At 34.2% G+C, this 57,671-nt stretch carries 40 protein-coding genes and 3 tRNA genes (1 of these 43 running past the window's edge); 25 read left to right on the forward strand and 18 right to left on the reverse strand.

The features are described 5' to 3' along the window. Window positions 1-151: 151 nt before the first annotated feature. From G3A47_RS20150 to G3A47_RS20180, 7 genes are all read right to left on the reverse strand, one after another. Window positions 152-1,957, reverse strand: a complete 1,806-nt coding sequence (locus G3A47_RS20150) for an acyl-CoA dehydrogenase family protein (protein WP_166925680.1) — start codon at window positions 1,955-1,957, stop codon at window positions 152-154. 281 nt (window positions 1,958-2,238) lie between these two features. After that, window positions 2,239-3,420: a thiolase family protein gene (locus G3A47_RS20155; protein WP_166925682.1), complete on the reverse strand. Its 1,182-nt coding sequence runs from the start codon at window positions 3,418-3,420 to the stop codon at window positions 2,239-2,241. 32 nt (window positions 3,421-3,452) lie between these two features. Beyond that, complete coding sequence (locus G3A47_RS20160) at window positions 3,453-3,833, reverse strand: four helix bundle protein (protein WP_166925684.1); 381 nt, start codon at window positions 3,831-3,833, stop codon at window positions 3,453-3,455. A gap of 30 nt (window positions 3,834-3,863) precedes the next feature. Then, window positions 3,864-6,254 (reverse strand): 3-hydroxyacyl-CoA dehydrogenase/enoyl-CoA hydratase family protein, encoded by a 2,391-nt coding sequence (locus G3A47_RS20165; RefSeq protein ID WP_166925686.1) that lies wholly within the window; start codon window positions 6,252-6,254, stop codon window positions 3,864-3,866. Window positions 6,255-6,454: 200 nt separating this feature from the next. Further along, window positions 6,455-6,940 carry a MarR family winged helix-turn-helix transcriptional regulator gene (locus G3A47_RS20170; RefSeq protein ID WP_166925688.1) on the reverse strand — a complete coding sequence of 162 codons (486 nt, stop codon included), beginning with the start codon at window positions 6,938-6,940 and terminating at the stop codon, window positions 6,455-6,457. Between the two features lie 388 nt (window positions 6,941-7,328). Further along, window positions 7,329-8,339: a helix-turn-helix transcriptional regulator gene (locus G3A47_RS20175; RefSeq protein WP_166925690.1), complete on the reverse strand. Its 1,011-nt coding sequence runs from the start codon at window positions 8,337-8,339 to the stop codon at window positions 7,329-7,331. 128 nt (window positions 8,340-8,467) lie between these two features. Next, window positions 8,468-9,082 carry an HD domain-containing protein gene (locus G3A47_RS20180; RefSeq protein WP_166925692.1) on the reverse strand — a complete coding sequence of 205 codons (615 nt, stop codon included), beginning with the start codon at window positions 9,080-9,082 and terminating at the stop codon, window positions 8,468-8,470. 199 nt (window positions 9,083-9,281) lie between these two features. Here G3A47_RS20180 and G3A47_RS20185 point away from each other — a divergent pair. The 5 genes from G3A47_RS20185 (at window position 9,282) to G3A47_RS20205 (ending at window position 15,156) form a co-directional block, all read left to right on the forward strand. Further along, window positions 9,282-9,397 (forward strand) — tRNA-OTHER (locus G3A47_RS20185). A gap of 241 nt (window positions 9,398-9,638) precedes the next feature. Continuing rightward, entirely contained in the window at window positions 9,639-11,879 is a 2,241-nt protein-coding gene (locus tag G3A47_RS20190) for a hypothetical protein (RefSeq protein ID WP_166925693.1), read from the forward strand. 304 nt (window positions 11,880-12,183) lie between these two features. Further along, a complete protein-coding gene (locus G3A47_RS20195) occupies window positions 12,184-13,197 on the forward strand; it encodes a T4 RnlA family RNA ligase (RefSeq protein ID WP_166925695.1) in 1,014 nt (337 codons plus the stop codon). A 1-nt stretch (window position 13,198) separates the two neighbouring features. After that, window positions 13,199-14,071: a phosphatase domain-containing protein gene (locus G3A47_RS20200; protein WP_166925697.1), complete on the forward strand. Its 873-nt coding sequence runs from the start codon at window positions 13,199-13,201 to the stop codon at window positions 14,069-14,071. 284 nt (window positions 14,072-14,355) lie between these two features. Continuing rightward, window positions 14,356-15,156, forward strand: coding sequence for a TatD family hydrolase (locus G3A47_RS20205; protein WP_166925699.1), 801 nt, complete (start codon window positions 14,356-14,358; stop codon window positions 15,154-15,156). An 85-nt stretch (window positions 15,157-15,241) separates the two neighbouring features. Here G3A47_RS20205 and G3A47_RS20210 read toward each other — a convergent pair whose 3' ends face one another. From G3A47_RS20210 to G3A47_RS20225, 4 genes are read right to left on the reverse strand one after another with little or no spacing between them, the layout of a single operon-like run. Further along, window positions 15,242-16,036 (reverse strand): sensor histidine kinase, encoded by a 795-nt coding sequence (locus tag G3A47_RS20210; protein WP_166925701.1) that lies wholly within the window; start codon window positions 16,034-16,036, stop codon window positions 15,242-15,244. Further along, window positions 16,029-16,679, reverse strand: coding sequence for a hypothetical protein (locus G3A47_RS20215; protein WP_166925703.1), 651 nt, complete (start codon window positions 16,677-16,679; stop codon window positions 16,029-16,031). The genes G3A47_RS20210 and G3A47_RS20215 overlap by 8 nt, the downstream gene beginning before the upstream one ends. Before the next feature lie 3 nt (window positions 16,680-16,682). Continuing rightward, a complete protein-coding gene (locus G3A47_RS20220) occupies window positions 16,683-17,345 on the reverse strand; it encodes a hypothetical protein (RefSeq protein ID WP_166925704.1) in 663 nt (220 codons plus the stop codon). A gap of 5 nt (window positions 17,346-17,350) precedes the next feature. Beyond that, the gene (locus G3A47_RS20225; RefSeq protein ID WP_166925706.1) at window positions 17,351-17,980 is read right to left on the reverse strand and encodes a response regulator transcription factor; all 630 of its coding nucleotides are present in this window, start codon (window positions 17,978-17,980) and stop codon (window positions 17,351-17,353) included. Between the two features lie 224 nt (window positions 17,981-18,204). Between G3A47_RS20225 and G3A47_RS20230 the strand changes: the two genes are divergently transcribed. The 12 genes from G3A47_RS20230 (at window position 18,205) to G3A47_RS20285 (ending at window position 36,633) form a co-directional block, all read left to right on the forward strand. Beyond that, the gene (locus tag G3A47_RS20230; protein WP_166925708.1) at window positions 18,205-19,488 is read left to right on the forward strand and encodes a hypothetical protein; all 1,284 of its coding nucleotides are present in this window, start codon (window positions 18,205-18,207) and stop codon (window positions 19,486-19,488) included. A 157-nt stretch (window positions 19,489-19,645) separates the two neighbouring features. Next, window positions 19,646-20,410: a nucleotidyltransferase domain-containing protein gene (locus G3A47_RS20235; RefSeq protein WP_166925710.1), complete on the forward strand. Its 765-nt coding sequence runs from the start codon at window positions 19,646-19,648 to the stop codon at window positions 20,408-20,410. A gap of 68 nt (window positions 20,411-20,478) precedes the next feature. Continuing rightward, window positions 20,479-20,757 (forward strand): hypothetical protein, encoded by a 279-nt coding sequence (locus tag G3A47_RS20240; protein WP_166925712.1) that lies wholly within the window; start codon window positions 20,479-20,481, stop codon window positions 20,755-20,757. A gap of 2 nt (window positions 20,758-20,759) precedes the next feature. After that, window positions 20,760-24,575 carry an NACHT domain-containing protein gene (locus tag G3A47_RS20245; protein WP_208328380.1) on the forward strand — a complete coding sequence of 1,272 codons (3,816 nt, stop codon included), beginning with the start codon at window positions 20,760-20,762 and terminating at the stop codon, window positions 24,573-24,575. Window positions 24,576-24,853: 278 nt separating this feature from the next. Then, window positions 24,854-25,480, forward strand: coding sequence for a putative polyvalent protein kinase domain-containing protein (locus tag G3A47_RS20250; protein ID WP_166925716.1), 627 nt, complete (start codon window positions 24,854-24,856; stop codon window positions 25,478-25,480). Further along, on the forward strand, window positions 25,477-26,535 hold the full coding sequence (locus tag G3A47_RS20255; RefSeq protein ID WP_166925718.1) for a DNA polymerase beta superfamily protein: 1,059 nt from the start codon (window positions 25,477-25,479) through the stop codon (window positions 26,533-26,535). Before G3A47_RS20250 ends, G3A47_RS20255 begins: the two co-directional genes overlap by 4 nt. 212 nt (window positions 26,536-26,747) lie before the next feature. Further along, window positions 26,748-27,020 carry a hypothetical protein gene (locus tag G3A47_RS20260; protein ID WP_166925720.1) on the forward strand — a complete coding sequence of 91 codons (273 nt, stop codon included), beginning with the start codon at window positions 26,748-26,750 and terminating at the stop codon, window positions 27,018-27,020. 731 nt (window positions 27,021-27,751) lie between these two features. After that, on the forward strand, window positions 27,752-28,714 hold the full coding sequence (locus G3A47_RS20265) for a multicopper oxidase domain-containing protein (RefSeq protein WP_166925722.1): 963 nt from the start codon (window positions 27,752-27,754) through the stop codon (window positions 28,712-28,714). After that, window positions 28,711-29,139, forward strand: a complete 429-nt coding sequence (locus tag G3A47_RS20270; RefSeq protein WP_166925724.1) for a hypothetical protein — start codon at window positions 28,711-28,713, stop codon at window positions 29,137-29,139. Before G3A47_RS20265 ends, G3A47_RS20270 begins: the two co-directional genes overlap by 4 nt. A gap of 40 nt (window positions 29,140-29,179) precedes the next feature. After that, window positions 29,180-30,649 (forward strand): tyrosinase family protein, encoded by a 1,470-nt coding sequence (locus tag G3A47_RS20275; protein WP_166925726.1) that lies wholly within the window; start codon window positions 29,180-29,182, stop codon window positions 30,647-30,649. A gap of 314 nt (window positions 30,650-30,963) precedes the next feature. Continuing rightward, on the forward strand, window positions 30,964-31,398 hold the full coding sequence (locus tag G3A47_RS20280) for a hypothetical protein (protein ID WP_166925728.1): 435 nt from the start codon (window positions 30,964-30,966) through the stop codon (window positions 31,396-31,398). Window positions 31,399-31,557: 159 nt separating this feature from the next. Beyond that, a complete protein-coding gene (locus G3A47_RS20285) occupies window positions 31,558-36,633 on the forward strand; it encodes a DUF4132 domain-containing protein (protein WP_166925730.1) in 5,076 nt (1,691 codons plus the stop codon). 436 nt (window positions 36,634-37,069) lie between these two features. On the opposite strand, the gene G3A47_RS20290 is transcribed toward G3A47_RS20285, so the two are convergent. Together G3A47_RS20290 and G3A47_RS20295 are read right to left on the reverse strand one after the other, a co-directional pair. Next, a complete protein-coding gene (locus G3A47_RS20290) occupies window positions 37,070-38,848 on the reverse strand; it encodes an AMP-dependent synthetase/ligase (RefSeq protein ID WP_166925731.1) in 1,779 nt (592 codons plus the stop codon). 170 nt (window positions 38,849-39,018) lie between these two features. Further along, complete coding sequence (locus tag G3A47_RS20295; RefSeq protein WP_166925733.1) at window positions 39,019-39,453, reverse strand: hypothetical protein; 435 nt, start codon at window positions 39,451-39,453, stop codon at window positions 39,019-39,021. A 464-nt stretch (window positions 39,454-39,917) separates the two neighbouring features. Between G3A47_RS20295 and G3A47_RS20300 the strand changes: the two genes are divergently transcribed. Further along, entirely contained in the window at window positions 39,918-40,490 is a 573-nt protein-coding gene (locus tag G3A47_RS20300) for a Crp/Fnr family transcriptional regulator (protein WP_166925734.1), read from the forward strand. A gap of 325 nt (window positions 40,491-40,815) precedes the next feature. Then, window positions 40,816-41,508, forward strand: coding sequence for an alpha/beta hydrolase (locus G3A47_RS20305; protein WP_166925736.1), 693 nt, complete (start codon window positions 40,816-40,818; stop codon window positions 41,506-41,508). 304 nt (window positions 41,509-41,812) lie between these two features. Here G3A47_RS20305 and purL read toward each other — a convergent pair whose 3' ends face one another. The 3 genes from purL to G3A47_RS20320 form a co-directional block, all read right to left on the reverse strand. Continuing rightward, window positions 41,813-45,466, reverse strand: a complete 3,654-nt coding sequence (purL, locus tag G3A47_RS20310; protein WP_166925738.1) for a phosphoribosylformylglycinamidine synthase — start codon at window positions 45,464-45,466, stop codon at window positions 41,813-41,815. A 337-nt stretch (window positions 45,467-45,803) separates the two neighbouring features. After that, window positions 45,804-47,657, reverse strand: coding sequence for an endonuclease (locus G3A47_RS20315; protein WP_166925739.1), 1,854 nt, complete (start codon window positions 47,655-47,657; stop codon window positions 45,804-45,806). 651 nt (window positions 47,658-48,308) lie between these two features. Further along, the gene (locus tag G3A47_RS20320) at window positions 48,309-49,823 is read right to left on the reverse strand and encodes a hypothetical protein (protein WP_166925769.1); all 1,515 of its coding nucleotides are present in this window, start codon (window positions 49,821-49,823) and stop codon (window positions 48,309-48,311) included. Window positions 49,824-50,071: 248 nt separating this feature from the next. Here G3A47_RS20320 and G3A47_RS20325 point away from each other — a divergent pair, with 248 nt between their 5' ends. The 6 genes from G3A47_RS20325 (at window position 50,072) to G3A47_RS20350 (ending at window position 55,117) form a co-directional block, all read left to right on the forward strand. Continuing rightward, entirely contained in the window at window positions 50,072-50,500 is a 429-nt protein-coding gene (locus G3A47_RS20325) for a PaaI family thioesterase (protein WP_166925741.1), read from the forward strand. A gap of 22 nt (window positions 50,501-50,522) precedes the next feature. Then, entirely contained in the window at window positions 50,523-52,592 is a 2,070-nt protein-coding gene (locus tag G3A47_RS20330; RefSeq protein WP_166925742.1) for a M48 family metallopeptidase, read from the forward strand. Next, complete coding sequence (locus G3A47_RS20335) at window positions 52,585-53,673, forward strand: chorismate-binding protein (RefSeq protein WP_166925744.1); 1,089 nt, start codon at window positions 52,585-52,587, stop codon at window positions 53,671-53,673. Before G3A47_RS20330 ends, G3A47_RS20335 begins: the two co-directional genes overlap by 8 nt. A 97-nt stretch (window positions 53,674-53,770) precedes the next feature. Then, the gene (bshB1, locus tag G3A47_RS20340; RefSeq protein WP_166925746.1) at window positions 53,771-54,487 is read left to right on the forward strand and encodes a bacillithiol biosynthesis deacetylase BshB1; all 717 of its coding nucleotides are present in this window, start codon (window positions 53,771-53,773) and stop codon (window positions 54,485-54,487) included. A gap of 65 nt (window positions 54,488-54,552) precedes the next feature. Continuing rightward, a tRNA-His gene (locus G3A47_RS20345) sits at window positions 54,553-54,626 on the forward strand. A gap of 417 nt (window positions 54,627-55,043) precedes the next feature. Continuing rightward, window positions 55,044-55,117: transfer RNA gene (locus G3A47_RS20350), tRNA-His, on the forward strand. Between the two features lie 515 nt (window positions 55,118-55,632). On the opposite strand, the gene ypfJ is transcribed toward G3A47_RS20350, so the two are convergent. Together ypfJ and G3A47_RS20360 are read right to left on the reverse strand one after the other, a co-directional pair. Next, a complete protein-coding gene (gene ypfJ / locus G3A47_RS20355) occupies window positions 55,633-56,484 on the reverse strand; it encodes a KPN_02809 family neutral zinc metallopeptidase (protein ID WP_166925748.1) in 852 nt (283 codons plus the stop codon). A 114-nt stretch (window positions 56,485-56,598) separates the two neighbouring features. Then, a protein-coding gene (locus tag G3A47_RS20360; RefSeq protein WP_166925750.1) for a response regulator crosses the window boundary here: on the reverse strand, window positions 56,599-57,671 show its final stretch. 2,614 nt of this gene lie beyond the right edge of the window; the window shows 1,073 of its 3,687 coding nt (coding positions 2,615-3,687); the start codon falls outside the window, past its right edge; the stop codon is at window positions 56,599-56,601.

Raw genomic sequence — 57,671 nt, forward strand, 5'->3', positions numbered from 1 at the left:
GCATTACTTTTTTTAGAACTTTCCTTTCTGTTGACATAATTAATTGGATTGTAGTCAACCTTTTTCAGGACAAGACAATAAAAAAATAAACCCGCACTGTTTCGGACAAGTGCGGGTTTAAACAAATTAAAAGCTAAAAACTATTTTTGAATTAGAAGCAGTATTCATTTTCTGCAACTAGTTTAGATGTGATAACCTCTCTTAAGGCTACAACATTTGGATTGTTTGTGTATTTTGTAAAACGTTTTAATCCCATTAACATCATACGTTGTTCGTCACCTTCAGCAAAAGAAATAATACCTTCTTTTCCTTTTTGGTTTACGATATCTACCGCTTTGTACAAGTATAATTTTGCCATTGCAATTTGCTCTTGTACTTTAGCTTCACCTTCTTTTTTGGCTAATTTTTCAGTTCTAAGGATAGTACTTTCTGCCATGTATATTTCGATTAGGATATCAGAAGCAGCCATCAATAATTGTTGGTGAGAATCTAAATCCGGACCGTATTTTTGAACAGCACTTCCGGCAACCATTAAGAAAACTTTTTTCAGGTTGGCAATGATTCCTTTTTCTTCAGCAAACAACTCAGAGAAATCCGGAGTGTCAAAAGATGGGATTCCCATTAATTCTTCCTGAACTTTCATAGCCGGTCCTAATAAATCAACGTGACCTTTCATAGCCTTTTTGATCAACATACCAACAGAAAGCATTCTGTTAATTTCGTTTGTTCCTTCGTAGATTCTTGCGATACGGGCATCTCTCCAGGCACTTTCCATTGGAGTGTCTTCTGAGAATCCCATTCCACCGAAAATCTGAATTCCTTCGTCAGCACATGATTGTACGTCTTCAGAAACTGCTACTTTAAGGATAGAACATTCGATTGCATACTCTTCAACCCCTTTTAATTCAGCTTCCTGGTGAGAAGTACCTTCCGCTTCACGAGCAGCAATTCTGTCTTCGATATCTTTTGCAGCTCTGTAGGAAGCACTTTCGCCAGCATAAGCATTAGTTGCCATTTCAGCTAATTTAGAACGGATCGCTCCAAAAGAAGCAATAGCAGTGTTAAACTGAATTCTTTCATTAGCATATTTTACTGCATTTGAAGTAACTCTTCTTTGTGCATCTAAACAAGCAGCAGCTAATTTAATACGACCAACATTCAAAGCATTCATAGCAATTTTGAAACCGTTTCCTCTTTCAGACAACATGTTTTCAACTGGAACTTTAGTATCGTTGAAGAAAACCTGACGTGTAGAAGAAGCACGGATTCCTAATTTATGTTCTTCTTCATTCATTGAAATTCCGTTAGCCGGATCATTTTCAACGATGAAACCTGTAATATTTTTGTCATCTCCAATACGTGCAAAAACGATGAAAACGCTACAGAAACCTGCATTCGAAATCCACATTTTTTGTCCGGTGATCGAGTAGTATTTTCCATCTTCAGATAAAACAGCTTTTGTTTTTCCTGAGTTTGCATCAGATCCTGCACCCGGTTCTGTCAAGCAATAAGCACCAAACCATTCTCCTGAAGCCAATTTAGGAACGTATTTTTTCTTTTGCTCTTCAGTACCATAAAGTGTAATTGGCATAGTTCCAATTCCTGTATGCGCACCAAAAGCAGTTGAGAAAGAACCTGTTGCTCCTGAGATGTAGTCACAAACCAACATCGTAGAAACAAACCCCATTCCTAATCCACCGTACTCTTCAGGAACAGCAACTCCAAGAAGTCCTAGTTCACCTGCTTTACGCATAGACGATTCTGTATAAGCGTAATCTTTCTTTTCGAAGCGATCTTTATGTGCCCATAATTCTTTGTCTACGAACTCTTTTACAGAGTCACGCATCATTAATTGCTCTTCCGAAAAATCTTCCGGTGTGAAGATGTCTTCACATTTTGTTTCTTTAACTAAAAACTGACCGCCACGGGTTACGTTTTTTTCGATAGTATCTGCCATTGTTTTTGTTTTTTGTATGTTTTTTTATTTTATAATCGAATCTTTAATCGTTGTCATTTCGACTGGTTCTGTCATTTCGATGACTTCTGTTATTTCAATGACTTCCGTCATTCCGACGAGTTCTGTCATTTCGACGAAGGAGAAATCGCATTCGTAATTCGACAAAGATTGTCAATATTCAGTGCGGAGTTTCTAGTGCGATTCCTCGTACCTCGGAATGACAAAAGAGACTGTTGCTTTGTAACACCTTGTACCTCGGAATGACAAAAGAAACTGTTGGTTTACAACACCTCGTAAATCCCTGCAGAACCTTGTCCTGTTCCTACACACATCGAAACGATTCCGTATTTGCTTCCGCGACGTTTCATTTCGTCAAATAACTGAACAGAAAGTTTTGCTCCTGTACAACCCAGTGGGTGTCCTAAAGAGATTGCTCCTCCGTTTACGTTTATGATGTCAGGATTTAATCCTAATTCACGAGTAACGGCTAAGGCTTGTGAAGCAAATGCTTCGTTTAGCTCAATTAGTTCGATGTCATTCAAAGTCAATCCTGCTTGTTTCAACGCTTTCGGAATTGCTTTTACAGGACCAATACCCATAATTCTAGGTTCCACTCCTGAAGAAGCGAAGTTTACTAATCTTGCGATTGGCTCAAGGTTTAATTCTTTTACCATTTCTTCGCTCATGATTAAAACAAAAGCAGCACCATCACTCATTTGAGAAGAGTTACCGGCAGTTACACTTCCGTCAGCAGCAAAAACAGGTTTTAATCCTGATAATGCGGCAACAGATGTTCCGGCTCTAGGACCCTCGTCTTGTTTTACTACGTATGATTTAGTTTCTTTTTTACCATTTTCATTAATGAAAGTCTGGTCAACAGTAATAGGTACAATTTGTTTGTCAAATTTTCCTTCTGCTTGTGCTTTCAACGCTTTCATATGAGAATTGTAAGCAAACTCATCCTGATCTTCTCTTGAAATTTTATATTGGTTGGCTACCGCTTCAGCAGTTAATCCCATTCCCCAGTAATAATCTTCGTGACCTGCAGCCGCTACTTTATAATCCGGAGTTGGTTTATAACCTCCCATTGGAATAAAACTCATGCTTTCTGCACCACCGGCAATAATACAATCTGCCATTCCGGATTGAATTTTAGCCGTAGCCATTCCGATAGTTTCTAATCCTGAAGCGCAGTAACGGTTTACCGTAACACCCGGAACATCTTCTACTTTTAATCCCATTAAAGAGATTAATCTACCTACGTTTAGTCCTTGTTCTGCTTCCGGCATGGCATTTCCTACCATAACGTCATCGATACGTTTTTTGTCAAAATCAGGTAGCTCGTCCATCATAAATTGAATGGTTTCGGCAGCTAATTCATCAGGTCTTTTAAATCTAAAAACCCCTTTTGGTGCTTTTCCTACCGCAGTACGGTAAGCTTTAACGATATATGCTGTTTTCATAAATTATTGTATTAAGATTGGAGAATTAAGTACTAAGATTTTCCAATTGTTTTGTTGATTTTATCTTTTAATGATCTTTGAAATGAAAAGTTCATATTCGAAACTTCTACTAATTGATTAATAGTTGGCTGAATTAAATCATCAGCAACAAGTTTAAGCCTTTTGGCAAGTATTAATTGCGTTATTAATTCAAAGGTCGAGCCATTTGCAATTCCTAAAAAATGCATAAATTCTTTCTCAGAATTTCTTCCTGAACCTTCTGCAATATTTGAAGGAATAGAAACAGCGCATTTTTTTATTTGATGAATTAAATTAAATTTTTCATCATTTGGTAGTATTGCAGTAATCTCATAAACAAGAACTGCAACATCCATTGCTTTTTGCCAGATCTTTAATTTTTCAAACTGGTGCATTTCTTAATACTTAATTCTTATTACTTGGTACTAGTTTCTCAAAGGTTTCCCTTTAGTTAACATGTACTGAATACGTTCCAGAGTTTTACGTTCTGTACATAAACTCAGGAAGGCTTCACGTTCGATATCTAATAAATATTGTTCAGATACTAATGTAGCTTCAGATAAATCACCACCGGCCATAACGTAAGCCAGTTTGTTAGCAATTTTCTTGTCGTGCTCCGAGATGTATTTTCCAGCCTGCATTTGGTCGGTTCCAACTAAGAACATTCCCAATGCTTGTTTTCCTAAAACTTTAATATTATTTCTTCTGATTGGTTGTGTATAACCGGCTTCTGCCATTAACAAAGCATGTTTTTTAGCTTCAGCAATCTGACGGTCTTTGTTTACTACAATGATATCTTTTCCGTGTTGTAAAAGTCCGGTGTCAAAAGCTTCGTAACCTGAAGTTGATACTTTTGCCATTGCAATAGTTAAGAAATACTCTTGTAAAACATTTAATTCAACATCATTTTTACGGAATAAATCAGATGCTCTTAAAGTCATTTCTTTAGAACCTCCACCGCCGGGAATCACACCAACACCAAATTCAACTAATCCCATGTAAGTTTCAGCGGCTGCTACTATTTTATCAGCATGTAAGCTCATTTCGCATCCGCCTCCAAAAGTCATTCCGTGTGGGGCAACGATAACCGGAATAGAAGAGTAACGTACGCGCATCATAGTATCCTGGAATAATTTGATTGCCATGTTCAACTCGTCGTATTCCTGTTCAACGGCCATCATGAAAATCATACCGATATTAGCACCAACAGAGAAATTTGCTGCCTGGTTACCAATTACTAAACCTTGGTATTCTTTTTCAGATAAGTCGATTGCTTTATTGATAGCCTGAAGTACATCACCACCAATGGTATTCATTTTAGATTGGAATTCTAAGTTCAAAATTCCGTCTCCTAAATCTTCTATAACAGCCCCGCTATTGCTCCAAACTTTTTTGCTTTCGCGAATGTTATTCAAAATAATGAATGAATCTTGTCCCGGAACTTTAGTTTGTGATTTTGTTGGAATGTTGTAGAAGAAAGTTGCTCCTTCTTTTACCGTATAGAAACTGTCACTTCCGGAAGCTAACATTTCTGTAACCCATGCAGCCGGTGCTAAACCTTCTGCTTTCATGATTTCGATTCCGTTGGCAACACCAATGGCATCCCAAATTTCAAATGGACCATTTTCCCATCCGAAACCGGCTTTCATAGCATCATCAATTTTGTATAGTTCGTCTGAGATTTCAGGAATTCTGTTTGACACATAAGCAAACATTCCAGCGAAACTCTTACGGTAGAATTCACCCGCTTTGTCTTTTCCTTTTACTAAAACTTTAAAACGATTGATTGGTTTATCGATAGTTTTGGTTAGCTCAAGTGTTGCAAAAGAGGCTTTTTTTGCCGGACGATATTCTAATGTATCTAAGTCTAAAGAAAGAATGTCACGGTCTACTTTTTTGTAGAAACCTTGACCTGTTTTGCTTCCCAACCAATTATTCTCCATCATTTTGTTGATGAAATCAGGAAGTTTAAACAATTCGTGTTGTTCGTCGTTTGGACAGTTTTCGTAAATACCATTGGCAACGTGTACCAAAGTATCTAAACCAACAACGTCAACCGTACGAAAGGTAGCTGATTTTGGGCGGCCGATTACCGGACCTGTCAATTTATCAACTTCTTCGATTGTTAAACCCATTTCTTTCACTAAGTGGAATAAACTCTGAATTCCGTAGATTCCAATTCTGTTTCCAATAAATGCCGGAGTATCTTTAGCAACAACCGAAGTCTTTCCTAAGAATTTAGATCCGTATTCGTTTAAGAAGTCCAATACAGCAGTTGTTGTTTTTGGACCAGGGATAATTTCAAATAATTTTAAGTAACGCGCAGGGTTAAAAAAGTGTGTCCCACAGAAGTGCTGTTGAAAATCTTCGCTTCTTCCTTCACTCATAAAGTGAATTGGAATACCGGAAGTGTTAGAAGTAACTAAAGTTCCCGGTTTACGGAATTTTTCGATTTGTTCAAATACTAATTTCTTAATATCCAAACGCTCTACAACAACCTCAATAATCCAATCAACATTGGCAATTTTTGCCATATCGTCTGTCGTATTTCCGGTAGTGATTCGGTTTGCGAATTTCTGATTGTAAATAGGAGACGGTTTTGATTTTAATGAGTTTGCTAAATGATCGTTTACCAATCGGTTGCGAACAGCTTTGCTTTCAAGTGTTAATCCTTTTTTAGCTTCGGCTTCTGTCAACTCGCGAGGTACGATGTCAAGCAATAAAACTTCAACACCAATATTGGCAAAATGGCAAGCTATTCCTGAACCCATAATTCCGGATCCGATTACAGCGACTTTTTTAATTGTGCGTTTCATACGTAGTTAATGTTTGTTTTTTTATTTGAATATGATATCGTCAATAGTATTTAACCTAATGGTCACAATTGTTTTTTAACACATAGAGACATAGTTTGACTATGTGATAGAAATGCGTTTCTTTTTTACGATTTTTAAATGTAAGTAAAATCTTCGTTTCTATGTGTTAAAAATAATTTTATGAATTAGTCTCAACTATTTTATTTAGCAATTTTTTTACTACTGCCGATTTCATTTTCTGTTTTTTCTGTTTGATTAAATATGTTCTTATCCTGAATTAATTCGTTTATTATTTCAGAAACTTCTATAAAATGGTTTAGTTTTTCGTCTGAAACATGTTTTCTTACTGTTTCATTAAATTTCAAAACTGTATTTTTAGATAAGTCTCTTTTTTCTTTTCCAAATTCGGTGAGGTATATTAAGACACCGCGACCGTCTGTTGGATTTTTTTTGCGAACAATAAGACCTTTTTCTTCCATTGATTTAAGCGTTCGCGTTAAGCTGGTCGCTTCCATTCCCATTCTTGGTCCGAGAGCCGTAGAAGGCGTACCTTCTTCTTTGTCTATACTTAAAAGAGCAAACCCGGTAGCCATCGTGGCATCGTATTTTGCAGCTTCTTCATTATACATTCTTGATACGGCTTGCCATGTAGCTCTCAAAATATAATCTATTGTTTTGTCTTTCATATGTAACTATATCGATTTCAAATATAATCAAAAAATACTATGCATGCATATAATTTTAAGATAAATTTTGTGTTAATAAAAAAATGTCTCTGGATCAGAGTGTTTTAGGGTTGTTTTTAATTTGAAATATACTACTCTTTTTTTTAATTTTAGTAAATTTAATTGATTTGTAATTTGTTTTTGGCATTCAAAATGGCAATGATTCTTTTATTTGGTGAATTTTTTGTGAAATATTGAATGTTTGTTGTGAGATGTTTGGTGTAAAATGTGAAATGTATTGTGTATGAACATACGTAGAGACGCACTGCTGTGCGTCTCTACGTATGTGCGTTTCTACAGACACCGACCCGAAATTGGAAATTGGATTTTAAAAATTTTGGAATTTCATCTACCTGTATCTTTCCAATGCTTTCGTTAATATTTTCTTCATGCGGTCGCGCAGATTCTCAGGACTGATTACCTCAATTCCGTCTCCGAACCCGAATAGTATGCGTTCCATTTCATAATTGGGAGAAAGGAACAAATGCACAATGATACTTCCGTCTTCATTTTCCTTGATTAGTCTTTGAGTCTGATGTATAGGTTTTGTGATAACGTACGGAGCATTGACAGCGTCTATCCAGAGTTCAATTTTTCTTGGCTTTAAACCTGTATTTACTGTGACACCAATTACATTTTTATAAAATAAATCCGCATCGAAATCCTGATCGAGATAGGGCAGATTAAAATCATAATCAATAGCAATAATTCTGTCCAATGCTAAATTGGTGATAGGAGCGGAGCCCTTTTTTTTGCCAATCAGAAACCATCTGTTGTTAAATTCCTTCAAAATAAAAGGGTGAAAGTGAAACGTGCTTTCTTCTCTAGATTTAAAGGATTTATAGGTAAGTACCAAAACCATCTTTTTGATGATAGCCTGATAAATTTCATCGAGATAATGCAATCCTTTTAGGCCATCATTTTTATCTAAATAAATAACTGGTTTTGTATGTGATTTCTCGGAATAGATTTTATCTTCCAAACGTTGCAGGATATCTGATACATCACTAAATAAGGAGAAGTCCTTAAATTGTTTCAGCATTGAAACTGTTTCGGTCAAAACATTAATGTCTGTTTCTGTCAGGGGAATATCAGTTATCGAAAATTCATCATCTTCATACTTATAATATTTCTTTTCATAAACTACAATTGGTGCATTGTATCCCAGTTTCTCACTTCGCATCATCTGAATATCCAGCTGTACTGTTCGTTTGCTAACCGGATTTTCCTTTCCTTCATATTCGTACAACGCATCGGAACAGGCATTCATTAAATCTTCTAAAGTCCAGGTTCTATAAGAATTCTGCAGGCATTTGTCAATTGTTTTGTATCGGATGAGCGCATTTTTGTTTTGTGCCATATTTTTTTTAGCTAGGTGGTGGTTTTTGTTTCTTGCGTTGTGTAGAGACGCACAGCTGTGCGTCTCTACTGCTGTGCGTCTCTACACTGTGCGTCTCTACGGTGCATCTCTATGGCGTTTGTTTTGGATTACAATAATAAAATTTCTCGTTTAATATTCTCCCTCGCATCTTTTTCAAATAGGTCTCTGAATTCCTCTGTTTGAAAAATAGATTCATTTTCTAAGAAATGTTCCAATGCTTTTTTTCTGCCGGGATTGTATAAAAAATCGGGGTAAATACGATATTCCTTTCGTATCTGATTACAATAAATCTGATAGTCCGGCCAATCTTTGGCAAGAATTTTTAAATCAAAATCAATAAGCCAGTTGATGTCTTCAATTTTATTATGGAGATGCAGCTGCGTGGCACAAATAGCATCAAAAATTAAATTTTTATTTAGAGGCGCACTGCTGGGCGTCTCTATTTTTAATGCGTGCTCAGCACTTTTAAGCTCATTATCTTTTTTTGTAGCCTTATAAATATAGTCGTGATAGAAAATAGCAAACAAGATCTCATCCGGATTTTGGAGTCTGTTTTTGTATATATCAAATAATTCGATCATTTCTTCCAAATGTTTCAAATTATGGTAATGTCTCGATTTTCCGGAATAGGCTTTTTCTAAATCCAGCCATAAAGCCTTAGTTTCATTAGGATTAAAGCCAATTTTAATGAGCATATCGGAATACTTTTCTTGTAGATTCATACATGAGGTTTAGTCAAAAATACAATTTTTATTTTAGTGCGCAAAATAGTTGCGCAGTGGTTTTGAAATCTTTGTTCAGGAAATAAAACAAGTTCATTGAAAATATAAAATTGAGTTGATTAGGTCAAGCGTGAGTTACTTCGAAACACTTTCCACGTACACACTTACACCATTATCTTTTTAACTCAAATTATTAATTGGGGCAGTAGCTCAGTGGTTAGAGCAGGTAGTTTTGAAATTACCTAAAAGGTCAATCAGAATTTACTTCTTACGCTTTTAACGTCCGGGTCGTGGGTTCGAATCCCACCTGCTCCACAATTAATGGTCAACTAAAACTTACTTCAAACATTGGTATTTCCGGTTCGAGTCCGGCAAGTTTTAAAATTATCATTAATACAAATGAGGGTCAAGATTAACTTACTTCTTCGCGGTAACCCGCTCCATTAGTTCAGTTAATCGATTACCGTCGAATTTAAGGTCAAGTGTTTCTTACTTCAAAATCTTTTAGGTAGAACCAGAAACACCATTATCTAAATTTTTAAAATTAAAAAAAAAAATGAAAACAAAAGAATTAGTAAAAATCAGTTTACGTCAAAATGCCATTTTTATTCCAAGTGAATATATCGTAAATGATATCAAAAAATTATCAGCAACAACATCGGTTTTAGTAGCCAATGTTTCAAAACTCGGATTTACGTTTTCGGAGCCCTTATTGCACGCTTTAAACAATGTAAGTCCGAATTATAAAATAGATGTTTTAGACGTATTAAATGAGGTTTTAAATACCGATAAAAACTGGACGCCTTTGGTTAAAGAATGGAATATCCCAACCGGTGAATCTGTTTTAGACCATGTGGTTACTTTTTTTGCAAACGTTTTTAACAAAACTAACGGAACGACTTTGCAATGCGGACATCTTATTCCGGATCGTACGTTTCCATTAGAGCGATATAATGGTTGTCCGTTTTGCGGTACTCCATTCGAATTCGGTAAAATCGAGAAATTCGGACAAGGAAGTAAATTAAAAGTCCTTGAATTGTGGAACGAAAAAGAAGTAGAAGACTTTTACAAATCATTATTACAATCTAAAACCGCTTTAGACGCTACGCAGGCAGAAAGTTTAAAGATGGCATTAAAATATTTGCCTCTTCCGAAAACGGAGATTGCGATCAAAGAAACTTTGATGTTGGTGATCGATGTTTTAATTGAAGAAGGGCAAGCTGATAAAGTGTCTCAATATTTCAAAACACCTACAGATATCTTAAGGTATTTATGGTTTAAAAATACCGGATTTTTGCAGATTATTGAGCCAAAAACAATCGTTCAAAGAGCGTCTAAAAATGGGCAGCACTTGCATTTCGGTGCAGATCAAAGTGCGCAATCGAAAGTTCTGGCCAAAAAAGATTTGAAACTTAAATATTCAAGAAAAGAATGTTTAATGGTCGCTTCGTGGTTGAATAATTTAGATATGGAAGTGGAGACCATGTGCGAAATCATGCATCCGAAAAGAGGAATGTGGGTTCGTTTTATCCGTGCTTTGCGTTTGGCAGAATACAGTAAAAGAAAAGGTTTTGAGAAATTGGCGCTTTTATTAGATGTGTTTTACAATGAGGTTTATGAAGTTTGGCAGGGCAACGTAAACACGGCCCGATTGAAGTCTGATGCAGATAAAACATTTGCTTTATTAAAACAACGTCCGGGGTTGTTTGCGCGTTCGTTATTCTCGAATATGCTTTGGTTTGGTGTAGCCGAAACCATTGCACATTTCTCTGAAATTATCGACAAAGTTCCGGCGAGATTGATTTTTACATTGAATATGTATGCTCAGAACTATTTTGATAAAAACATGCAGAGAAGTGTGAAACCTTTGGGAGGAACAAACAAACGTGTAAATCCAAATGCTTTGTTGGGATTGTATGATGAATTGCAGTTGGAAGAGATGAAAAATCAGATTGAGGATTTGTGTATTTTGGCTATGAAAAAAAGATTCGCGGCGCTTAAAAATACCAATAAAACGATCTACATCGATTCGCAATTGTACAATATGCCTGTTTCAATTGGGGATAGAAGCGATTCTGTTCAGGATTTACCGGTAGCTTTAATGGGAACACGTTTCCCGATTGAAGGTAACGAAGTGCGATTGTTTATGCAGTGGGGTGTAAACTTACCGGCTCAACATTTAGATATGGATTTAAGCTGCCATATTGCTTATGAAAATAGTTCAGATATATGTTCTTTCAGCCGATTGGCAACAACGGGTTGTAAACATAGTGGTGATATCAGAAGTATTCCGAACAAAATAGGAACAGCCGAATACATCAACATCAACATTGACGAATTGGCAAAAGCCAACGCCAAGTTTGTGACTTTTACCTGCAATGCTTTTAGTAAAGGAAGTATTTCACCAAATCTTGTTGTGGGATGGATGAATAGTAAATATCCAATGAAAATTTCGGAACGAACCGGAGTTGCCTATGATCCGTCTTGTGTAGATCATCAGGTTCGTGTAACGCAAAGTGCTGCCAAAGGTTTGGTTTTTGGAGTGTTGGATGTAGCCAAAAGAGAAATCGTTTGGTTAGAGATGACTTTTGGAGGCCAGGTGGTACAAGGTTTAGACTTCAAAGGAGTTCAGGCTTTGTTGGCAAAATTGAACAGCAAATTAAACATCGGTAGTTTATTACAACTTAAAGCAGAAGCGCAAGGTTTAACTATCATTGATAGCGAAACTGCTGATGAGGTGTACAACGCTCAATGGGCAATGAACGCCGCAGCCGTGACGCAATTGTTGATAGATTAAAAATGAATTTCTCGTGAAGTGACAGGGACGCAAAGTTTTTTTTCGCATGCAGATTTGGCAGATTGTGCTGATATTTTTGTTTGGCGGTTCGAACAAAACAACCCAAATAAATCTGCGTAATCTGCCAAATCTGCGTGAAAAAAAAAGATCACAAGAAAAATCAAACTTTGCGTCTCTGCGACTTGGCGAGAAACAAACCACAAAGCTTAAAATGAACTTTAATAACTTATATGGTTTAAAAAATAGCAACTGCGCAAAATAATCGCGCAGTTGTTTTTGAATCTTTGTTTAAAGATTAGAAATAATGAATACAATACTTTTACAGGAAATGATTTCCAAAAACTATGTTAGGGTAAACAAACACCCGAAGCATAATTTATATATTTACAATTACACTCAAAATGCGCAATTTGAGAGAATATGGAATGAAATTACCTTAAGCTGCAGGGGGCTAATCTTAGATGATAATTTTAATGTTGTGGCAAGACCGTTTGTTAAGTTTTTTAATTTAGGTGAATTTGAAAATCAGGTACTTCCCAAAACTTCTTTTGAAGTATATGACAAAATGGACGGTTCAATGGGAATCTTATATTGGATAGAAGACATTCCTTTTATTGCCAGCAGAGGTTCATTTGCCAGCGATCAGTCCGATAAAGCGAATGAAATGCTGCATGGGAAATACAAAGAATGTTGGTCGTTCTTAGATAAGAGCAAAACCTATTTGTTTGAGATTATTTACCCCGAAAACCGAATTGTTTTAGATTACGGAGCGTCAGAAGAGTTGGTTTTACTTGCTGTTATTGACACACAGTCAGGAGAAGAATTTCCTCTTGAGGATATTGGTTTTCCTATCGTTGAAAAGTATGACGGAATCAAAGATATTCATTCTTTGTCGGCTCTGAATACAGAGAATAAGGAAGGATTTATAATCAGATATTCGAATAATTTCAGAATAAAAATCAAGTTCGAAGAATATCTTCGTTTGCATCGAATTATTACTCAGGTTTCTAATTTGAATATTTGGGAATATCTGAGAACCAATCAACCGATGGATGAAGTCTTGGAACGAGTTCCGGATGAGTTTTTTGACTGGGTCAAACAAACTAAAACAGATTTAGAAGACAAATTTGCAGTAATCGAAAATCAATGTAAAAAAGATTTCAAAGTTCTGGAATCGGTCAAAGAAACTGCATTGTATTTTTTGACTTGTAAACATCCGGGTATCTTATTTTCAATGCTTAAAAATAGAGATTATTCAGATCAGATCTGGAAAATGATTCGGCCAAAGTTTGAAAAGCCGTTTAACAAAGAAGAATAAAATGAGAAAAGTAATTTTAATGAGAGGATTGCCTGGAAGTGGAAAATCGACTTTGGCAAAAAAGATAATTTCAGAGAACCCTGAAACCTATAAAAGAATCAACAGAGACGATCTACGAGCTATGTTTGATAACGGAATAGTAACAAAAAGCAACGAAAAATTTGTCAAAAAAGTACGAGACTTATTAATCGTAATGGCTCTTGAAGAAGGAAAAAGTATTGTAATTGATGACACCAATTTGTCAGATACCAATCTGAAACGTATTTCGCAATTGGTTCGGGAATATAATGGTAAATTCAACGAGGAAGTTACAGTTGAGGTTCAGGAAGTAAATACGGATGTTAAAGTTTGTATAGAAAGAGACGCCTTAAGAGAAAAGCCGGTTGGAGAAAAAGTGATCAGAAAAATGCATAGTCAGTTTTTTAAAGACAGTCCGGAATACCGTATTCAAAACCCCGACCTTCCAAAAGCGATTATCTGTGATCTTGACGGAACATTAGCCTTAATGAACGGAAGAAATCCTTTTGACGCCAGCAAATGTGATTTGGATGAATTAAATGAGCCGGTTGCCAACGTATTAAAAAACTACAAGAAATTGGGTTACCGCATACTGTTGGTTTCGGGAAGAGAAGACCGATACAAAGAACCAACGTTGCGTTTTCTCGAAAAACACGAAATAACATTCGACGCTTTGATCATGCGAAAAACCAATGACCACCGAAAAGATTCAATCATTAAAACAGAAATTTACAACGAATCCATAAAAGAGAAATATTTCGTAGAGTTTGTTTTAGATGATAGAAACCAAGTAGTTGATACCTGGAGAAATGATTTGAAATTACCTTGTTTTCAGGTGTACTACGGGGATTTTTAGAGGTTCAAAGAACGTTCAAAGGGACAAAGGGACAAAGGTTCAGAGGGACAAAGGCTTAGGAAACTTCTCAAGGAACAAACCACAAAGCTTAAAATGAACTTTAATAACTTATATGGTTTAAAAAATAATCTCGCAAAGATACAAAGTCGCCAAGCTTAAAAGTAAATAAGTTTTGTGGCTCTGCTGCGGGATAAAAAAAGATTAAAAAAAACAAAAAAGAATGTTAGTAAAAACTTCACATCTAGATTTTTACTTCTAACATCTCACATTTTACATAAAAAAGAATGAAAACATACATAGATATAGGAATCAACCTAACCAATAAGCAATTCCAAAACGATATAGACGATATCGTACAAGACGCACAAGATGCCGACGTAACAAAAATGATCCTTACGGGAACAAGCGTGCGAAACAGTGAAGAATCACTAAGAATTGCTAAGCAATATCCGGGCGTATTATTTGCCACAGCAGGGATTCATCCACATGATGCTAAGAGTTTTGACAGTCAGAGCATTTCGAAATTAAAGAATTTATTACAACAGAAACAAGTTGTTTCGGTAGGAGAGTGCGGACTCGATTTTGATCGTGATTTCTCACCCCGAAACAAACAGGAAGAATGCTACAAAGCCCATTTAGAATTAGCGATTGAAGTTCAGAAACCTTTGTTTTTACACGAAAGAGCCGCTTTCGCACGTTTTATGAATATTACAGACGAGTATTTGCCGAAACTGCCCAAAGCTGTAGTACATTGTTTTACAGGCACATTGCAGGAAGCCAAAACGTATCTTGATAACGGATTGTACCTGGGTTTTACCGGAGCAATTTCAGACAGCAAACGTTTTGCACATTTAAAAGAAGTGATTCAGTACGCACCACTAGACCGAATAATGATCGAAACCGATGCGCCCTTTATGCTTCCGAAAAATGTACCGAATAATCTCTTAAAAAAATACCACGAACGCCGATGTGAACCTGCATTTCTGCCGTATGTTGCCGGAACCATTGCACAGTTTAAAGGAATTCCGTTAGATAAGGTCGCAGAAGAAACGACTAAAAACGCAAAGAGTTTCTTTGGGATTTAGGAGCAAAAAAGGGACAGAGGTTCAGAGTTGCAAAGGCTCAGAGGTTTAAAAACTTTGCGCTTTTGCGGCTTTGCGAGAGATATAATTAAACCTCAAATGGGTATACAAATAATAAATGTGATCCTTTTTGAACAGGAAGAATTTCAAAAGTTCCATTTACGGCCTCCATTCGGAGAGACATATTGGTTATGCCATTTCCTTTTTGAATAGTATTTGACAGCCCGATACCATTATCAATAACTGTAATTTTTAAACAGGTTTCTGTTTGGTCAAACTCAATATGGATGTTATGGGCCTGACTGTGTTTGTATACATTATGAACGGCTTCTTTAACCACCAAAAAAAGGTTTCGCCTTGCTTTTACGGATAAGTTGGTTTCTTTATTGATATCATTTGAACTCAATTTGAATTCAATTGCGGTTTTATCTAAAAAACGTTTAATATACAAATCGGTATATTCTATAAAATTGCCAACACTATCATTTTGGGAGTTCAGGCTCCAAAGAATTTCGCGCATGGCTAAATTCATGTCTTCGGAAGTTGTTATAATGGTTTCCAGATCATTTGAATAACTTTCTTCGGGCATTTTATATTTTAAAAATTCAGCCTGAAGTTTTATAGCAGAAATCCCGGCACCTAAATCATCGTGCATGTCTTGTGAGATACGTTCTCTTTCCAGTTGAATTGCTTTTTGACGCTCTATTTCTTTCTGTAACAATTGGTTTTTGAATTCACTTTCTTTTATTTGATTTTCCTGATGTTGTATCAATTGTTTTTTGTTATAGATAAAAACAACCATAATAATAAAAAGCACAAAAAGCAGCATCACGCTAATGGCAATGATATAGGTGAGTTTTATTTCGTGTGGCAGTTCACTCATTTCGTTGTTTTTTTGCTATTATATCATATTTTACAAGGGCATAATAAAATAAACCATACATAATTAAATTTACTATAGAACCTATTTTTCTTAGAATGTTTAAGAAAAATTGATCTTCTTTTTCAAACAGATACATAGGTGTAAATCTAAAAATGATATAAGTACTCCAAAAAAGCAAAGCGGTTGCAACCCAGAAATTGGGGTCATTTGTAATTTTGTCTTGAACAGGAAGTTTTAGTTTTTGATAAAACCATAAAATAGCACTGGAAATGTAGAATAGTGCTACTAAAATTCCTAATTGACTTAAAAAATATTGGCTTAGAAAATCAACAAAAAATAGTATGTATAGTAAAAGAAGCAAAGAGATGAAAATTCCAATTTGCTTAAATATTCCAATATAAATTCTGGAAAAATAGATTCCAAAAAAGAGAATACAAAATAGAGCATATATATTAAAATAAACAGCATAGTCAAATTGTTTCAAATGTATTTTTAGTATTCCAAAAAATTCTAAACAGAGGGTAGTAGTTAAATAAAACACTAAATAGTTTTGAGCTTTAAGTGAATACTTAAAACCCAAAACTATAGCTTTAGTTGTTGTTATAATGAGACAACTTATATATAAAAGTAATAGTGCATCCATATTTTAAGGATAAACAGTTCCGAAGTCGTAAGATTCGCTAGTGCTTTTAGACTCGCTTTCGGCTCTAACAACAAGACTTAATTTATTTTGATTGTTTTTCTCTGTAACTGTTTTTTCGAATTTAATCATTTGGAAAAATAATTTTGAATACTGTGTTGGCTGTGTAAAATGCTTGACCATAAAGAAGAAAACATCTTTAAGATTGTAATAAATTACTTGAGTATTATGCATTTCTGTATCATTAAATTTAGTTTTTGCATTGATTATTGGAAGTAATTTATTCGCAAAATTTAAAGTGTGTTTTTTGAAGACACTTTGATCTGTAATCTCTTCAAGCTCATTATTGGTATTAATTATAAAGAATGAATCATTGATTCCGAATAAATCGTCTATTTCAGAAGAGATAGAAAAACCAATTGAAAAGATATTATTTTCATCTTGTTTAAAATATATCTTTAAGTATTTTAATTTTTCCTTTATATCTACCGATTTGGAATCGTAAGAAGTAGTTATTTCATTAATGAAACTACTCGATTTAATGAAAAACTCTTTGTAAATTTCGGGAAGCCCTAAATTTTTGAGGTCAATATTTCTAGAATTAACTTCATTGTCCGGCATAGTTCTTAGGAAATCTATTCCTTCCTCTTGTAATTTTTTTGATCCCATGATTTCTAGTTTTTGTTGTTAAACTTGTTAATTGCTTCAATTTTGTTGCTTACCTGTAATTTTCTGTACATATTGCCAATGTGTTTTTTGATCGTATCAATAGTGACATTTTTTTTATCGGCAATTTCTTTGTAGAGTAGTCCTTGTGCCAGCAATTCAAGAACTTCTTTTTCCGTTACAGTTAGTAGTGCTACACTTTGCACTTGTACTTTTGATTCCTGAAAATGTTGTAAAACACGTTTAGCAATGGCATAACTCATCGGTGCACCTCCATTATGCGCTTCCAGAATAGCCTGGATGATTTTAGTCAAGGGATCTCCTTTTACGAGATAACCGCTTGCACCCGCACGCAATGCCGAAAAGATTTTTTCGTCATTTTCAAAACTGGTACACATTATAAAAGTGGTGCCCGGCATCGATTCAGTTAGTTTAAAAACAATATCAATACCCGATAAATCCTGCAGTTGAATGTCCATTAAAACCACGTCTGGTTCCAGAGCTTCCAATTTTTGCAAAGCATTTTTACCATTAAAAAATTGAGCTACACATTCCATGTCGTTTTGGAAATCGATGATATTCTTCAATGCCTGATTGTAATTTTTATCATCTTCTACTATGGCTACTCTTATTTTCATGGCGTTACATTTTCTTTTACAAAGTTGTGCAATAAGCACATTGAGCGCAATTACCCTTTCGGGTGATATTTAAAATGAACTTAGAAAGATAATAGGGAATTATAGAATAAACTTACAAAAAAAAGTGCATGAATTGCAAAAAATAAAATATCACCCGAAAGGGTAATTGATTGGTATGCAGTTCTGTAAATACATTTGGTATATAACTAAAAACATTAGAAATCATGAAAACAACAGTATTTATCCTTTCCTTTTTATTTTTTGGATATATGGGATACAGTCAGGTACAGACCAAAATTATACAAGTAGATTTAAGCGTACCGCATAAAAACAGCATTAGTATTTGTAATGATGAGACATGTACGTTTTTAGATAACAGTAAATGGCTTTCTGCAAGATGTAGAGAAATGATTGCAGTTAAATTAATAAACGGAAATCCTTTTAAGTACACTTATAAAATTGATACTAGAAATCTTTCTTTTTTTAATGATCAAAACACAACTTCAGAAAAAGTAAAAAAAGACGCAGAAGCAGAAGCACTGGCAGATAAAAACAAAGGTATGATGGAAGCATTGCATTCAGAATCTGTAGAAGGAATTATAATAAAAAATAAGGAGTTAGTTAAAAGTATTGACAGTTTAGATATTGAAGTAAAAAATCTATATGAAATTTTAAAACTAAAAAATGTGCTTGTTGAATCTGATTATGCTAAAAGAGAAGTTTTTCTTAAAAATGTGCAATCATATTTGACAGAAGCTTATCAGTTAATGAATAGTTTGCAAAATGTAAAAAGGGATTCTCTTGTCATTAGTACAGAAGAAAGTTTATTAAAAACAAAAGTGAAAGCCGAGAAAAGTATTGATTCAATTATAGAAAAATTCTACACTACAGATTTAGCTGTTTACACACTTCCCATCGACGTACAAGGCCAGAATATTGATGTTGTAGAATTCAAATTGCGTCGCTTTGATAAAGAAACTAAAGAAGAGGATCTTAATTTTGCATCAAAACCTTATAACATCTGGATAAAAGGTGGTTTGAAAATCGATGTTAGTGCAGGACTCTTTTTTACCTCGCTGTATGATTCGGAGTTTGGCCAAAAAGACGATCCGGCAATTCCGGGTAATAAAATCATTACTTTAAAAAACGGTGGAGATTATGATTTAGCATTTGGGTCTACCATAAATACCTATATTCGTGCGAATTCATGGATTGTTCCAACACTTAATTTTGGTGCCGTGATCACTCAAAATGAAAAACTACAGGTGCTTTTAGGACTTGGTGCAATATTAGGAAAGCAAGAACGTATTATTTTTTCTGCAGGACTAACTATGGGAAAAGTCAATAGAATCGCAGATTCCTATTCTGTTGGCGGTTCTTATAATTTAGGGAATTCCGGAGATGTTCCTACACAGAGTCAGTTTAAATTTGGGCACTTTTTTGGAATAACCTACAATTTAACTAAAGTTAAAAAAATAAGTCTCGATAAAGGAATCGAACAAAATTAGTTTATACAAATATTTAGAACCATTATTAAAAACACTGCTGCGCAGAATAATTGCGTAGCAGTGTTTTTATTTTGTTACTTGAAATAAAACACAAATTCAAATCAGGTGTTTGTACTCGTTTTAAAGGCTTTTTGTTTAACTACATTTGAAATCAACCATGAAAGAAAAAATACTTCAAAAATTAAAAGAAATCGAAATACAAAAAGACATAGAAATACAAAAAGACATAGAAATACTTTTTGCCTGCGAATCCGGAAGCCGTGCCTGGGGATTTGCTTCTCCCGATAGCGACTATGATATCCGTTTTATATACAAACACAAATCTGAGTATTATCTATCACTTTGGGAAAAAACCGATGTAATCGAATTCATGACCGAAGACGATCTTGACGGTTCCGGCTGGGACTTACGGAAAACCGTAAGGTTATTAGCAAAATCTAATGCATCTTTGCTAGAGTGGTTGTTTTCGCCGGTGGTGTACTTTGAGAATGAGTTTTTTACCAAACAAATGCGTGAGTTGGCTGCGGATTGTTTTTCGCCCATAGCGGTTTTGCACCATTATTTGGGAACAACAAAAAACTTTATGGAAGTATGCGAAATGGAAGAACTAAAACTAAAAAGTTATTTCTACGCCTTGCGCACTGCATTGGTCGGAAAGTGGATAATAGAAAAAAATACACTTCCACCAGTTGCTTTTGTCGATGTATTGCCAATCGCACCGAAAAACATACAAGAAAAAATACTGGAATTACAACAAATAAAAGCCAACCAAAACGAAAAGTATTTGCACCCAAAAGAAAACCTAATAACTGATTTTTTACTTGAAACGGTACGATTTAATCAGGAAAATGCGAGTAAGCTGGATAGTGGGAAGAAGATGAATGAGGAGTTGGATTTGTTTTTTAGGAAGAATGTAAAGTAATAAAAGAAATATTCGAAAATATATAAAACCCTCAAAAATTGTATATTTGATTAAACAAAAAAGAAAAGATGAATAAAAAAGTAAAATATATAGTAGCTGTTCTTAATATTATAGTTTTGGGAATAGCTTTTAAATGGTATTTAGAGAATAAAGATTCAGAACCATTAATCGCTGTTATTTCTCAATTTATTGCCCTTCTTGTTTTGGTTTTTGAAGAAAGACTTTCAAAAGTTACTAATATTAAGAATGTTAATACAGATATTGAAACAGATATTTCAGGTGAAAATAGTGTCGAGGTTTTAAATAAAGGGAATAAGGATTCTAATATTCGAACTACTATAAGATAAAGATGATATTAGAAAAAATTTGCAATTTTTTTAGGATTAATAAAAAAATGATTTTTATTAATAAATATAATAAGGGATCTACAATTACTCAGACACATATTGAAAATCTTAATTTGAATTCAAAGGATGAGTTTGAAGATCTTCTGTTACCTAAAATTTTAAAAAGTAGTTTAACAGAAAATGATAAAACTAAATTTGTAAATATTAAGACCACAGATTTTTTATTAGATAGATTTTATTTCGAAAATGAAAAAAATGATATTATAAATTTTTTTAATGAAAATCAAAATAAAGTAGCGTTAGTTGATATCATCAAAAAGCAAAATAAAGTAATTTTACTCGGTAATCCAGGCTTAGGAAAAACTGTTGAATTAGAGCGTTTTGCAAATGATCTATGGAAGGACAAAGAAGATGACTACGTTCCTGTTTTTAGGAATTTAAAAAACTTTACTACTATAAATACAATTGAAGATTACATTAACTTGAAGTTTAGTAGATTTCAAAAAGTTGTATTTATTTTGGATGGAATTGATGAAATTACAGAAATTCAGGATTTTACATCTAAACTTGAAAATTTTATTCAAAAACTTGAAATTGAAGAAAAAGAATTTAAGATTATACTAAGTTGTAGAACTAATGTTTATGAAAGAATCGTAAAAGGGGTATATGATTTAAAAATTTATTACTTAAAAGATCTTGAATACAATCAAAGTATTGAACTTTTAAAAAATAGATGTGGAAATATTCTCGATTCTTTTAATTTAAATGAATTGGATGTGAGTTTTCTTAAATCACCTTTCCAAGTCAATGTCTTAGCAAATTATATAAATGAAAAAAAATCTCTTCCAACAAATAATGCAGAATTATGGAAGGAATATATTGAGAGTAGATTTTCTATCGATGAAAATGTAAAACTAAAAAAGATTACCCTTGATGTTACGCTTATTAATGATTATTGCAAAAAAATATCTTTGATAAATGAGTTGATGCAAACCAATGTATTTGATGAAGATAATTTGTTAAAGATTGTCAAAAAAAACTACCACGACTTTAAAGAATTTAAAAAAAATCCACTGATTGAATATCAACTCCAAACAAAAAAATGGAATTTTGAGCATAGAAATATCCAAGAGTATTTTGCTTCATTGTCAATATCGGATTTAGAATTTGAAGATATTAAAAAATTTATTTTTATTAATGGAACAAATAAAACACATCCTTTATTGTTTAATATAATAACATTTGTATTAAATATTTTAGATGATAAAACAATTAAGTTTGAAAAATTAATTGATTTTTTGGTTAGTAATGAACCAGAATTGTTATTCAGGTCTGAAACTGATAGAATTACAGATGTAATAAGAGTTAGGGGTTTTCAAAAATATTTTGAAGATATATGTATTGAAAAAACATATTGGATAGATACAAACAGAACTTTTAGTGTAGATGAAATTGCAAAATTTGGAGATTGTGAAATCAACTTTGATTATCTAATTAATATAATAAAAGATAAAGAGAGGCATTTTAGAGCAAGGATTTCTGCTTTGAACCTAATTAGTTTTTTTAAAAAAATATCAACTGCCAAGCTATTTTGGTTTAAAACTTTTTTGATTGAAAATTTATCAGATAATAATAATTCAAATCAAATTAAATCTAGTATACTTCATTGTGTTGCAAGAATGAAAATATGTAATAATAATGAGAATTATTTAGAAAAAATCTTAGATGTTTTTAAGAATGAAACGAATAAAGAAATTAATGTCGAAATTTTAAATATAATTAATGAGTTTGATTACATTGATTTGTATTATGATTTTATCAATGAAGAATTTTTAAGAGAAAATAATATAAAACCTAGATTAGAGAAAGATGAAGTGTCAAGAGGAAATAGTTATGTGCTTAATCAATTAATATTAAAAATTACAGATTCGGATAAATTCATGAATTTTGCCCAGTATTATTTTGATAGCAATAATAATATAGATATTTATACAAGTGATGAGAATGAGTTAATACAAAAATGTGTGCAATTTGATAGTAATGATGATGAATTTATTCTTAAAATGTTTAAGAAATTAGATATACAAAAAGCACATTTTTATTTTGAACGACCAATAATTGAATTAATATCCAAAATCAGTAGAAAATCAATTAACGGAATTTTTAAATATTTAATAAGTTCTTATGATTTTAAAGATATTAATTATGTATTGTCATTTTTAGCTAATGATGAAAATATTTGGTATGCAATTGAAAAGTTTAAAACTGTAATAAATGTTGAACATAAAGAAATAGAATACTTTAGGAATACTGTTGCAAATACTCAGAAAAGAGAGTTAGCTAAGATTTTTAATGATGAAATGATAAAAATTGGTTTCGATTTTAATGAAGAGATGTATTCAGATGAAAAGGTTTTAAAAATTCAGGAAGATTTTGAAAGTAAGCCTCAAAAGAATTTTGATATACTATTTAAAAGAGATGACTTACTTGATGAGATTAAACAAGTTTTCAATTCGAATGGAAAAGAAATTAGTAGAGAACAATTTAGTGAAATCCATTTAGAATGGTATAAAAAAAATGGACATGCAAATAAAATAGATAAATCATTAAATATATTAAGTCGATTAATTTATCAAATAAAAAGTCCAGTTTTATTTGTTGATGTAGAGAAAATCATCAAAGAGGATAATTTTATATTTAATGAAATAAAAAAAGAAATTAAAAGTAATGAGAGAAATAAAAATAATGTTAAGATTTCTGAATCTCAAAAAAAATATATAAAAGATTGGGTTGCACAAAAAACTATTGAAATTAATTTTAGTGAAATCTTTACTGTAAATTCTTATGAATATTCGCAATCAAAAGATTATAATAAATGGGACGACGTTATTTATTTTTCAAGGAAGCTAGATTTGTTTTTGCCTCAAGATTTTCTATTTAATTCTTTAATTATTCCTGAAATTAGTAGTTACAGTGAAGATAAAAGTTGGTTTGATTTTTTTAAAGAAAAAATTATTGATAAAAATGCACTTAATAATAGGATAAAAGAAAATATTCAAACTTTAAATCTTACAGCATACGTTTTGGAAAAACATATAAATTATGCTATTGAGAATTTGCTAAAAGATGTTTTTCCAGAAATTAGAGACTATTTACTGAATCACAAAAGAGAGTATAATTTCAAAAAGCAATTGTTCAATTTTTATAAGTTAGAAAATGATATAAAATTACTCAAGGAGTGTTGCAATGATATTTATAATTTCAAAACATGGGAATCAATTTCTATTTTATTAGAAGAAGGATTAGAATATGATTTTTGTCGAAGTAAAGCTCTTGAATACTTAGAAAATATTGATAATGATGACAATAAAAGTTTTATATCGAACTCTTTAAATGTGCTTTTTCAATTAAAGTCTGAAAAAGCTATCGAGTTTTACTATAGATTTTTGAATGCTGATTTATATGCTTCCGCCCATTCAAATTATTTTGAAAATTATGATGTTGTCAAAGATTATAACATTATAGAATCTTTTTTTTATAAAATTTATTTAGATGAAAAATCTGATAAAGCATTCAATAATTCAGCAAGATTTCTAGATCAATATGTTTCTAATTTATCAAAAGTGGAAGAATCTTATCATGAGGTTCAAAAAGTATTAGTGGGTATAAGAGATAAATTAAGAATAGAAGGAGAAGATACTGGAATATTTCAAATTAATTTATTGATTGATAATTCTAATTATAGTTATGTTAATTCTAAATCAAAACCTTTACTATTTAATGATGCATTAAAAATAGTTGAAGAGATTTTAAATTAAAATTTTTAAGAAAACTGTTTTTTAAATTTGCTATTTTCTAACTTCATATCAACAATTTCAATAAAACAAAAAATGTGCAGAACTTTTCAAAAAAAGTTCTGCACATTTCAATTATATGTTTAGAAAAGATAAATTCCTATTTGCCTTTCATCAACTTCTCTAAATATTCAACCTTATCTTTTTCAGCCTAAACCAAACGTTCATAAACCGCAACAATTGCATGTATATGCCCAACAAATAGTAACATTAAAAATCCCTATATTTGCACTATAAATTTCATGAAACATGAGCTACAAAATATCATTTCAGGAAAGAGCCAAGTTAGGCATGGAAATTCTATCCAAACAATCTCCCGTTACCTTAGAAAAAGCGAGAGCTCAGGCGGAGCGCTTAAGTCAGGCAAGCAAAGCAAAAGTGAAGAAGCAGCGCTAATAAAGCAATTTTGCAATAAAAATGGTTTTTGGATTACGGCAATAAACCTCAATACTTTTGTTTCTTCGGGTGCCGAACAAAAGGTTTATCTTCAGAACAGACATAAAGTAATCAAGTTAAACGACAGTATCTATTACGAATCCTGGGAAGATTATTTCAATAGTTTGTTGCTGAATAATTTCTTCTTTCCCGATACTGCTTATCAATTAATTGGTTTTTATGAGCAAGATGAGGTTTTGTACGCTGTGGTTGAACAGAAATTTGTGGAATCCGACAAGATTACAGAACTCGAAATCGTAAAACAATTTTTAACTTCAAACGGGTTTATTAACACTAGAAACAACGATTATTTTCATCCTGAACTCGGAATTATTCTCGAAGATTTGCACGATGAAAATGTTTTGACTTTTCAAGGGAATCTATTTTTTATCGATACCGTTTTCTATCTTACAGCACAATTTTACAAACCATGACCATTCAAGACTTAAAATCCCAAAACCTGATTCTTTTTGAAGTTATTTCAGGGAGTAAATCTTTTGGGTTAAATACACCAACTTCAGACACTGATATAAAAGGCGTTTATTATTTGCCAAAAGAAAAATTCTTTGGGTTAGAGTATATTCCGCAGATTGCTAATGAAACCAATGATGAGGTGTATTATGAAATTGGTCGTTTTACAGAATTATTGCTCAAAAATAATCCTAATATACTCGAAATTTTGGCTTCGCCTGAAGATTGTATTTTGTACCGACATCCGTTGATGGAAAATCTAAAAACAGAAGATTTTCTATCAAAACTCTGCAAAGATTCTTTTGCGGGTTATGCCGTTACTCAAATCAAAAAAGCGAGAGGTTTAAACAAGAAAATCGTAAATCCGTTACCGAAGGAGAAGAAAAGTCTTTTGGATTTTTGTTATGTTCTGGAAGATTATGAAACGGTTTCGGCAGTAGAATTTCTGGCAGAGAATAATTTAAAACAAGAGCAGATTGGTTTGGTCAATTTGCCTAATTCAAAAGGAATGTTTGCTATGTTTTATGATGCTGGAAAGACTTTGGGATATAAAGGAATAATTCAGAAAGAAATGTCCAATGAAGTTTCGGTTTCTTCGATTCCTAAAGACGAAAAGTTGATTGGTTATTTATCCTGCAATCAGGACGGCTATTCCAAATACTGTAAAGAATACACCGAATATTGGAGTTGGATAGATAAGCGCAACGAAGAGCGTTACAACACCAATCAAAAGCACGGTAAAAACTACGACAGCAAAAATATGATGCATACAATCCGGCTTTTGCAAACGGCTGAGCAAATTCTGTCAACCGGAAAGTTAAACATCAGAGTTTCTAATCGTGAAGAATTGTTAGATATAAAAGCCGGAAATAAAGATTATGATGATTTACTGCAAATGTCCGATGATTTGATTCTTTCTATCGAAAATCATTATAAAACTTCCTCTTTGCAAGAAACACCAAACAAAGAAAAGACGTTAGAAACTTTGATTAAGATTCGGGAAGAATTGTATCGGTAATCGGATTCTTTGAAGAAATATTGTCTATTTTTTTTAAGCCACGATAATAATTATACTTTTATTAAATTTATAAATAATTAAATTTAATAAAAGTTTAGATTTTACAATTTGTAAGAAATTTATGTTAATTTATTTGATTAGCAATATTTATAGTTGTACGTTTGTTATGTCAAAGCATATCTAGGAGTAATCTTTATAAAAACTGTTTAGATATGCAAAAAGAAAATCAAAAGGCATCAAAAAAAGACGTGGTGCCATCCGTAGTCAGTTTTCTTTCGAATGAATTGTTCGAGGGAGAGTTAAGAGAACAACCGTTGTATTTGCAGGAAATTTTCGAGTTAATGCTCGAAACCGAGTATGGCAACAATCTTGACCTAAGGCTAAAAATGCTCAGTTGCTTAAGGAGCAGCAGAAACTTAGCCGAAACATTATCTGTATTTTCAGATAAACAAATTCATAAAGCCTGTGTTATTGCAGCGACTTAATTTTTAACATTCTAATTGTAGAATGATTGGGAAGCTCCGTAACTACGGAGCTTTTTTTGTTTTTTGGCTGTCTGTTTTTGGGTTCTTTTTTTGTGTTTAATTTTCTCTTCTCGTTTGCTTTGTCATTCCGAAGAATGAGGAATCACACACGAAACTCCACACAGCACGTCGCCAATCTTTGTCGACTTACTAGTGTGATTTCTCCTAAAGTCGAAATGACAAATGACTGCTTCCCTTGTCATTCCGGATGAGGAATCACACACGAAACTCCACGCAGAATGTTGCCAATCTTTGTCGACTTACTAGTGTGATTTCTCCTAAAGTCGAAATGACAAATGACTGCTTACTTTGTCATTCCGAATGAGGAATCGCACACGAAACTCCACGCAGAATGTTGCCAACCTTTGGCGAATTACAGCTGTGATTTACTCCGTCAATCCGCTACCGATCAGATTACCTACATTGAAAAAACGATAAAAGACTAGATAACCCAAAACGACAAATCCGACAGGTTTTTAAAACCTGTCGGATTTAATTTAATTAATTTAAAAATAGGAATTAATATATTTTAAGGAATGACTGGACAACACAAAAGAGTGAGGGAAACATCTACTTAATCAGGATTTTTACTACAAAAACAGGTATTTGTACGTATTCTTGTGATTTTAATTAACTCTAAATTTGAATTGTAAAAGCATAATGGGCTGATAAACATTAATTTGAGTTTAGAAATGAATAGTTGGAGTAAACACAAACTGGTATTTCCTTTTTTGTTTGTTAGTGTTTTTTTGTTTGCCCAGAACGAAAGATTAATTATTGGCCGGACAACGGGTAAGTTGACAATCACAAAAAATGTGACCATACGAACCTTTGGTTTTACAGATTCACTTTCGGGACAGGTCACTTTTCCGGGATCGGAGATTAATGTCAGGGAAGGAGATAGTGTGAAGATTGATTTTTGGAGCATTTCGCAAGGAAATCCGGTCTCTTTGTATTGCAGGGAAATCGAATTCGAGCAGCGGAATAAGGAAAATGAAGTAATGAAAGTAAAAGAACCGATTCATCATATGGAGCATGGTTTTTATTCTTTTCAGGCTAAAAAAGCGGGCACTTATCTGTATTATAGTCCCGAAAACTATCCTTTTAATCTTCAGGCCGGAATGTTTGGAGTAATCATCGTACAGCCAAAAGATACAGATTCTACAAGCCTTAAAGCATCACAGGAAGTTCTGTGGTGTAGCAATGAAATAGATACAAAATGGCACACTGATGCCATTATGGGAACAGAATACGACCCAAGAAACAAACCGATAGTTCTGCCGGGTTATAAACCTGATTATTTCCTGATCAATGGCGAAATGGCAATAAACCACAAAGGGTTGCATTTGCCGGAGCGCAAAAAAGAAACAGTGTTGCTGCGTTTGGTTAATTCGGGATTATACCTTCATGAAATAGCGTTTCCGACAGCTGCAAAACTCAAGTTAATTTCGGGAAGCACTACTGCTATTGAGATTCGGTCAGAAGGATCTAAAGTTACGCTTCAACCCGGGCAATGTTTCGAGTTGCTTATTGATTTAGAAAATGTTGTGGAGAATGAACAAATTAGGTATCAGTTTATAGATCCGGTTTCCAAATTGGGACGTTACGAGGCTAATATCCCTGTTTTTTATAAAAATTTAAATAAAGAGCCATGAAAAAAATTGTCATTTCTTTTGTTTTGCTTTTTTGCTTTTCGATTGCTTTTGCACAAAAGAAGCCTACTTTTTCTGTAGTGGGTGATGCCACAAATAAAGAAAGTCTGCAAAAAAACAAACGACTGGATATTTCTAAAATTAAAGTCGCAAATATTTCCGATAAACCTATATATCTGGCTTGGGAAACGGTCTCTAATACATTTCCGAAAGAATGGGACTGTTCGATGTGTCAGCATGGGGCTTGTCAGATCGGAATTCCGAAAGGTTCAGCTTTTAATAAACTAAATGCCGATCAGCAAGGTTTTATCGCGATACACGTAATTCCTGCCAACAAATCGGGTAACGGAATCGTAAAATTTAAAATTTACGACAAAGCCAATCCGGACTATTTTAAGATTTTAACTTTTGAAGTCAATGTACTTTAATGCCCATAAACAAATCAGTATTCACTTAAAACAAACAAACATGGAAAGAAAAATTATTTTATTCTTTATTATCCTGACCACAGGATTATGCTTTGGTCAGAGTAAAAGTACGGCGCAATATATCCGATGGAATGTTAACACGCCCCAAGGAAAGGCAAATTTGGATGCAATGAATGTAGCCTTCAAAAAAATGCGCGATTTGGGCTGTGAGAATGGTCTTTCGTGGTATTATCAGGGAGCAATACACAGTATTCCGAATGTAATTAATGGGAAAAATGTACTTTGTTCTGTATATCAGACCAGTAAAGACAAATTATGGGCTTGGGCCGATTGTACTCATAATGGTACAGAAAATGCCAATTTGAATTTTCTTTTGTGGAACAGAATGTACATTTGGTATTTAGAGAAAATTGTTCGTGAGTTTTCCGGAAAGGCTGATTTTGCTTTGCCATATTGGAATTACGGTAGCACAATAACTGCTGACAACATTATGGGGGAAGAATTAAGAGATAAATCAGGATCTTTGTATACAGCAGCGCGATATAGTATTCTGAACAACGGAAGACCAATTTTACCGGATCAGGTGAATCAAATTCAATTGGCGCTTAACGAGTTGAGAACGAATCCTTCATTTAGCGGAAGTGCCGGATTTAGTAAAAGTCTGGAAGGTTCTCCTCACGGTTATATGCACAATCTGATTGGTGGTGGATATGCAAATCCGAGTGAAAGTTATTATAACGAAATATACCAGTTGCCTAATTATTCAGGGCTAATGGCAAATGTTCCTTCGGCCGGTTTTGATCCTGTTTTTTGGTTGCATCATAGTATGGTGGATCGTATTTGGGAATCTTGGGATGTTTCGGCTTATGGTCAGCGTCCTACTTTAGAAGAGCTAAAAGACAAACCTTGGCCTTACGAGTTTATTACACCAGACGGAGGTCGTATTACGTACACAATGGAAGAAGTATACAAAATCGTTTTTAATCTGGATTATAAATACGATAATTTACTTTACGGATCTAAAACTTCTGTGTTAGCGGCAAACGAAACAAAAGGAAAAGAGAGAATTTCATTTCAGGATTCAAAAGAGAAAGTGATCTGGGAACAGAAAGTTGGAAAGATATTGGGAGCGAAAGCCTTTACTCACAAAGTAACCGGTACATCGGCTAAAAACACTCTTAAGGTTTTTAAAAGCAGCAATTCTAAAATAGTTCTGAATTTAGATGTAGTGGTTTACAAAGAACCAAAAGATTATTATACTGTTTATCTGCGTTACAAAGGAAAACCGGATCAGTATGTTGGAACAATGACTTTCTTTGGTGTGGCTCATGATCACGGAACGGGAGAAAAACATGAAATAGGTGAGGACGGAGTAAAACTTACTTTCTCCTACTATATTTCAGATGATTTAGCAAATAAAGCCGGAGACTTTGATATTATCATAAAAAAGACCGGAATTGGCGATGCGAAAGTAACACTTGAGAAAATTAGTACCGCAGAAATCAACTAAGATTATAGAATCTAAAATAATAATAGCAAAAAGATCGATCAATAATAAAGGTTTTATTGATCGATTTTTTTATTGGCGTTACTATACAACAATCGGATTCAGACTAAAAATAAAGTAATTTGTGGAAATTCGTGCAATTGGTGGCAAAAACAACTTGCCGCGAATTTCGCTAATTTCCACGAATTATTTTTTTAAAAGAGTTCGTAAGGAAGAAGTTGGTACGACCATTTTTTAACAGTTAAAATAGGTTATTTTAATGAAAAGCTATCTTTTAATTTCTTATTTTACCTATCCGAAAACTATAATCAGAACAAATGAATCTTAACATATCAGTCAGGCAGTTAGGGAAAAAACATCCGATTCTTCAGGATAAAAATATTGAGATAGCTGCAGAAAGAGCGACAATTACTACACAAACTCTTATTGAACTAATTGTAGATTATCAAGTTCAATTATTCAATTCTTCTTCTTTTGAGTTTGATGAGGAAGATAAAATTCATCTTCCCAAAGAAAATTATTTACCTATTTTAACGGATACAGGAAAAGTTGGTTTTGGGGCACTTTACAATCACAATAAAGTGAATTTAGCGAAAGCGAAGGAAAATGCTATTGTGGCTTTTGAGGACGGACTGTATGCCATTTTTTATGGCGATGATGCGTTAGAAAATCTAAATCAGGAAATAAATCTGGAAGAAAATAAACCATTAATTTTCATCAGACTTACTTTCTTAGCGGGAAGTTATTGGTAAAAACGAGAATCAATTTCAATTTCAAGAATCAATTTTGCCGTCGAAACAATTCCATTTAAAGAGTAATAGATTTTTAGGCAAAATATAATTCACATCATACATTTCACATTTCACAAAACACATTTCACAAAAAAAAATAATTTAAAAAATAACGACATTATGTCTATAGAAGATGTTCTTAAAAGTAAAACAATAGAAAAACCTTTTGCAAGGTTTAAAAAAGAATTAGAAGAGATTGTAAATAGTGGTTTAGTTTCTAAACTATTTGCAAAAAATAAACTCAAAAAAGAAGTTGCCGAATTTGGACTTGCATTATTAAAACTCGACGATCATTATTCCGGGGTTTATGTTTCTTTAGGATCTAAAAAATGCAATGTATTTGAAAAGTGGATTAAAACAGACCTATGGGAAAATAAAGAGTACTACGATTTGCTGATTTATTTTTTTGGTGAAGAAAATGCAAAGTATGTGAAAAATGCCTGGGATTTACTGCCTCAAAAAATATATCAGAGCGGTTACAACAGACGTTCATTCAGAGCGCCAAATAATGAACGGTTTTTATTTGTAAATCAGATCAATTTTATACGTTCCCTAGTTAGTGGACCTTTTTTGTATAATTACCCAAATAATATTTATTACGATTTAAGTTTAGAAGATCAGATTCGCTATGACACCGAAATCACAAATCCGGTAAATCAATTTATGCTTTGGTCGGCAGCAATTGACAGTGATAATGGCACTTTGTTCCAGTTATTTGAAGACATTATTTTTAATAAAGACCCAAGAGGAAAAGTTTCCCGAAATATTATCAAGGCGCTTTTAAACAGCAATAAAAAAGAAGCATGGGAGCTTGTCGGGAAATTATTACTTGCTGCGCAAAGGCAAGAAGGATTACGTCAGACGGTTTTAGAAGCATTAGACGAAACCAATGTTGGTGCATTGCAATATATGATTGAGGTTATTATCGAGAATAAATTAACACGATTTTCATCGGTAGTAAGAGCAATAGATACCTGGACCGGTTTGGGCTGGGAATCTGAAAAAGAAACTACGGTTAGAAATATTATTCAGTTGGCAGCTGATTATTTTGCAAATCCTGAAACTTTAGAAAAAGCATTTCAGAGCAAAAACAATAACGAAGTTTACATTGCGCTTTGGGTTCAAGGCGTTTTAGATGTAGAGAAAACAGTTCCGTATTTGCATGAGCTACTGGAAAAAGGAACGGTCGAGAAGAAATGCCTGGCTCTAAAATTTGCAGGAGAAACGGGTGATCCTTATATCGAAATGCCATTGTATTTTAAAGCATTAAATGAAGATAATCTACAAGTTTTAGCTTTTACGATGTCACATTTGAATAGTTTGTTAAATGCAAATGTAGTATCAAAGTATTATACAGATAATGCAGATTATCCTAATTTCTTCGAAAAAGTATATGCTTTAGCGGAATCGACAACTGTCAAAGAAAAAGTTTTTGAAGGTAAAGTATTTTCGTGGCTAAACGTAAAGTTTGAAAAAGATTCGCTTTATGCAGCCGCAATTTATCTGATAGGTGATAATAAAGAAAGGTTAGAACTTGTACTTAATCAGTTTGAAGGTTTGTCTATTAACCTAAGAGAAACACTTACTAAGGATATATTGAAAGGGTTTTACAGTTATTCTTATTACGCTATGCGAAGCGATGATGAAGAGGCTAAGAAGTTGCCAACCGATTTTCAAAAAAACTTTGCACTCAGAATTCTAAAAGACAGAGGAGAATCGATTGTTGCATCTGCGATTAATGTTCTGAAGAACGTTGCATTAAATGAGGAAGAATTAGAGGTGTTTCAGGAATTATTTAAACGCAAAAATTCTAATTTAAAGAAAAACTTAACCCTGATTATTTTAAAGCAAGAAGATCATAATATAGTATTGTTTGTAAATGGTATGCTGGAAAAAGGAGATTTAGAACAACGCATGTCTGTTTTAGATTTGATGCTTCAATTGCAAAAAAGTGACAGACTTGAGGAAAAAGTAAACGAGTGGGTCAAAGTTTATGCTGCCCGTCCAAAAATTACAGAAAAAGAAACCAAGTTTTTAGAACAGTTAGAACCTGAAAAAAAGAAAGATATCCTGAGTGTAGAAAACGGCTATGGATTTTATAATCCAAATGAAGTAACGTCTTATGCATTGCCAAAACCAGAAGAGGATTCTTTGTATGCTAAAACAGTAAAAGCGGAACAGTATGGTTTTTCTAAACCAATGGTGCATATAAAAGCCGAGATTGCTAAGCTTTACGGGCTATTTGAAGAGTACAAAGATTACGAATACGAAATTGAATATTATGATAATACCAGAACAACGGTACTTCTGGGCAATCAATTTAGTGAGATAAAAAAATTAACAGATAAACCTACTAAGGAAGAAATAGAAAATAATTATCCGTTGTATCAGGTTTGGTCGGATTGGTTTACTAATTCCGGACTGGTAGAAAGAGACTTGTTTTTAATGACTCTGGTAGTAAATTGCGACCGAAAACTATGGAGAGATTTTCTCGACAAGTATGTGTTTTATTACAAGGACCTATTGCCAAACCCGATAAAAAATGGATACGATTGGAATAATCCAATCCTGAAAATTCTGGAGGCACTAAAGTTAAATTATCCATTTAAAGAAAAAGAAGATTTTGTTATTGATGCCTGTAGCGCTTTATTTTCTAATCTGCCCGAATCTGTTTTAGAATACGAACATAAACCGGGGAAGAATGAATATTATTACAGCAGTGACAGAAACAATAATGGATGGCAGAATCAGGGCTATTTTAATGTATTTCTCCATAGTATTAATTTGGAGAGTTTAACAGATGAACAGAACAAAAAGGTCTGGAACTTATACAGATGGAGACAATTTAATGGTTTAAAGCAGAATGCTGAACTAAATAGACCTCCTATTCATTTGTACTGTATTGCTTTTGAACAAAAAATAATTACGGAAGGGGAATTGTACGAAGGTATTTTGGAAGGAGAGAGAATTAAAGTCCTGACAGGAGAGAAAAGACATTACCAGCATTATGGAAGTGAAGGATTAATTAAAAGATTTCCGTTTTTGACTCCAATGATTGATAAAATCAGAGAAACATTTTTGGATATTGAAGTAAAAAGAGGAGATTCTAATACTTCAGTTACGCACTTGGTTCAGAGTTTTCAAAAAATATACGGAATCAACCGTTTTGTTGACCTGCTTACGGGACTTGGTAAAGCTAGTTTGTACAAAGGGTATATTTATTCCTGGAGCTACACCGATTTAAACAAGCAAAAGTTGTTCAGTTTTCTATTAAAAAATTGTTATCCGTTGCCTTCCGATTCGCAAGAAAGATTTAATGATTTTATTAAGAAAGCGAAAATAACAGAGGAAAGACTGATTCAATCTGCTATATATGCACCTCAATGGCAGAAATATATCAGTAAATATTTAGATTGGAATGGACTTGACGAAGGAATCTGGTGGCTTCATGCGCATACCAAAACGACAAGTTACAGTGCGACGAATGCAGAATTAGAAAGTGAAGTAGCTAAGTTTTCGGCTTTAGATCTGCAGGATTTTAAAGATGGCGCAGTAGATAAAAATTGGTTTATATCGGCTTATAAGCAATTGGGTAAGACAAGATGGGAAATGTTGTATGAATCGGCAAAATATGTAACAGACGGCAATGGTCACAGAAGAGCCAGAATGTATGCTGATACACTTACCGGTGATCTTAAAATTAGAGAAGTAACAGCAAAAGTCAAAGATAAAAGAGATCAGGACTATTTACGAGTGTATGGTTTAGTACCGTTAAGTAAAACCAGTCCGGAGAAAGATATTTTGTCTCGTTATGAGTATCTGCAACAGTTTAAAAAAGAAAGCAGGGAGTTTGGTTCTATGAAACAAACCAGCGAAGCATTGGCGTTAAGAGTGGCGTTAGAGAATTTGGCACGAAATGCCGGTTATCCCGATCCTGTACGATTGACCTGGGCGATGGAGACCAAACAGGTTCAGAATATATTGTCGAAAGATACTAATGTAACGATAGACGATACAACAGTAAGTTTGGTAATTGATAAAGAAGGAAAAACAGATTTGGCAATTTTAAATCTGAAAACGAACAAAGAATTAAAAGCCATCCCACCAAAAATAAAAAAAGAAAAAGCAATTTTAGAATTGACAGACTACCGAAAAACCATGCGTGAGCAATGGGTGCGGTCTAAGAAAGGGCTGGAAGAAAGCATGATTCGAGGGGATGAATTTTTGTTTGCAGAAATGCAAAATCTTTTTGAACACCCTATCATTTCCAAGCATCTTGAGAAATTAGTTTTTATTTCAAATGACAATCAAATTGGTTTTTATGTGGAAGGGAATCTGATCTCTGCTTTAGGCGAAGTTCTTTATTTGAATGAGAAACAAACTTTTAGAATTGCACATTGTTACGATTTGCATAAACAAAATGTCTGGACTGATTTTCAAATGTATTGTTTTGATACAAAATTGAAACAGCCTTTTAAACAAGTATTCCGAGAATTATACGTTCCAACTCCGGATGAGTTAAAAGAGAAATCAATTTCAAGAAGATATGCCGGCCATCAGGTTCATCCGAAACAAACGTTGGCTTTATTGAAGAATAGAGGATGGAAAGTGGATTATGAAGAGGGGTTGCAAAAAGTTTTCCATAAAGAAGGATATCAGGTCAAAATGTATGCACTGGCAGATTGGTTTTCGCCTGCAGATGTAGAAAGTCCTACTTTAGAGACCATTCAGTTCCATTCTTTAAAAGAGTATAAGAATATTGCTTTTGAAGACATTAATCCACGTGTTTTCTCAGAGGTCATGCGTGATATCGATTTAGTGGTAAGTGTTGCACATGTTGGAGGAGTAGATCCGGAAGCGAGTCATTCGTCAATAGAAATGAGAGCAGTTTTACTTAGAGAAACATTGCGATTGTTTAAAATTAAGAATGTTGAGATAAAAGAAAATCATGCCTTGATAAAAGGAGAAATGGCAAATTACAGTGTTCATTTAGGAAGTGCGGTGGTACATCAGGTTCCTGGAAAATACCTGTCGATTCTGCCGATTCATTCGCAACACAGAGGACGTTTGTTCCTTCCGTTTGCAGATGATGATCCAAAATCTGCCGAAGTTATGTCTAAAGTTCTTTTGTTTGCCAAGGACAGTGAAATACAAGATCCGACAATTTTAACACAAATTGATAAGATATTCGCTTAGAATAAATACATTTTTGGCTGAAATGAAAGCAAAAAAGCTATATATCAATTGTCTATAAGGCAATGTAATGATCGTTCAGTGGGAGGATTTCCTGCTGAGAATTATGGATGTGGTAGGGGTTTTTTAGAATTGAAGCGTAAAATGTAGTTTTAAATTCAACATAAATATAGAAAGCGTCCTGATATCAGGGCGCTTTTTTTGGAGTATAAATTATTTCTTATGTTAAATCGAAAATGTCAGGCTGAGCGAAGACGGGCTATTTGGAACGAGGGCTTCGGCTTCGCTCAGCCTGACAACCGTTTTGCCTGACAATCGGTTGTTAATTGTAAATAGGGCGTCTAATTTATAGAACTTAGGAAGTTATTTATGAACTAAAAACTAAAAAAGGACTGTCTATGAAAGACAGTCCTTTTAGATACAGTAACAATTAAGTCCTTTAATTATTTCCGTAGATTTTAATATAAAGATCGTTGTAGATTTCTTTTATAATTTTACGTTTCAGTTTCAGCGTAGGGGTAAGTTGTCCGCCATCGATAGACCATACATCCGGAGTTAATTCAAAACGTTTGATTTTTTCCCAGTGGCCGAATTTTTCGTTAATGCTTTCTACTTCTTCATCGATACGTTTGATTACTTGTGCATTGGTGGCGATTTCGCTGGTTGAGTTTCCTAAAGTAATTTTATGGATTTTGGCCCATTCTTTTACGAATTCAAAATTAGGTTGAATAAAGGCTGCCGGCATTTTTTCGCCTTCACCAATAACCATGATTTGCTCAATAAAACGGGATTGTTTCATTGCGTTTTCAATTAATTGAGGAGCAATGTATTTTCCGCCTGAAGTTTTGAACATTTCTTTCTTACGATCGGTAATTTTAAGGAAACCTGCGGCGTCGATTTCTCCGATATCTCCGGTATGGAAATAACCGCCTTGTAAAGCCTCTGCTGTTTTTTCAGGATCTTTGTAGTAGCCTAACATTACATTAGGTCCTTTGCAAAGAATCTCACCGTCTTCGGCAATTTTTACTTCAACGTTGTTGATTACTTTTCCAACAGTTCCAATTTTGAAACCTCTGTTTCTTTGATCGTTTACTGCAATTACAGGTGATGTTTCAGATAAACCGTAACCTTCCATAACCGGAATCTCTGCTGCTGCAAAAACTCTTGTTAATCTCGGTTGTAAAGCGGCACTTCCCGAAACCATTAAATCCAGATTGCCTCCTAAACCTTCTTTCCATTTGCTGAAAATTAGTTTACGGGCAATTTTTAACTGAAATTCATACCAGGCTCCATTAACTCCGTATGGCTCATATCTTAAACCTAAATCAATAGCCCAGAAGAACAGTTTTTTCTTGATACCGGTTAATTCAGCTCCTTTGGCATAAATTTTATCGTAAACTTTTTCTAAAAGTCTTGGAACAGCTGTCATAACAGTTGGTCGTACTTCTTTTAGATTGTCACTGATTTTATCAATAGATTCCCCAAAATAAACCGAAACACCATAATATTGATAGATGTATAAAATCATTCTTTCAAAAATATGGCAGATTGGTAGGAAGCTTAAAGCTGTACTTTTCCCCGGATCAAAAGGAATTCTAGGGGAACTGTCTAAAACATTTGAAACAATGTTTCTGTGCGAAAGCATAACCCCTTTTGGTCTTCCTGTCGTTCCGGATGTATAAATAATAGTCGCCAAATCATCGGCTTGAATGCTGTCTTTTCTGGCCTCAACTTCAGACTGATTGCTTTCGTCTGCACCCAAAGTCAGTAATTCTGACCAGTGTTTGCAACCTGCAATTTCATTAAAAGAATACACGTCTTTTAAAGTCGATACATTGGCCTGAATTGCTTTTACTTTCTGATATACTTCGTCGTCAGAAACGAAACAGTAAATACTTCCACTGTGGTTTAAAATATATTCGTAATCCTCTTCGGATATAGTGGGATAAATCGGAACGTTTTGTGCACCCGTTTGTAAAATACCAATATCCATGATATTCCATTCGGTGCGGTTGTTAGAAGTGATTAAAGCAATTTTATCATCTTTCTGAATGCCCATGCGCAATAATGCTCTAGAAACAGCATTTGCTTTAGCAATATATTCCTGGCTTGATGTTTTTTCCCAGGTTCCATTTTTTTTGGTCGCTAATGCAACCGGAAGATTATAAGTCTCTTGTTGATAATAAGGAAAATCAAAAAGGCGTGTGATTGAAACCATGTTTAAAATATTGAATTTTATTGCAAATTAAATAAAAAAATGATGGAATTTTTAATTTTGTAGAATTTTATGGCAAAAATTGTAACTACTATTAAAAATCAACGAAAACGTTTTCTTTTCGATAGTAAATTTTCAAAAAATCAAGAAATGTTTAATTTTTGGCCCTCAAATTACTGCACATGAAAATCTTCATATGTTTTTACTCTTTCTCCCATCAAGAACATTTTCTTCTTTATAAAATGGATGGAAAGTTGTGTATAATTCCATTCGTCACTGTCATTTGTTCTGTACCAAAAGGTATAAGATGCACTATTGAAACCCTCTTTAAAAACGGCAACACCTTCCTCTGTACATTCAACGCCCCAATTTATCTTTTTTTTACTTAAATCGTCATTCTGAATTACACCTGTTCCGTCCGGATTTAGAACTGTACTGGGTTCTTTTTTTCCAATTGGTAAATAAGTTCCTTGCATCGGATAGGGAATAGTTGTGGTGATATAACGTTCGCGACCTTTGTAAACAATTTTATCGATGGCTATATCTTGCGAATAGGATTTTGTAACAATAAAAAATAAGGCAAAAATAAATGCTTTTACAATTTTCATTCGATGTAGGTTTTAGTTTTTTGGAGTTGCAAAAAAACTTTGTAGGTTTTTAGCGAATATAGTTTAAATTTCATTAAAAAATGAATCCAGATTAGAAGAATGAGATTTTTTTAAATATTTCATTTTCAAAGTATAATTATAGTATAGGAAACAGTTCCTTTTAATGGTGTTGTTTTTAGCGGATTTGAAAAAGGACACAAAATAGCAGGGGATAAGAAAGTCAGGCTATAGCTAATTTTCTCATATGATAAAGATTATTTGCGGAATTGGGAATGCCAGAACTAACTTTAGATGCTGTTGAATTAATTTTAAATTTCCGTTTAATTCAATATTTATGTAGTCTTATGGTCACATATGGTACTCAATTATGCAGTTTTTGATTCGGAGAATAGGAATTTTTTGCAATTTCATCATAAAGACGAGAAATATGTTTTAATTTTATAGTAATCTTCAACTTATCAGATATGCAGGATGATTTTCAAAAGTATGGTGCGCTTTTTCAGGTTGATCTTGCTCATTTTGATGTTTTTTTTGGTTTACTCAAGAGTGTGACATTAGAAAAATCCGAATTCTTTTTGCAGCAGGGAGAAACATGTCAGTATCTTGGTTTTGTGAAAAACGGTTTGATGAGAAGTTATTACAATAACGAAGAGGGAAATGATATCAGTTTTAAATTCCATTTTAATAATCAGTTTTTTACAGATTATGAAAGTATATTATGTGATAAGGAATCAAAATTGAATATACAGGCCATTCAAAAATCGGAGTTGCTGCTTTTGCATAAGAATGATTTAGAAAGTTTATATCTAAAGGAAGCCTACTGGCAGGAATTTGGACGAAAAATGGCTGAAAAAATATATCTCGATGCCAAAAAGAGAATTGAAGACCTACTTTATTATTCTCCGGAGAAAAGATATATGAATTTATTAAAGGAAAATCCTCTGGTTTTTCAGGAAGTTCCGCAAAAATACATTGCCGGTTATTTAGGTATTACTCCCCAATCTCTAAGCAGAATACGAAAACGAATTTGTAATTAACTCAAGTTGCTAGTTGTAAAATGTAAAATGTAAAATGTGAAATGTAAGAAGTAATAAGTTTTGTTTAATTCATTACGATCTTACTTTGTGCGGACATATGGTTGCTTCGGATCATTGAAATACATTAACAATTCATCTAAATTCTATCGCTTCGTCTAAAGGTAAAAAAACGTTGATTAAAGTATAGGCCCTTTCTGATCGGCATAACACATTTTACATTTTACGTTTTACAACCAATAACTAGCAATTTGAATTAATTAACTTAAGTGAATGTTTATCGGTTTTTGAGTTATTAGTTTTGTTTAAACAATTTAAATTAAATATTATGGCAACTACAGATTTAACTATTATTTTGGTTCATGGCGCTTGGGGAGATGGTTCGCATTGGCAACACATCATACCGGCATTGCATAAGAAAGGGTATAAAGTAAGAAGTGTTCAGAATCCTTTAACGTCTTTGACTGATGATGTTCAGAAGACTAAGGATTTAATAGACGCGCAGGAAGGTAAAGTACTTTTGGTAGGACATTCATACGGAGGTTCTGTAATTTCAGGTGCAGGAAATCATGACAAAGTGGTGGGTCTGGTTTATATTGCTGCATTTGCTCCGGATAAAGGTGAAAGTTTAGGAAGTATATTTGCAAGACGCGAACAACCACAAGGAGGTGCAAGTATCTATCCTGATAATAAAGGTTTTTTATGGATTAAATACGATGAGTATCACAAAAGTTTTTGTGCCGATTTAGATGAAAATGACACCTTAGTAATGTCGTTAGCGCAAAAACCTATTCATGGTACTTGCTTTGGAGAAGAATCAGGAGAGCCTGCGTGGAAGAATAAACCAAGCTGGTATCAAATCTCAGCTCATGATCATATGATTCCTCCTGCAACGCAAAAAGAAATGGCAGAAAGAATGAATCCTAAAAAAATCATTGAACTGCAAGCGAGTCATGCCTCTTTGGCATCGCACCCTAAAGAAGTTTTGGAATTTATTCTCGAAGCAGCACAATCTGTTTAAGAAAGAAATTAATAAGCAAGGACTTTTGGTTCATAATAATGAAGTACTTGTTGTTTAATTGAAGAATTATGCACAAAAAGAAATCCATTTAATCAGTGCAATCTGTGGCTATTTTTTTTGCCACAGATTAAAAGAATTAAAATGATTATTTCTTAGTTTAAAAAAAAATAATTCGTGAAAATTTGTGCAATTTGTAGCTTATTTTGAATAGGTGCTAATTTTCGCAACTCTCTTAAATCAAGGGATCAGATCAATAACAAAAAAAAACGTCCGAAGAAATTCGGACGTTTTTGCTATATAAATTTTAGATTTTCTCAATCCATTTTCTCGCATTGACAAATGCTTCATGCCAAGGAGAAACTTCGTCGTTTCTGTCTTTTGGATAGTGTGCCCAGTTCCATTGGAAAGTAGAGCGCTCAATATGAGGCATCATTACCAAATGTCTTCCGGTTTTATCGCATAACATCGCGGTGTTGTAATCCGATCCGTTAGGGTTTGCCGGATAACCTTCGTAGGCATATTTAGAAACAATGTTGTAATTTTCTTCCGGTTCCGGTAAATTAAATTTTCCTTCTCCGTGTGAAACCCAAACTCCTAAAGTGCTTCCTGCTAATGTCGATAACATAACCGAATTGTTCTCCTGAACTTTTACAGAAGTAAAGATACTTTCGTGTTTGTTACTTTCGTTGTGAAGCATTTTTCCGTGTACTTTATGTTCCGGATTAATAACTTCCAATTCCATAAATAACTGACATCCGTTACAGATTCCAACAGAAAGAGTATCTTCTCTTTTGAAGAAATTGTCTAAGGCAGTTTTTGCTTTTTCGTTGTATAAGAAAGCACCGGCCCAACCTTTAGCAGAACCTAAAACATCTGAATTAGAGAATCCTCCAACAGCGCCAATAAACTGAATATCTTCAAGAGTTTCACGACCGGAAATCAAATCCGTCATATGAACGTCTTTTACATCAAAACCGGCCAAGTACATAGCATTTGCCATTTCACGCTCAGAATTACTTCCTTTTTCACGAATAATAGCTGCTTTTGGTCTCTCGACTGTGCTCGGGATGACAGGCGCTTTTCCTGTAAAATGTGCCGGGAAAATATAGTTTAAAGCTTGATTTTTGTAGTTTTCGAAACGGGCCTGAGCTCTTCCGTTTTTAGATTGTTTTTGGTCTAACAAATAAGAAGTTTCAAACCAAATGTCTCTGTATTTTTTAATATCTAAATTCCATGTTCCAAATTCTAAATTCTCAGTAGAAGTTACGGAACCAATTTTGAAGAATTCAATATTATTTGCTTTTAATTTAGCTTCAATAGCGGCATCCGTTTTAGCTTGAAAAACAATACCAATGTTTTCAGCGAAAAGGATTTTCAACAGGTCTTTTTCAGCGAAAGCCGAAAAGTCAATTTTAGCACCAAGATTCACATCAGCAAAACACATTTCCAGTAAAGTTGTGATTAAACCACCACTTCCGATATCGTGTCCGGCAAGAATCTGATCTTCTAAAATTAATTCCTGAATCGTATTGAATGCAGTTTTGAAAAATGAAGCATCTTTTATGGTTGAGGTTTCATTTCCGATAGTGTTTCTAATTTGAGCAAAAGAAGAACCTCCCAGTTTGAAAGCGTCCTGAGACAAATTGATATAATAAATAGAATCTCCGTTTTTCTGTAAAACCGGTTCTACTACTTTTCTAATGTCGATACAATTTCCTGCGGCAGAAATAATAACCGTTCCCGGTGCGATTACCTCGTCGTTTGGATATTTTTGTTTCATCGAAAGGGAGTCTTTTCCGGTTGGGATATTGATTCCTAATTCGATAGCAAATTCAGAACAACCTTCAACTGCAGCATACAAACGAGCATCTTCTCCTTCGTTTTTACAAGCCCACATCCAGTTGGCAGATAAGGACAGACCTTTTATTCCGTCTTTAATCGGTGCCCAAACAATGTTTGATAAAGATTCTGCGATAGCATTTCTACTTCCTGCAACCGGATCAATCAAAGCGGCAATAGGAGCATGACCAATAGAGGTTGCAATACCTTCTTTACCTAAATAATCCAAAGCCATTACACCCACATTATTCAATGGCAATTGCAACGGACCTGCATTTTGTTGTTTCGCTACTTTTCCGCCCACACAACGGTCTACTTTATTAGTCAGCCAGTCTTTTGAGGCAACGGCTTCTAAACGTAAAACGTCTTGTAAATAACTTTCGAAATCATTTGCTGAATAAGAAACAGCGGTATATTTTGTGTCGATTGTTTTATCCGTCATTACCGTTTTTGGAGAACTTCCGAAGAAATCTTCCAAAGCATAATCCATTGGTTTAGAACCATTCGATTTAGATTCAAAAGTAAAACGGTGATCACCCGTAACATCTCCAACCTGGTACATTGGGGAACGCTCTCTGTCGGCAATTCTTTGTAGTGTGTCAATGTCTTTCTGACCAATAACCAGTCCCATTCTTTCCTGAGATTCGTTACCGATAATTTCTTTTGCTGAAAGGGTAGGATCACCAACAGGCAATTTATCTAAATCGATTAATCCTCCTGTTTCTTCTACCAATTCCGAAAGACAGTTTAAGTGTCCACCCGCACCGTGATCGTGAATAGAAACAATTGGATTATTGTCGCTTTCTACCAAACCGCGAATGGCATTTGCGGCACGTTTTTGCATTTCCGGATTCGAACGCTGAATAGCATTTAACTCGATTCCTGAACCGAAAGCACCTGTGTCTGCAGAAGAAACTGCTGCACCACCCATTCCGATTCTATAATTTTCTCCACCCAGAATAACAATTTTATCGCCTTCCTGTGGTTTCTTTTTTATCGATTGATCCAGTTTTCCGTAACCAATTCCACCCGCTTGCATGATTACTTTATCGTAACCAATTTTACGGTTGTTTTCTTCGTGTTCGAAAGTTAAAACAGAACCTGTAATTAGGGGCTGACCAAATTTGTTTCCAAAATCAGAAGCTCCGTTTGATGCTTTGATTAGGATATCCATTGGAGTCTGGTACAACCATTTTCTTTCTTCAACAGCATTTTCCCACTTACGCTCTTCGTTTAAACGAGAGTAAGAAGTCATATAAACTGCTGTTCCTGCTAATGGCAATGAACCCTGACCTCCAGCTAAACGGTCACGAATTTCTCCTCCTGATCCGGTTGCAGCTCCGTTGAACGGCTCTACAGTTGTTGGAAAATTGTGCGTTTCTGCTTTTAATGAAATAACCGAATCAAATTCTTTTACTTCGTAAAAATCTGGTTTGTCTGCAGTTTTTGGTGCAAACTGCTGCACTTTTGGTCCTTTTACAAAAGCAACGTTGTCTTTGTAAGCAGAAACAATATCGTTAGGATTTTCCTGTGATGTTTTTTTGATTAGTTTGAACAAAGAAGTTTCTTTCTCCTCACCGTCAATAACAAAAGTTCCGTTGAAAATTTTGTGACGACAGTGCTCTGAATTTGCTTGTGAGAAAGCAAAGATTTCAGAATCGGTTAGTTTTCTTCCCAGTTTTACGGCTAAATTATCTAAATAATCTACTTCTTCCTGGCTTAAAGCCAAACCTTCTGTTTTATTGTATGCGGCAATATCATCAATATCCAGTATAGGCTCCGGTTGCACATTGATCGTGAAAATTTCCTGATCTAATTGGCTGAATTTTTGCAAAAGCATCGGATCAAAATCGGTGAAATCTTCTGTTGCAGGGTGAAATTCTTCGATTCTGATAATGCCTGAAATACCCATGTTCTGAGTGATTTCTACTGCATTTGTACTCCAAGGCGTAATCATAGTGGCACGTGGGCCAACAAAAAAATCCGTCAGTGCGGATTTTTCGATCTTATTGGAGTCGGCAAAAAGCCAGTTTAGTTTTGAAATGTCTTGAGCTGAAATTTCGTTTTGCGTTTGTACGGCAAAAACAGTTTTGCTTTGGTTTTCAAAGAAATGGATCATTTTGTGTAGTTTGTTGTATTGAGGTGCAAATTTAGTCAATTCAAATCAAAAAAAAAAGCAACAATTTGCCGCTTTTTAATTAAGGAGAATCTAATTTTTAATTAGTTGAAATTGCTGGTTGAAATAAGGTAAAAAAGCAGAGGTTTAATTGCTTCCAGTTTTAACTGGAGGTAGAAATTGATTACTAAATAAAGAGGCTTTAGCCAAACTTATTGAAGGTTTAGCTAAAGCCTTTGTCTCTTTCTTAGATAGTCTCCAGTTAAAACTGGAGGCAATTAAAATAAAACTTAATATTATTTGTATTCAGATTCGGATTACAAATGAAGAGAGTAATCAACTATTTGATTATGATTTTTTTAAAAACAGTTTTTTCTCCGGTACTTATTTTGATTATATATATTCCTGCAGCTAGATTGCGTACGGCTATTTCAGAGCCTGTAGTGTTTTGTTTTTCGAAAACTTTTTGCCCTGAAAAGGATAGAATCTCGATTGAATAGCGTGCATCAGTATCAGGAAGTCCAACAAAGAAGTTTCCGTTCGAAGGATTCGGGTAAATCAGAATTTCATCAGTAGTGGTAACTATTTCTTTTTTGTTCACTTTTGCTGTTTTACTTGCTAAGTTGTTGCAGGTGTCAGTAGTGAACGAGTCCCATTGCGCACTTAAATTAAAAGTTGTGCTTGGAGAAGTTACAGTTGCTTTTCTTCTTAACGTAACATCAGCTGCAAAGTTAGCCGTTCCGCCATTAAAGGTTCCAATGATGTCTATTAGCACACCATTTTTGAATAAACCTATAGCGTCATTGCCATTAAAAGCCATTTCTGTTGCTGTTGTCGAAATGTTGGCAGCGCTTTTAGAGAAACAAGTCGAAGCAATAGAGTTGTTTACTACAACATATTTAGCGTCACTATTTAATGTACCCGTTAAAGTTAAACCTGCGCTCCAGGCCCCTGCACCGTTTGTTTGTTTTTTCAGGGTGTAAGCAGACATGTTTATCGCATTTCCTGTAGTATTGGTGATTTCTATAGCTTTATTGTTTCCTGAACCTTCGATATATTCAGAGAAAAATAACTCGGTTCCAGCTTCGCCAGTTCCGTTGCTATCGGTTGTAATCGCAAGAGTATTGCTGGCTGCAGAAGTATTCCCTGCTGCATCTTTTGCTTTTACAGAGATAGAATAACTTGTTGAAGCAGTTAAACCTGTTAGTATGGTTGTTGATCCCGAAACAGTTGTTTTTAAAATACTGTTGGCATAAACATCATAACCCGTAACCCCTACATTATCTGTCGAAGCGTTCCAGCTTAGACTAATAGAAGTTGCAGTTTTGCTTGTCGAGGCTAAACTTGTTGGTGCAGTTGGAGCCTGAGTGTCTCCCGAAGGAGCGGTGCCACCCCAGATTTGATTTACATATTCCGGGTGATCGATATAAGGATTTCTATTGTTCTGACGGGCATAAATGGCATTGTTTCGGGTAATTTCTCTCGCACTTACAGGGTCTTGCGCATTCCATGCCAAAAGCGTATTTAAAAATGCAGTGGTAAACACTTTGTTGCTTGAACCGTCAAACATAGCATAGTTATAGCCCGCAACAGTATTTTCATAACGGGTTGCAAAATAAAAATACATTCGGGCAATATCGCCTTTGAAGTCATTTATTGGTTCAAAAACTGTCCCCGTGTATCCTGAAACAGAACTGGAACCTAATTTGCCTCCGTTTTTAGAAGTGTAGGTTGCTGAACTTACCGTTCCGTGTGGGTAATTCGAACGCATTCCGTTTACTTTACCGTCTGTTGGTGTAATAAAATGAGCGTCGGAGACCATCGGGCTTTGTTCATTAAAAACCGATTGCGGTATAATGTGCTCCCGGTTGTAACAATCGCCTTCTACAGAATAGTTTCCACATCTTTTTGTGGTTCCGGTGCTATAATTATAAGGGTCGGTTCCTGATGGGTTTTCAGAGTACATGTCTAAAACAGTTCCGTCATTTTCGTAAAAATTATCGACGTCAGAAGTTTGGTAAGTGGTGTATAAACCTGCATATCCGTTGTCGGTATGGCCTTTTATAATGTTATACAATTGTGTTTTTAAGGTGTAGCCGGTTCCGGTTGCAGTGTTGTAATAACCGGATGGAATCTGTGCAAAGCCAGCAATAGTAAAGATTAGTAATAGAAACGAAGAGTAACTTTTTCTCATAAATAATAGTTTAGGTTTGGTTAGTAAGGAACAAGATAAATTAAATTTTCAGAAAATTGGTTATCAGTTGTTTAATTTATTGATCGCGCCAAATCTAGTATTTTTATAAGTACACGGTATTAAGAGATGTTTAAATTTTGGATATATTTTCTTATGTTTTTTTTTGAAACATATAACGGATGTAAGTTCATTTAAACTAAGCTTAGTTTGTTGCGTGTAGTTCTGGGGGTATTTCTCGCCAAGTCGCAGAGTCGCAAAGTTTTTTTTGCACGCAGATTTAGGGGATTTTTTTTATCAAAATAATAGCGCAAAAAAATCTGCAAAATCTGCGTGAGAAATTTTCTCGCCAAGTCGCAGAGTCGCAAAGTTTTTTTGCATGCAGATTTAGGGGATTTTTTTATCAAAATAATAGCGCAAAAAAAATCTGCAAAATCTGCGTGAGAAATTTTCTCGCCAAGTCGCAAAAGCGCAAAGAAAAAAAATAAAACTTGGCGATTCTGCGACTTTGCGAGACTTTTTAGACGTAGAAAGATCACTTAAAAAAACAAGATCCACGCTTCTTCTATGTGCTAAAAACTATTCACGCCGAAAGGATTAACTTATATTTCCTTACATCACTTATATGGTTTAAACAAGCTTACGGGGTAAAAATTATTTTGGGAAATCTTTACTCTGATAAGCGCCCAAATCGGGTGGGGAAGTTCTGGTGTTACCAATAATATCTAACGGAATTGCATACGCCTGATTTCCTTTCGCGAAAGCGGCAGATGTTTTATCTATATTGAATTTATTTTTAGAGACATTATAAAACTTCGGATTTTCATTCAGAATGATTTGGTTGTAATGAACGGGGTCATTTTTAAACTGATAGTCAGGGCCGCTGTTTGTACTGCTGAATTTTAATAAACAATTATTCAATTGATATACAAATTGTGCATTTGCGTTTTTATCTAAGTAAAGTTCATTTGTAGCGGAACCATAGATAATACAATTGTTAAAAGTTGCCTTGGTTAAATCTTTGGTTTCGGGTGTAGCACCAGCCAGACGATTGCTTAAGTAAACGGCAAAGTGTTGGCCGCTAGACCAATTATTGTAAAAAGTGCCATGTGTAAAGCTGTAATCCCCACCATAGATACACGATAAACTCGCCAATCCGGAATAATTAATGACAATGTTTTCTGCATTAATTCGTGCGTTTTGGGCTAAAATTCCATATTGTGAACAGTTGTAAATCTGAGTGTTTTTGATTTGTACGGTTGTAGCATCCTGGTTTCTGATCGATAATCCAATTGTTGCATTCTTCAATGTCAGGTGGTTGATCGTATGATTTGTACTTCCGTCAGCGAGAATAACGCCAGCCCATTGCGCCGGAATATCTGCGTAAAGAGATTCTAATCGATCTCCTCTAAAAATAACTTCGTTTTCTTGTTTTGTGCTGGTTGAAGCAGCGCCGTTTATTTTTAAAGTAGCGTTTTTATCGACAAAAAGCCCTGAATTGGCATGAAAGTAAACTTTTGATCCCGCTTCAAAAGTGACGGTTTTGCGTTCGGGAACTCCGGCATAACCATAAATAACGTAGGGTTTTGTATTGGTAAAAAGCAGTTCGTTTCCGTTAACAGCATCAGTTTCATTCAGGTAAAAGCCATCAACAGCTTTTCCGTCTATTTGAATTTTTTCTTTGGTTCCGTCAGGATTTTGCTGTGGATATAAAAAAATGGCGTCCTGAATTAAGGTTACCAAAGCTACTTTTTGAAGATTGGCTCCACTGTCAAATTGAATTTCATCGGTGTATAAAAAATCAGTTGGGTTGGCATCAGTAATATCGGCTGTAGTTTCTATAAAAATGTACAGACTGTCTTTGGCCAAAAGGGTAACATTAGTAAAGATTTTACCATTGTTTCCGCTCATTCCGTCGACTGTCATACGGTACTTGGAATTTAATCCTTTTTTGAGTTGAATAATCGGAATCGAAATGTCTTTTTTGCTTTTGTTGTAGACTTTAAGTTGGTAGGTACTCGATCCGATGTTTTTAAAAACGGTATCCAAATAAACGGTGTCTTTTGAGAATTTTAAATCTCCTGAACTGGCTACGGTATCAAAATCGGTCCGACAGGAACTGACAGCTAAAAGGATTCCGAAAATGAAGAGTACAAAAAAGTGACGCATTTGAATTGTTGTTTTTGCCACAGATTAGTAAGATTAAAACGATTTCTTTTGAAGCGTATTATTTTAATCGGTGTCAATTTATGAAAACTGTAGCATTAATTTTGTGAAATGAATTGCAACGGTATTTATTATTTCTGTAAAAATAGGAAAAAACTAATTTGTTTGTAAGATGATTTTTAATTTTAGAAATGTATTTTCAATTTGTATCTCATCTTTTCTTTAATTTTACGGTTTTAAAGCCAATTTTAATGAAGTATACAAAAGAACAAATTTTAGCACACTGCAATACGTTTTCTAAAAACACTTTGATGGAAACGCTAAAAATAGAATATATTGATGCCGGAGAAGATTTTTTGACGGCAAAAATGCCGGTAACCCCAGCTGTTTACCAACCAATGGGATTACTGCACGGAGGAGCTTCAGTTGCTTTGGCTGAAAGCGTAGGAAGTGCAGCCTCTTTTTTCTTTATCGATCCGAACGAACAAGAAGTTCGCGGGATTGAAATTTCTGCCAACCATCTCAAAAGTATTCGCGAAGGTTATGTTTTCGGGACAGCGCGAATTATCCACAAGGGAAGAAGTATTCATCTTTGGGAAATTAAAATCACTGATGAAGCAGGAAATCTGATTTCGCTTTGCAAATTGACGAATATGGTTTTGGATAGAAAGAAAAGTTAAAAATAATATTTTAAAAAAATTAATGATTCAAACAAATACTGCTGCAGTTTCTGCTACGTTTAGAAAGATGACCGTAAAAGCGATTCTTTCTGTTATTTTCTTTTTTGTTGTTTATATTTTATTGATTATTTCAGGCATAGGTCTGACTGTTTTGGCTGGTTATGCGGGGGTAATGATAATTGCTGCAAAACCTAATTTTTTAACCATTATGATTGGTTGTGGGTTATTATGTATGGGGATTTTAATCTTGATTTTTTTGTTCAAGTTTATTTTCGTTAAAAATGTTGTTGATCGATCTCATTTGGTTGAAATCACGCGAGAAGAAGAACCTAAATTATTTAATTTTATTGAAGAGATTGTAAAAGAAGTAAAAACGGATTTTCCTAAAAAAGTGTATTTGTCGTCGGATGTGAATGCTGCCGTTTTTTATGATTCTAATTTTTGGAGTATGTTTCTGCCGATCAAGAAAAATCTTCAGATTGGTGTTGGACTTATAAATTCTGTTTCAGAATTAGAACTTAAAGCAATTTTGGCTCACGAATTTGGTCATTTTTCACAAAGGAGTATGAAAGTTGGAAGTTATGTTTATAATGTGAACAGGATTATCCATAATATGCTTTTTGATAATGATTCTTATAATTCTATTGCACAAAGCTGGGGGAGTGTAAATGTATATTTTGCTTTCTTTGCGGGATTGGCAGTAAAAATTGTGCAAGGAATTCAATGGGTTTTAAAGCAAGTTTATCAGGTTGTAAACTTAAGTTATTACGGTTTATCCAGACAAATGGAATTCCATGCCGATGCCGTTGCGGCTAATGTAGCTGGTTCTGAACCATTAATTTCATCTTTACTCCGTTTGGATCTTGCGAATCATTCCTTTAATAAAGTGTTAGATTATTACGGAGGAAAAATACCGAATTCTATTAGTACAAAAAATATATATGAGCAACAGACTTTGGTGATGCATTTTATTGCGAATAAAAGTAAGTTACAAGTGCAGAATGATTTGCCACAATTGACTACAGATTTTTTGAATCGATATAATAAATCAAAACTTGCAATAGAAAATAAATGGGATACGCATCCTAGTATTGAAGACAGGATTTCTGAATTGCAGAGATTAGGGATAGAAAAATCCAAGGCAGATGATAAATTGGCAACCTTTCTGTTAAGCAATCATATGGATCTGCAGAGTAAGTTTACAGATAAATTGTTTTCTGAGGTTTCATATCCGGATGCTGTCGTTTATACTAAAAAGGAACATTTTTTTGAAGAGTTTGAAAGTGATTATTTGGCAGGGTCTTTTAATGAGGTTTATAATAATTATTACGATAATAAAAACCCTGATGGTGTTGATCTTAAAACTAAGGAATTGAATACTTCAATTGAAAAATATCAATTGAATGATTTGTTCAGTAACGCTGCGGTTGATTTGATACACAGTTCAATTTCACTAGAAAATGACATTCATATCTTAAAACAAATTTCGGATGGAACTTATAAAATAAAATCATTCAATTATGACGGGCATAAAATTTTGTCGAAAAATTGCAATGAGTTGATCGAAAAATTGACGATTGATTTAAAAGAAATCAAAGAGGAAATTCTGGAGAATGATATTCGTATTTATTCGCTGTTTTCAGAATTGGCTGCCAGTCAGAATAAAGGAGAAGAATTGAAAAAGAAGTATGAGTGTTTTTTTGATTTGGATAGAAGTTATGATGAAAAATTCGATTGCTATATGAAGATGCTGAATGCTTCTGAATTTATGCATCATGTAGCTACTTTTGATAGTATTGAGAAGAACATGATGCTGTTAAAAGAAGAAGAAAAACAATTTAAGATTCAGATTGAAAAATTACTGGAAAGTGATGTTTATGGGGATGTCATAACTATTGAGATGAGAGATTCATTCAATAAGTATTTGTCGGAAGAATGGGTTTATTTTAATAGTGATCACTATTTAGATGAAGCATTAGAGTTGTTGTCAAAATCAATGATTGATTATCAAGACGTTCTTTCAAAAACATTTTTTAAAACCAAAAAAGACCTTTTAGATTATAAAGCTCAACTTTTACAATGCCATGAATAATTTCTTTTCAAAAATAAAAAAACATAGAGCGCAGGATTTACCTTTTGTACTTTATTCTAAACCCCATTCAACTAAAATAATTGCACTTTTACAGCAAAATAATGATTTGCACACGATTTCTGATTTTACAGAAAAAGGATTTGTTTTTGCTTCGTTTGATGAAAAACAACTGATCCTGATTCCGGAAAAGGAATCGGAGATTATTAGTTTTGAGCATGAAAATGTTGAAGTTTATGAGGGTGAAATACAGGATACAGAATTCGACGCAATGGCAAAAAGGCAATACGAAGCTTTAGTTGCCAAAGGAATTGAGGCGATTAAAAAGGATGAATTCAAAAAAGTAGTTTTGTCAAGAAGCGAAAGTGTAGACTTAGCCGAATTTGATTTTACAACTGTTTTTCAACAATTGATTCAATTGTATCCGACGACTTTCAGTTATTGCTTTTTTCATCCAAAAATCGGATTTTGGATGGGAGCGACTCCTGAACAATTGCTTAAAGCAAACGGAAATGTATTTGAAACTACTGCACTGGCCGGAACACAAAAAGCGACTTTGGAAGCTGAGATTTCCTGGCAACAAAAAGAAAAAGAGGAGCAGCAGTATGTGACCGATTTTATTATAAAAAGACTTCGTGAAGTGGCTTTATCCGTAAAAGTTACAGAACCTTACAGTATAAAAGCAGGATCAATCTGGCATATCAAAACCGATATTTCGGGAGTTTTAAATGAAAATTCGACTTTAGAAGAAGTAATCGATACTTTGCATCCAACACCGGCTGTTTGCGGTTTGCCTAAAAAGAAGGCAAAAGCATTTATCCTTGAAAACGAAAATTACGATCGGACTTTTTATACGGGTTTTTTAGGCGAACTAAACAGCAGTTTGGCGTCAAGTGCCATTAGTTCTGATTTATTTGTAAATTTACGCAGCATGCAGATTCAGGAGGATAAAGCCATTTTGTATATGGGCTGCGGTATCACCAAAGAGAGTATTCCTGAAAAAGAATGGGAGGAAAGTGTGAATAAATCAATGACAATGAAAAGAGCTTTGGTTAAGAGAGGTTCTGAGTCACTGAGTCACTGAGATTCTAAGTTTTTTAATTTGTAAAATGAAAGCTGTAAAATGTAAAATGCAAGTGTAAACTTGAAACCTGAAACAAAAGAAACAAAAAAACAAAAACATGAAATTAGACATACTAGCCTTCGGAGCACACCCTGACGATGTAGAATTAGGTTGTGCCGGAACTATTTTAAAAGAAGTATCGCTTGGTAAAAAAGTAGGTATTGTAGATTTAACCCGTGGTGAATTGGGAACGCGTGGTTCAGCAGAAATAAGAGATCAGGAAGCGGCAGATGCAGCAAAGATATTAGGGGTTGTAGTTCGTGAGAATTTAGCAATGCGCGATGGCTTTTTTACTAATGATGAAAATCATCAACTGGAAGTCATAAAAATGATTAGAAAGTATAAACCGGAGATTGTATTGTGTAATGCGATTGATGATCGCCATATTGATCACGGAAAAGGAAGCAAATTAGTTTCAGATGCTTGCTTTTTATCAGGCTTAGTAAAAATAAAAACGTTGATTGACGGAGTGAGTCAGGAAGCCTGGAGACCAAAAGTAGTCTATCATTATATTCAATGGAAAAACATTGAGCCGGATTTTGTAGTAGACATCACCGGTTTCGAAGAGAAAAAGATCGAAGCGATTTTGGCTTATAAAACGCAATTTTATGATGCCAATTCCAAAGAACCTGCGACACCTATTACGAGTAAAAACTTCTTAGAAAGTTTAAATTATCGCGCGCAAGACTTAGGGAGACTAGTTGGGAAGGATTTTGCTGAAGGATTCACTGTTGAAAGATGTTTGGCAGTCAATAGTTTAGAAGATTTATTGTAAGTTTCTTATTTTTTTGTTTGTAGAAGCAAACCTTTGTTGTATATTTGCAACCGCAAAGAAAAATGGTGGTTGTAGCTCAGTTGGTTAGAGTAGCGGTTTGTGGTGCCGCGGGTCGCCGGTTCGAACCCGGTCAGCCACCCAGAAATTTGGAAAGCCTTGAAGAAATTCAAGGCTTTTTTTGTGCTTTTTTTTAACCGCAATGAGCGCAAAGATTTTTTTTAATCCTGCAAAAGTTGTTTTCTCGCAAAGTCGCGAAATCGCAAAGTAATTGAAGCCTGAAACTTGAAACTTGAAACATGAAACATGAAAAAAAAAGAAAACTTTGCGGCTTCGCGACTTTGCGAGAAATTTTGCAAAGCATTATCTAAAAGTTGTTTTTTTTATCTTCGTGACCCTTGTGGTTAAATAAATACAAAGTTTGTTAAGATTTCTTTAAATGTACTTTAATTGATTTACAGGGAAATACAATTTCAAATGAATTTATATCACTTAAATGGTATTTTTTTCTTTGTAGAAGTAAACCTTTGTTGTATATTTGCCACCGCAAAGAAAAATGGTGGTTGTAGCTCAGTTGGTTAGAGTAGCGGTTTGTGGTGCCGCGGGTCGCCGGTTCGAACCCGGTCAGCCACCCAGGATTTTAGAAAGCCTTGAAGAAATTCAAGGCTTTTTTTGTGCTTAATTTTTTTGTGAGATTCTGGAAAGTGAGATTTTTTAATACAAAGTTTGCAAAGTTTTTACAAAGATAATTAGCTTGCTAAATGCTATTCTAAGCCAGTTAATGTCATTTCGACTTTAGGAGAAATCACACTAGCATTTCGACAAAGATTGATGATATACTGTGTGGAGTTCCTTGTGTGATTTCTCCTGCGTCGAAATGACAGGATAGTTGTTTAGTTGTTTGCTAGTTAGAATTACCAGTGCAATTTACTTCGTCTACACGCTCTCGCTCAGGTTTCCTGTCGAAATGAATAAACTAGACGGATAAATAATTAAAAACGCAAATCTGACAGGTTTAAAAAACCTGTCAGATTTAGTTAGCTGGAAATTTCCGGCTTGTACTAATTTACATCGCTTAAATGGTTCAAATAAAAAAAGCATGACTGTAAAAATCATGCTTTTGAGGTTGTTATAATTGGGTTTGTAAATTACCTGATTTCGTCAAAAGTGTTTCCTTGTCTAATGTCACCGCTGTTAAACCCTTTTTTAAACCAATACATTCTTTGTTCAGAAGAACCATGTGTAAAGGAATCAGGAACAACATGCCCCTGCATTTTACTTTGTATGGCATCATCACCAACGGCGTTTGCAGCGCTCAAAGCTTCGTCTATATCGTCGAGATCCAGATTTTCCTTGTTATAATGTGCCCATACTCCGGCATAAAAGTCCGCTTGCAGTTCTAATGCAACAGAAAGTTTATTGGCTTCCGCTTCGCTTTTTCCTTGTTGTGCCTCTCGCATTTTTGCCGAAGTACCCAGTAAGGTCTGGATATGATGGCCAATTTCGTGCGCAATAACATACGCAATGGCAAAGTCGCCGCCTTTGGCACCAAATTTGGTTTTTAATTCTTCAAAGAAGCCTAAATCCATATATACTTTTTTATCACCGGGGCAATAAAAAGGTCCTGAAGCTGATGATGCACCTCCGCAAGCTGTCTGAACGGAACCTTTAAAAAGTACCAGTTTAGGCTTTTCATACGTCATACCATTTTCTTCAAATATTTTACTCCAAATGTCTTCTGTGTAAGCCAAAGTAACTCTTACGAATTCCCCCATTTTTTTGTCTTCCTCACTTAATGGAGCTGCAGCTTCTGTTTGCGTTTGTTGACCACCCTGCATTTGCTCCAGTACTGGCGTAATAAGTTGGGCGTTTTCACCTCCAAAAATGTTTACCAACAAAATGATAATTCCGATAATTCCGCCTCCTACGGCTACTTTTCCGCCGGAAATAGATCTTCTGTCTTCTACGTTGTCACTTTGTCTTCTGCCTTGCCATTTCATATTGTGGTGTATTAGTGGTTATTGTGGTTATGGTCTTACGAATTTATATATTTTTTTGAAACAAAATTCAATCATAAGGATTAACTTTTTATTTATCTTAATCCGTTGGGTGTTTTATTGTTTTATCCATTTAGTAAGGGCTTCTTCGACGGTACCACGAATAATTGGTTTCGAAATATAATCATTCATTCCGGCAGACAAACATTTGTTTCGCTCGTCTTTTTCGGCACCTGCGGTAACCGCAATTATCGGAATGTTTTTGCCTTTCGTGGTATTTCTGATGGCTCTCGTTGCCTCATAGCCATTCATAATCGGCATTTGAATGTCCATGAACACCAAATCCGGAGTAATGTGTTCGATTTGATTCACCGCTTCATAACCATTTTCGCATTCGTAAATGATAGTATTGATGTTCAGGTTTTTTAAGATGGTTTTCAGCAATAGCATATTTACTTTATTGTCTTCAACAATTAAAATACTTAGTTTTTTATGATTGACATATTGGTCTAAATCGTATTCCTGATTGATAGTTTCAGATATGATTTTGTATTTCTCATTGTTGTTTTTATGGCTGGTATTCAGATTCAGATCAAAAAAGAAAATACTTCCCTCATTTATTTTACTTTTAAGCTGCAGTCGACTCTCCATTAAAGCCAATAACTGATTTGAGATGGTAAGCCCTAGACCTGTTCCTCCAAATTTTCTCGTTGTAGAACTATCTTCTTGTGAAAAAGCCTTAAATATTTTGTTTTGGTTTTTTTCCAATATCCCAATTCCGGTATCAACTACAGCGAAACGGATAGTGTAATTTTCTTCTGATTTCTTTTCAATTATAGAAACATTAAGTTTGATGGAACCGTTATTGGTAAATTTAATGGCGTTTGACAGCAGATTGATCAGGATTTGTTTTAAACGTACTATATCGGTCCAAATGTATTTTGGTACGTTAGGATCAACGTTCAGCTCAAGCTGAAGTTTTTTCTGATTGGATTCATAAACGATGAGGTCAAATATCTGACCTAATATTTTCTGAATGTCATATAAGTCAATAAAAAGTTCCAGTTTTCCGGCTTCGATTTTAGAAAAGTCAAGTATATCATTGATAATTTCCAATAACGAATGAGCCGATTGATTAATGGTGGTCATGTACTTCTCCTGAATTTCTTCGAGATTGGTTTTCATTAACA

The organism is Flavobacterium poyangense (genome assembly GCF_011751075.1).
Taxonomy (GTDB): Bacteria; Bacteroidota; Bacteroidia; order Flavobacteriales; family Flavobacteriaceae; genus Flavobacterium; species Flavobacterium poyangense.

Excerpts from the sequence above, each read along its gene's own strand:
- G3A47_RS20150 (WP_166925680.1), bottom strand. The coding sequence starts at position 1,957 with ATGGCAGATACTATCGAAAAAAACGTAACCCGTGGCGGTCAGTTTTTA.
- G3A47_RS20155 (WP_166925682.1), bottom strand. The coding sequence starts at position 3,420 with ATGAAAACAGCATATATCGTTAAAGCTTACCGTACTGCGGTAGGAAAA.
- G3A47_RS20160 (WP_166925684.1), bottom strand. The coding sequence starts at position 3,833 with ATGCACCAGTTTGAAAAATTAAAGATCTGGCAAAAAGCAATGGATGTT.
- G3A47_RS20165 (WP_166925686.1), bottom strand. The coding sequence starts at position 6,254 with ATGAAACGCACAATTAAAAAAGTCGCTGTAATCGGATCCGGAATTATG.
- G3A47_RS20170 (WP_166925688.1), bottom strand. The coding sequence starts at position 6,940 with ATGAAAGACAAAACAATAGATTATATTTTGAGAGCTACATGGCAAGCC.
- G3A47_RS20175 (WP_166925690.1), bottom strand. The coding sequence starts at position 8,339 with ATGGCACAAAACAAAAATGCGCTCATCCGATACAAAACAATTGACAAA.
- G3A47_RS20180 (WP_166925692.1), bottom strand. The coding sequence starts at position 9,082 with ATGAATCTACAAGAAAAGTATTCCGATATGCTCATTAAAATTGGCTTT.
- G3A47_RS20190 (WP_166925693.1), top strand. The coding sequence starts at position 9,639 with ATGAAAACAAAAGAATTAGTAAAAATCAGTTTACGTCAAAATGCCATT.
- G3A47_RS20195 (WP_166925695.1), top strand. The coding sequence starts at position 12,184 with ATGAATACAATACTTTTACAGGAAATGATTTCCAAAAACTATGTTAGG.
- G3A47_RS20200 (WP_166925697.1), top strand. The coding sequence starts at position 13,199 with ATGAGAAAAGTAATTTTAATGAGAGGATTGCCTGGAAGTGGAAAATCG.
- G3A47_RS20205 (WP_166925699.1), top strand. The coding sequence starts at position 14,356 with ATGAAAACATACATAGATATAGGAATCAACCTAACCAATAAGCAATTC.
- G3A47_RS20210 (WP_166925701.1), bottom strand. The coding sequence starts at position 16,036 with ATGAGTGAACTGCCACACGAAATAAAACTCACCTATATCATTGCCATT.
- G3A47_RS20215 (WP_166925703.1), bottom strand. The coding sequence starts at position 16,679 with ATGGATGCACTATTACTTTTATATATAAGTTGTCTCATTATAACAACA.
- G3A47_RS20220 (WP_166925704.1), bottom strand. The coding sequence starts at position 17,345 with ATGGGATCAAAAAAATTACAAGAGGAAGGAATAGATTTCCTAAGAACT.
- G3A47_RS20225 (WP_166925706.1), bottom strand. The coding sequence starts at position 17,980 with ATGAAAATAAGAGTAGCCATAGTAGAAGATGATAAAAATTACAATCAG.
- G3A47_RS20230 (WP_166925708.1), top strand. The coding sequence starts at position 18,205 with ATGAAAACAACAGTATTTATCCTTTCCTTTTTATTTTTTGGATATATG.
- G3A47_RS20235 (WP_166925710.1), top strand. The coding sequence starts at position 19,646 with ATGAAAGAAAAAATACTTCAAAAATTAAAAGAAATCGAAATACAAAAA.
- G3A47_RS20240 (WP_166925712.1), top strand. The coding sequence starts at position 20,479 with ATGAATAAAAAAGTAAAATATATAGTAGCTGTTCTTAATATTATAGTT.
- G3A47_RS20245 (WP_208328380.1), top strand. The coding sequence starts at position 20,760 with ATGATATTAGAAAAAATTTGCAATTTTTTTAGGATTAATAAAAAAATG.
- G3A47_RS20250 (WP_166925716.1), top strand. The coding sequence starts at position 24,854 with ATGAAACATGAGCTACAAAATATCATTTCAGGAAAGAGCCAAGTTAGG.
- G3A47_RS20255 (WP_166925718.1), top strand. The coding sequence starts at position 25,477 with ATGACCATTCAAGACTTAAAATCCCAAAACCTGATTCTTTTTGAAGTT.
- G3A47_RS20260 (WP_166925720.1), top strand. The coding sequence starts at position 26,748 with ATGCAAAAAGAAAATCAAAAGGCATCAAAAAAAGACGTGGTGCCATCC.
- G3A47_RS20265 (WP_166925722.1), top strand. The coding sequence starts at position 27,752 with ATGAATAGTTGGAGTAAACACAAACTGGTATTTCCTTTTTTGTTTGTT.
- G3A47_RS20270 (WP_166925724.1), top strand. The coding sequence starts at position 28,711 with ATGAAAAAAATTGTCATTTCTTTTGTTTTGCTTTTTTGCTTTTCGATT.
- G3A47_RS20275 (WP_166925726.1), top strand. The coding sequence starts at position 29,180 with ATGGAAAGAAAAATTATTTTATTCTTTATTATCCTGACCACAGGATTA.
- G3A47_RS20280 (WP_166925728.1), top strand. The coding sequence starts at position 30,964 with ATGAATCTTAACATATCAGTCAGGCAGTTAGGGAAAAAACATCCGATT.
- G3A47_RS20285 (WP_166925730.1), top strand. The coding sequence starts at position 31,558 with ATGTCTATAGAAGATGTTCTTAAAAGTAAAACAATAGAAAAACCTTTT.
- G3A47_RS20290 (WP_166925731.1), bottom strand. The coding sequence starts at position 38,848 with ATGGTTTCAATCACACGCCTTTTTGATTTTCCTTATTATCAACAAGAG.
- G3A47_RS20295 (WP_166925733.1), bottom strand. The coding sequence starts at position 39,453 with ATGAAAATTGTAAAAGCATTTATTTTTGCCTTATTTTTTATTGTTACA.
- G3A47_RS20300 (WP_166925734.1), top strand. The coding sequence starts at position 39,918 with ATGCAGGATGATTTTCAAAAGTATGGTGCGCTTTTTCAGGTTGATCTT.
- G3A47_RS20305 (WP_166925736.1), top strand. The coding sequence starts at position 40,816 with ATGGCAACTACAGATTTAACTATTATTTTGGTTCATGGCGCTTGGGGA.
- purL (WP_166925738.1), bottom strand. The coding sequence starts at position 45,466 with ATGATCCATTTCTTTGAAAACCAAAGCAAAACTGTTTTTGCCGTACAA.
- G3A47_RS20315 (WP_166925739.1), bottom strand. The coding sequence starts at position 47,657 with ATGAGAAAAAGTTACTCTTCGTTTCTATTACTAATCTTTACTATTGCT.
- G3A47_RS20320 (WP_166925769.1), bottom strand. The coding sequence starts at position 49,823 with ATGCGTCACTTTTTTGTACTCTTCATTTTCGGAATCCTTTTAGCTGTC.
- G3A47_RS20325 (WP_166925741.1), top strand. The coding sequence starts at position 50,072 with ATGAAGTATACAAAAGAACAAATTTTAGCACACTGCAATACGTTTTCT.
- G3A47_RS20330 (WP_166925742.1), top strand. The coding sequence starts at position 50,523 with ATGATTCAAACAAATACTGCTGCAGTTTCTGCTACGTTTAGAAAGATG.
- G3A47_RS20335 (WP_166925744.1), top strand. The coding sequence starts at position 52,585 with ATGAATAATTTCTTTTCAAAAATAAAAAAACATAGAGCGCAGGATTTA.
- bshB1 (WP_166925746.1), top strand. The coding sequence starts at position 53,771 with ATGAAATTAGACATACTAGCCTTCGGAGCACACCCTGACGATGTAGAA.
- ypfJ (WP_166925748.1), bottom strand. The coding sequence starts at position 56,484 with ATGAAATGGCAAGGCAGAAGACAAAGTGACAACGTAGAAGACAGAAGA.